41 protein-coding genes (1 of these 41 running past the window's edge) are annotated in these 57,671 nt (G+C 30.4%); 29 read left to right on the forward strand and 12 right to left on the reverse strand.

Going from position 1 to position 57,671, the window contains the following annotated elements:
- Window positions 1-98: 98 nt before the first annotated feature.
- Window positions 99-2,132 (reverse strand): cell wall-binding repeat-containing protein, encoded by a 2,034-nt coding sequence (locus tag HGI79_RS07605; RefSeq protein WP_185650070.1) that lies wholly within the window; start codon window positions 2,130-2,132, stop codon window positions 99-101.
- Between the two features lie 655 nt (window positions 2,133-2,787).
- Window positions 2,788-4,905 (reverse strand): cell wall-binding repeat-containing protein, encoded by a 2,118-nt coding sequence (locus HGI79_RS07610; protein WP_185650071.1) that lies wholly within the window; start codon window positions 4,903-4,905, stop codon window positions 2,788-2,790.
- Between the two features lie 471 nt (window positions 4,906-5,376).
- Here HGI79_RS07610 and HGI79_RS07615 point away from each other — a divergent pair, with 471 nt between their 5' ends.
- The 3 genes from HGI79_RS07615 to HGI79_RS07625 all read left to right on the forward strand — a co-directional run bounded on the left by HGI79_RS07615 (window position 5,377) and on the right by HGI79_RS07625 (window position 8,413).
- Entirely contained in the window at window positions 5,377-6,018 is a 642-nt protein-coding gene (locus tag HGI79_RS07615) for a hypothetical protein (RefSeq protein WP_185650072.1), read from the forward strand.
- 576 nt (window positions 6,019-6,594) lie between these two features.
- The gene (locus HGI79_RS07620) at window positions 6,595-7,749 is read left to right on the forward strand and encodes an ABC transporter permease (RefSeq protein ID WP_185650073.1); all 1,155 of its coding nucleotides are present in this window, start codon (window positions 6,595-6,597) and stop codon (window positions 7,747-7,749) included.
- Window positions 7,742-8,413 (forward strand): ABC transporter ATP-binding protein, encoded by a 672-nt coding sequence (locus tag HGI79_RS07625; protein WP_185650074.1) that lies wholly within the window; start codon window positions 7,742-7,744, stop codon window positions 8,411-8,413. Before HGI79_RS07620 ends, HGI79_RS07625 begins: the two co-directional genes overlap by 8 nt.
- A gap of 151 nt (window positions 8,414-8,564) precedes the next feature.
- Here the strand turns inward: HGI79_RS07625 and HGI79_RS23205 are convergent, their stop codons facing one another.
- Window positions 8,565-8,687 carry a hypothetical protein gene (locus HGI79_RS23205; RefSeq protein ID WP_278046693.1) on the reverse strand — a complete coding sequence of 41 codons (123 nt, stop codon included), beginning with the start codon at window positions 8,685-8,687 and terminating at the stop codon, window positions 8,565-8,567.
- A gap of 513 nt (window positions 8,688-9,200) precedes the next feature.
- Between HGI79_RS23205 and HGI79_RS07630 the strand changes: the two genes are divergently transcribed.
- The 10 genes from HGI79_RS07630 to HGI79_RS07675 all read left to right on the forward strand — a co-directional run bounded on the left by HGI79_RS07630 (window position 9,201) and on the right by HGI79_RS07675 (window position 23,319).
- Complete coding sequence (locus tag HGI79_RS07630) at window positions 9,201-9,680, forward strand: VanZ family protein (protein WP_185650075.1); 480 nt, start codon at window positions 9,201-9,203, stop codon at window positions 9,678-9,680.
- Window positions 9,681-9,766: 86 nt separating this feature from the next.
- Window positions 9,767-10,162 (forward strand): hypothetical protein, encoded by a 396-nt coding sequence (locus HGI79_RS07635; protein ID WP_185650076.1) that lies wholly within the window; start codon window positions 9,767-9,769, stop codon window positions 10,160-10,162.
- A 279-nt stretch (window positions 10,163-10,441) separates the two neighbouring features.
- Entirely contained in the window at window positions 10,442-13,408 is a 2,967-nt protein-coding gene (locus tag HGI79_RS07640; protein WP_185650077.1) for a YhgE/Pip domain-containing protein, read from the forward strand.
- 74 nt (window positions 13,409-13,482) lie between these two features.
- Complete coding sequence (locus HGI79_RS07645) at window positions 13,483-15,555, forward strand: leucine-rich repeat domain-containing protein (protein ID WP_185650078.1); 2,073 nt, start codon at window positions 13,483-13,485, stop codon at window positions 15,553-15,555.
- A 359-nt stretch (window positions 15,556-15,914) separates the two neighbouring features.
- The gene (locus tag HGI79_RS07650; protein WP_185650079.1) at window positions 15,915-17,996 is read left to right on the forward strand and encodes a leucine-rich repeat domain-containing protein; all 2,082 of its coding nucleotides are present in this window, start codon (window positions 15,915-15,917) and stop codon (window positions 17,994-17,996) included.
- A 303-nt stretch (window positions 17,997-18,299) separates the two neighbouring features.
- The gene (locus tag HGI79_RS07655; RefSeq protein WP_185650080.1) at window positions 18,300-19,181 is read left to right on the forward strand and encodes an SLAP domain-containing protein; all 882 of its coding nucleotides are present in this window, start codon (window positions 18,300-18,302) and stop codon (window positions 19,179-19,181) included.
- A 139-nt stretch (window positions 19,182-19,320) separates the two neighbouring features.
- Entirely contained in the window at window positions 19,321-20,925 is a 1,605-nt protein-coding gene (locus HGI79_RS07660; RefSeq protein WP_185650081.1) for a S41 family peptidase, read from the forward strand.
- Between the two features lie 8 nt (window positions 20,926-20,933).
- Window positions 20,934-21,644, forward strand: coding sequence for a M48 family metallopeptidase (locus HGI79_RS07665; protein WP_185650082.1), 711 nt, complete (start codon window positions 20,934-20,936; stop codon window positions 21,642-21,644).
- Between the two features lie 646 nt (window positions 21,645-22,290).
- Entirely contained in the window at window positions 22,291-22,842 is a 552-nt protein-coding gene (locus tag HGI79_RS07670) for a manganese efflux pump MntP family protein (protein WP_185650083.1), read from the forward strand.
- Window positions 22,843-22,863: 21 nt separating this feature from the next.
- The gene (locus HGI79_RS07675) at window positions 22,864-23,319 is read left to right on the forward strand and encodes a Fur family transcriptional regulator (RefSeq protein ID WP_185650084.1); all 456 of its coding nucleotides are present in this window, start codon (window positions 22,864-22,866) and stop codon (window positions 23,317-23,319) included.
- Between the two features lie 21 nt (window positions 23,320-23,340).
- Here the strand turns inward: HGI79_RS07675 and HGI79_RS07680 are convergent, their stop codons facing one another.
- The gene (locus tag HGI79_RS07680) at window positions 23,341-23,676 is read right to left on the reverse strand and encodes a hypothetical protein (RefSeq protein WP_185650085.1); all 336 of its coding nucleotides are present in this window, start codon (window positions 23,674-23,676) and stop codon (window positions 23,341-23,343) included.
- A 90-nt stretch (window positions 23,677-23,766) separates the two neighbouring features.
- Between HGI79_RS07680 and HGI79_RS07685 the strand changes: the two genes are divergently transcribed.
- From HGI79_RS07685 to HGI79_RS07695, 3 genes are all read left to right on the forward strand, one after another.
- Window positions 23,767-24,165: a DUF6762 family protein gene (locus tag HGI79_RS07685; RefSeq protein ID WP_185650086.1), complete on the forward strand. Its 399-nt coding sequence runs from the start codon at window positions 23,767-23,769 to the stop codon at window positions 24,163-24,165.
- 167 nt (window positions 24,166-24,332) lie between these two features.
- Complete coding sequence (locus HGI79_RS07690; RefSeq protein ID WP_185650087.1) at window positions 24,333-25,391, forward strand: HD-GYP domain-containing protein; 1,059 nt, start codon at window positions 24,333-24,335, stop codon at window positions 25,389-25,391.
- A gap of 706 nt (window positions 25,392-26,097) precedes the next feature.
- Window positions 26,098-27,111 carry a rhomboid family intramembrane serine protease gene (locus HGI79_RS07695; protein WP_185650088.1) on the forward strand — a complete coding sequence of 338 codons (1,014 nt, stop codon included), beginning with the start codon at window positions 26,098-26,100 and terminating at the stop codon, window positions 27,109-27,111.
- Window positions 27,112-27,449: 338 nt separating this feature from the next.
- Here HGI79_RS07695 and HGI79_RS07700 read toward each other — a convergent pair whose 3' ends face one another.
- The 4 genes from HGI79_RS07700 to HGI79_RS07715 form a co-directional block, all read right to left on the reverse strand.
- Window positions 27,450-28,568, reverse strand: a complete 1,119-nt coding sequence (locus HGI79_RS07700) for a GerAB/ArcD/ProY family transporter (RefSeq protein WP_185650089.1) — start codon at window positions 28,566-28,568, stop codon at window positions 27,450-27,452.
- A gap of 30 nt (window positions 28,569-28,598) precedes the next feature.
- A complete protein-coding gene (locus HGI79_RS07705) occupies window positions 28,599-29,774 on the reverse strand; it encodes a Ger(x)C family spore germination protein (RefSeq protein WP_185650090.1) in 1,176 nt (391 codons plus the stop codon).
- 3 nt (window positions 29,775-29,777) lie between these two features.
- Window positions 29,778-31,394 carry a spore germination protein gene (locus tag HGI79_RS07710; RefSeq protein ID WP_185650091.1) on the reverse strand — a complete coding sequence of 539 codons (1,617 nt, stop codon included), beginning with the start codon at window positions 31,392-31,394 and terminating at the stop codon, window positions 29,778-29,780.
- 339 nt (window positions 31,395-31,733) lie between these two features.
- A complete protein-coding gene (locus HGI79_RS07715) occupies window positions 31,734-33,467 on the reverse strand; it encodes an ATP-dependent metallopeptidase FtsH/Yme1/Tma family protein (RefSeq protein ID WP_185650092.1) in 1,734 nt (577 codons plus the stop codon).
- 459 nt (window positions 33,468-33,926) lie between these two features.
- Here HGI79_RS07715 and HGI79_RS07720 point away from each other — a divergent pair, with 459 nt between their 5' ends.
- The 5 genes from HGI79_RS07720 (at window position 33,927) to HGI79_RS07740 (ending at window position 38,623) form a co-directional block, all read left to right on the forward strand.
- Window positions 33,927-34,925 (forward strand): YkvA family protein, encoded by a 999-nt coding sequence (locus HGI79_RS07720; protein WP_185650093.1) that lies wholly within the window; start codon window positions 33,927-33,929, stop codon window positions 34,923-34,925.
- 461 nt (window positions 34,926-35,386) lie between these two features.
- On the forward strand, window positions 35,387-36,304 hold the full coding sequence (locus tag HGI79_RS07725) for a viroplasmin family protein (RefSeq protein WP_185650094.1): 918 nt from the start codon (window positions 35,387-35,389) through the stop codon (window positions 36,302-36,304).
- Window positions 36,305-36,464: 160 nt separating this feature from the next.
- Window positions 36,465-36,959, forward strand: a complete 495-nt coding sequence (locus HGI79_RS07730; RefSeq protein WP_185650095.1) for a DUF2975 domain-containing protein — start codon at window positions 36,465-36,467, stop codon at window positions 36,957-36,959.
- A 16-nt stretch (window positions 36,960-36,975) separates the two neighbouring features.
- Window positions 36,976-37,182 carry a helix-turn-helix transcriptional regulator gene (locus HGI79_RS07735; protein ID WP_185650096.1) on the forward strand — a complete coding sequence of 69 codons (207 nt, stop codon included), beginning with the start codon at window positions 36,976-36,978 and terminating at the stop codon, window positions 37,180-37,182.
- A gap of 10 nt (window positions 37,183-37,192) precedes the next feature.
- The gene (locus HGI79_RS07740; RefSeq protein ID WP_185650097.1) at window positions 37,193-38,623 is read left to right on the forward strand and encodes a DUF4153 domain-containing protein; all 1,431 of its coding nucleotides are present in this window, start codon (window positions 37,193-37,195) and stop codon (window positions 38,621-38,623) included.
- A gap of 59 nt (window positions 38,624-38,682) precedes the next feature.
- Here HGI79_RS07740 and HGI79_RS07745 read toward each other — a convergent pair whose 3' ends face one another.
- From HGI79_RS07745 to HGI79_RS07755, 3 genes are all read right to left on the reverse strand, one after another.
- Complete coding sequence (locus tag HGI79_RS07745; protein ID WP_185650098.1) at window positions 38,683-40,155, reverse strand: glycoside hydrolase family 32 protein; 1,473 nt, start codon at window positions 40,153-40,155, stop codon at window positions 38,683-38,685.
- Window positions 40,155-41,408 carry an MFS transporter gene (locus HGI79_RS07750; protein ID WP_185650099.1) on the reverse strand — a complete coding sequence of 418 codons (1,254 nt, stop codon included), beginning with the start codon at window positions 41,406-41,408 and terminating at the stop codon, window positions 40,155-40,157. Before HGI79_RS07750 ends, HGI79_RS07745 begins: the two co-directional genes overlap by 1 nt.
- 121 nt (window positions 41,409-41,529) lie before the next feature.
- The gene (locus tag HGI79_RS07755) at window positions 41,530-42,513 is read right to left on the reverse strand and encodes a LacI family DNA-binding transcriptional regulator (RefSeq protein WP_185650100.1); all 984 of its coding nucleotides are present in this window, start codon (window positions 42,511-42,513) and stop codon (window positions 41,530-41,532) included.
- A 455-nt stretch (window positions 42,514-42,968) separates the two neighbouring features.
- Here HGI79_RS07755 and HGI79_RS07760 point away from each other — a divergent pair, with 455 nt between their 5' ends.
- The 4 genes from HGI79_RS07760 (at window position 42,969) to clpB (ending at window position 49,017) form a co-directional block, all read left to right on the forward strand.
- Window positions 42,969-43,130, forward strand: a complete 162-nt coding sequence (locus tag HGI79_RS07760) for a YtxH domain-containing protein (protein WP_185650101.1) — start codon at window positions 42,969-42,971, stop codon at window positions 43,128-43,130.
- A 283-nt stretch (window positions 43,131-43,413) separates the two neighbouring features.
- The gene (locus tag HGI79_RS07765) at window positions 43,414-44,718 is read left to right on the forward strand and encodes a helix-turn-helix domain-containing protein (RefSeq protein WP_185650102.1); all 1,305 of its coding nucleotides are present in this window, start codon (window positions 43,414-43,416) and stop codon (window positions 44,716-44,718) included.
- 18 nt (window positions 44,719-44,736) lie between these two features.
- Window positions 44,737-45,993, forward strand: a complete 1,257-nt coding sequence (locus tag HGI79_RS07770) for a helix-turn-helix domain-containing protein (protein WP_185650103.1) — start codon at window positions 44,737-44,739, stop codon at window positions 45,991-45,993.
- Window positions 45,994-46,428: 435 nt separating this feature from the next.
- Window positions 46,429-49,017: an ATP-dependent chaperone ClpB gene (clpB, locus tag HGI79_RS07775; RefSeq protein WP_185650104.1), complete on the forward strand. Its 2,589-nt coding sequence runs from the start codon at window positions 46,429-46,431 to the stop codon at window positions 49,015-49,017.
- A 591-nt stretch (window positions 49,018-49,608) separates the two neighbouring features.
- On the opposite strand, the gene HGI79_RS07780 is transcribed toward clpB, so the two are convergent.
- Entirely contained in the window at window positions 49,609-50,256 is a 648-nt protein-coding gene (locus HGI79_RS07780; protein WP_313885189.1) for a TetR/AcrR family transcriptional regulator, read from the reverse strand.
- 262 nt (window positions 50,257-50,518) lie between these two features.
- On the opposite strand from HGI79_RS07780, the gene HGI79_RS07785 reads away from it, so the two are divergent.
- From HGI79_RS07785 to HGI79_RS07800, 4 genes are all read left to right on the forward strand, one after another.
- Window positions 50,519-51,733: an efflux RND transporter periplasmic adaptor subunit gene (locus tag HGI79_RS07785; protein WP_185650106.1), complete on the forward strand. Its 1,215-nt coding sequence runs from the start codon at window positions 50,519-50,521 to the stop codon at window positions 51,731-51,733.
- 13 nt (window positions 51,734-51,746) lie between these two features.
- A complete protein-coding gene (locus HGI79_RS07790; RefSeq protein WP_185650107.1) occupies window positions 51,747-54,791 on the forward strand; it encodes an efflux RND transporter permease subunit in 3,045 nt (1,014 codons plus the stop codon).
- Window positions 54,792-54,924: 133 nt separating this feature from the next.
- Window positions 54,925-55,743 carry a polysaccharide deacetylase family protein gene (locus HGI79_RS07795; RefSeq protein ID WP_185650108.1) on the forward strand — a complete coding sequence of 273 codons (819 nt, stop codon included), beginning with the start codon at window positions 54,925-54,927 and terminating at the stop codon, window positions 55,741-55,743.
- 692 nt (window positions 55,744-56,435) lie between these two features.
- Window positions 56,436-57,671, forward strand: partial view of an efflux RND transporter periplasmic adaptor subunit gene (locus tag HGI79_RS07800; protein WP_185650109.1) — the 5' portion only. The gene runs 87 nt beyond the window's last position; 1,236 of the gene's 1,323 nt are visible here — the first part of the coding sequence; its start codon is at window positions 56,436-56,438; its stop codon lies beyond the right edge, outside the window.

Consider the following 57,671-nt stretch of genomic DNA (forward strand, 5'->3'; position numbering starts at 1 on the left):
TTAGACTAATTAAAAATATTTAACGTGACGAAACATGGTAATATATCCTGGAGTATAAGTTAAATTTCGGGCGTGGTCATCTATATATTGATCAGGTATTATTGCTGAAGTTTCATAGATGCGTTATTTATTTTAGAAATAAGGTTGTTAGTTACTACTTTATCTCCGCCAAATACTTGAACTGTAACTTGTTTATTTCCTGTAAGCTTATTTATTGCTCTTGCTCCATTAACATATGAGTTATCTGATACAAGCACTAAAGGTGCTCCATTATTAAAGGCAGCGGCAGCACTTCCACTTAATGAATCAGGAAAATTTTCGCCGTTTGCTACATATACATTTCTGAAGTTACTTCCATAAAAATAACTATTTATATTTTCAGAAGTTTCATATCGATTTTGTCCACCTAATCTTATAATGTTACTGCTATTCAATGCTGTAATATTTGCAATTTCATTTTTTACACTATCTGAAACTACGCCAGTTCCTCCTACAATATATACTTTAGAAGGATTAATATTTTTAATGTAGTCTGCTACTTCTTGATTTAATTCATCTTTAGAAGTTAACAATATAGGCATTTGACTAGAACCAGCTTTAGATGAAATACTTAAAGCATCTGCAAAGGAAGAGTCATTTGCTATTACAACAGGAGTACCTTTTGGCATGTTTAACTCCTTTGCAATGTTTACACTGGTTTCGTTTCTATTTAATCCACCAACTCTAACTATGTTATCTTGTGAATATCCATTTTGTTTTAGATAATCTATATATGAGTTGCTAACAGCACCTTCTCCACCTAAAATATATATTTTGCCATGTTTTTTAATATTGTTAAGGATATATTGTAATGTAATCTGACTTCCTGCATCTTCAGGATTTTTATCTACAAGAAGTAAAGGTGCATTAAGTCTTCTGGCTAAAGTAACTCCAGATAAACCATCTGGAAAGTTGTTACCACTAGCAATAACTACGTTCTTTAAATCAAAATTTACGAAGTTATTTTCAGCTATTATTTTTGAAGTTTCATACCTAGTAGCTCCACCATACCTTACAACGTCTTTTATTTTAGAGGAAGCATTATTTATATTACTTGTAAATTTAAATGGAGTTACTACAGGGTTACTCCAGTATCCTTCGCTGTTTTTAGTTTCTAAGACAAAATAATAGTTTCCTTCAGCCATATCTTTAAAGTATATACTTGTTTCAGTAGCTGATGAGTTTTCAGAAACTTGCTTAACTAATACACCTGATGAAGCTGAACTGTCATTTATATCTCCGCTGTAAATTCTAATTCTATAAGCAGTTTCATATCCAGAGCTGTTAGTATGGTTGAAACCCCATTTAAAGTGTATTACTCCATTATTTTTATCAATAGCTTGTCTATATAAAGGGTTTTCTACAATAGGTTGTACGGAATTATTCTCTATATAGTCATTGTTTATAGAATTATATCTATATGGTTTATAATTATTCATTATATAATCCTTAGATCTGTAATATTCCTTTACCTTTTGTCCTGCACCATCATTATTGTCAATAGTAGCTTCTAAAGTATTAGCTCCAATTATATTGCCAAAATCATCGTAAACCCAACTTTGGAAAAAGGCTACATACTTCCCTTTTGATAAAAGCACGTCCATATTAGCTAAATCACTAAAAGATATAGGAGTTAAATATTGTCCTAAAGTATTTGTAGTCAGCTTTTTACCTGGAATCTTTAAAGTACTTTGTATAAAGCTTGCATTATCTATACCAGCAGTTTCTCCTTTATACCCATTTTCGTCAAACAGTACGTTACCAGCGGTAGCCCCTTTATTTATAGCATCAAAAAAGTTACTCCACAGTCTATTAGAGCTTGTATCAATTCCATCGGAGCCTCCATAGGTATATGGAATTCCTATTTCCTCAGAAGCAGTTACATTATTTAAGTAATCAGGCAATTGAATATAGCTTGTAGTATTTCCGTTGAAGCTTTTTTCATAGTGCCAGGAGGTATACGCCATTTCGTAAGCTCTATTTTGTGCTTCTTGTCTAGATATAGAGGAGGCAGCTTTAGTATTGTAAACTGAAGATCCTGCAACTATAGCAAGTGTTAACAAGAACATGATAAACTTATTTCTTTTATTCATCTAAAAAACCTCCTGATTATATTTAGATTATCCTTTTTTATCTTTTGTCTTAAATTCCTCACTCATTCTTATAGTAGCTTTACTATCATGTACCAATTTAGGTAATCTTTCTTTTTTAATCTTTTTAGTTTCTTTGCTATTAGACATATATAACTCATGAATACTTATGTGGTTTATCCATTGGAATAGCATACTTAAGAAATGATGTCAAAAGTTGCAATTAAGTTTATTTTATCTGACATAAGAGATTATATTTTAAGAACGTGCATAGTTCAATGCAGAAATAATGGAAGTAGAGGGCAAGTATAACTTGAATTTCGGGCATGCTCAGTTATAGATATCCAACTTCTAAAATTTACTTATGCTGAGGGGTATATTACCAGTTCTGACGGCACATTTAAATACTTTTTTAATGAGTCTTAGCGCGGGATTTTGGAAAAGTCTTAGAACTTTAGATTTGTTTGAGTGAAACGAGTTTATCAAAGTTCTTAGACTTTTCCAAAATCCAAGCTTTAGACTCATAAAAAAGTATTTATGGTGCCTAAGAATTGGTAATATACCCCGGTGGGTAAGTCAAGTTTTGAGGTTGGATATCTATATATACGTAAGAAAAGGCTGCAGCTTCTGAAACAAATGAAGCTGCAGCCTTATTGTATTAATTTATTGTTAAATTAGAAACCATTTGATTACTTGAACCATCAAGCTTTACTTTGTAAGTTTTATAATCAATATTATTTGAGGATGAAGAATAGTAAATCCAATCACCTAATACATATATATGTTTAATCCCAGTGCCTTGTACAAAAGTACTTCCATCTGATCCATCAATTTTTACCTTATTAATACTTTGTGCATCTGAGCCTACATAGTAAATATAGTCCTTTGCTGTGTTGAAGCACCTAACTCCAGTGCTTGTTAGTGTAGTATCGTTGGTTCCGTCAGTTTGTATCTTGTGAAGCTTATAATTATCACTTGAGCTTATATAGTAAACGTAGTTATCTATAACTATAATTTGAGACACACTATCAGTTGTTAAGCTTGTTCTATTGGATCCATCAGTTTTTATCTTGTACAGCTTAGCGTTATCCGAATCATTTTTGTAATAGATATATCCACCAGATATATCAAAGAAACTTACAGTATCCTTGTTTAAGCTAGTTTTGTTTGATCCATCAGTTTTTATTTTATATAAGTTACCATTGTCAGATAAGTTAATATAGTAAATCCAGTCTTCCACTACTGTAGGATATAAAGCTACGTCATCGCACAGTTTTGTGTCATTAGTACCATCAGTTTTTATCTTATATATTTTTCCGTGCATTGTTCTAATTCCGCTGCCGATATTACTTGGGTAAACTCCAGGATCATTAGAATTTTGATAATAAATCCAATCTCCAGCTACATTTATAGATTCAACACTGCCAGAAGTTCTTATTAAGGAACTAGTAGTTTTTGTGGTATTTATTTTTTTTATACCATTTCCACTAATAGTGTAAACAAAGTCTCCTTTTTGAGCTGCAGATTGTCCATTAAATATATTTCCAGATAAATTTCCTTTTTCTAAAGTATTTGTATCAACTACATTTAAGTTTAAAGTTACATCCTTGTTATAGTCTTTTACAGTACCATTAAATTTATAAGTTCCAATCTTACTTGTATCAATAGCGCTCTCATCCCAAGTTATTGCTGCGTCTGTGGTTGTACCATTAAGTAAAACTGCTTTTACCGATGCCGGTAGTTCGTAATTACTATTTAATTCTGTATCCACGCTCACATCATCTATGGAAGCAATATCAGTATCTTTCAGGGTACCATTTATATAAGCTTCAAAATCCTTACTTATAGAAGCTGGACCACCAAATAAATAAGTAGCATCAGTTCCTTTATAAACCCAGTTTCTTGCTGTTTGTCCATCAGTTAATACTATAGGAGAATTTAATTTTGCTGCAAAAGCACTGCCTGCTAAGCCATCTGGGAAGTTTTCCCCACTTGCTATACAGCTATTTTTAGTGCTAAGGTCTTGTCCTAATTGTTGTATAATAGAAGTATTACCTAAGTATCTATTTTCTTGTGAGGTAGATAACCTTTTGGAGTTAGGAAAAATCTTAGCAACATGTTCACTTATAGAATTTTCATCACCTATAACATAAGTTTTTGTTATAGAGTTTTGTTTTATGTAACTTGATAGTTCATTAGTTAATGAATCTTTAGGTACTAGTACAATTGGCATTCCATTTACAGCAGCTATGGATGATATAGATAAGGCATCAGGAAAGTCATTACCATTAACTATACATATACCATTACTATTGATACCTATTTCACCAGCCACTTTAAGTGCAGTTTCATACCTATCCTTTCCTGCAAATCGTACAGTCTTTATTTTCATAGAATTAAGAGCCTTTTCAACCTGTGCCGAAACAGAACCTGTACCCCCAGTAATAAATACTTGCTTTACTTTCAGTCTTATTAGTTCATTTTTAGTATTAGTATTTAATTCGTTTTTAGAAGTTAAGAGAATAGGAGCATTATATTTCTTAGCCAGTGGAGCTGCACATAAAGCATCGGGAAAGTTTTCACCGCTGGATAGTACAGCGTAGTCTGATTGACTCCAGCCCTTCTTACAAATTTCAGCTGCAGTTTCATATCTATCTTGTCCAGCAAGTCTAACTACTGTATCTGCCGCAAAAGCATTGGTTGTATATATACAAGAAACTAAGACTGCTGAGCTTACATAACTAATTAATCTTAAAGACTTTAAATTTTTCTTCATATAGCATCCCCCTTATTTTTCCTAATAATGAAATTTTAACATTACAAATTATAACAGTCAAATGGATTAAAGAGTTTAAGAAATATAAGGATTAGTATTGTAAAAATATTGAAAACAAAGTATATAGGTGATGAAGTCTGTGGAAAAGTTGTTTAGGTAACAAAAGCACTAGTTGTTGTAGATACCCATGTCCGAAATTTAACTTATACGACCGTATATATTACCATGTTTCGTCACGTTAAATATTTTTAATTAGTCTAAAGCTCAAATTTGAGAAAATCCTAAGAACTTTGATAAACTCGTACCTCAAACATATCTAAAGTTCTAAGGCTTTTCTCAAATTTGAGCTAAGACTAATAAAAAAATATTTAAATGTGACTTCAACATTGGTAATATATACTTACGTATAAGTTAAATTTAAGCTATGGGTATCTATATATAGTTTTAAGATTGGAAAAGTGTGAGGATAATATGAAAAAATTTTTAAAGTGGTTTTTATGTTTAATAATATTTATCGTTCCATGTGTTTATGTAGTATTATATAATTGGAGTTCTAGTGAATCTAGTAAAAATTTTTCCACAGTTAAGCCTGAGGAGCATATATCAAAATTTTTTATCTCCATTAGGTCTGGAGATTTTAATACTGCAGCTTTGTATTTAGATAAAAGTAAAGAAGTCTACAATAATGATTTAAAATTTAGCAGTGAAACTGAAGAAAAGTTACTTAGAGAGGTATTTGCTAGAACTGACTATAAAATACTATCCTGTTCTTATAGAAATAATAAAGGTGAAGCTTTTATAGAAGTTAACTCACCTGATTTATTTGCTATATATGGTGAAATGACATCAACGTTTTTGCAGCCACTTATAGATAAATATATTAATGGAAATGACAAAGAGAAGGTAGAGGCTAAGAATAAGGCAAAAGAATTAGGTATGAAGTATGTTATGGATAGATTTAACAGCAATAATTGCCCTAGAACTACTAATAAAGTTAAGATAAAGCTTTTACAGCAAAACGGCAACTGGACTATAAGTATGAATCGGGAACTAATATACGCACTAACAGGAAGGATGCCTCAGCTTTTAGAAAAAACCAATAGTAAATCATAAGGTTCCTGACTCAGAACTCAACGTATATTGGGAATATAATTTGAATTTAGAGCTAGAAACCCTATATAGGGTTTCTAGCTCTAAACTTAACTTATACGCAGGAATATGTTGACAAAACTGAAGCACATTTAAAAACTTTTTTATCAGTCTTAGTGAAGTGTTTTTAGAAAATCTTAGGAGCTTTGATATGGTTGAAAGCCTGAATGGCTTTCAACGAGCGACTTATCAATGGTAATTGATGAGTTGGTCCGGACTGAGGTACGAGTTTATCAAAGTTTCTTAGATTTTCAAAAACACGAACTTTAGACTGATTAAAAGTTTTTAACGTGCTGAAGTTTGGCAACATATTCCGGAGTATAAGTTAAGTTTCTACTTTGGAACCCTATATTGGATTTCTATATTGCGAACTTATATATATATTGAATTATCATAATGTCAATTTGCTACCTTTGTATCTAAAGTATATCTAGAATATTAATATTTAACGTAACGAAGCATGGTAGTATATACGGTGGTATAAGTTAAATTTCTACTGTAGAACACTATACAATAATTTATAGAATTTGGAGGAAGAAAATGTTAACAGCTCTTAGAATTGCGTGGAAATTTTTAATAAAAAGCAAGTTTCAGACTTTAGTGATAGTTTTGGGTATTGCCATAGGAGTGTCTGTTCAGATATTTATTGGACTTTTAAGCAAGGGCCTTGAGGGAAGCTTACTTAATAAGGTAGTTGGGAGTTTCGTTCATATTACTGTACAGGCTAATAAAGGCAATATAGAAGATTGGCAGCATAAGAGGGATAAAATTAAAAGCTTAAATCCAGAAGTAAATACAGTGGCGCCGGTAGTTGATTATCATGGGATTATAAAGCTTAATGATATAAAAGAAAATATTCAAGTTAGGGGTTTTATTACTGAGGATGTTAACTCTTTATATGGAATGCAGAGGAAGATATATGAAGGAAATATGATTACCAATAGTGGACAAGCGCTTGTGGGTAAGAATTTGAAAGATAAATTAGGAATAAACATAGGTGATGAAATCACTATTACAACCTTTGATAGAAAAATCACAGAACTTACAGTGGTAGGTTTTTATGACTTGGGTGCAATTAAGTTAAATAGTGTTTGGATTATAACAGATTTGCAAACAGCACAAGCTGGAGCAGCAATTGGTGATAAAGTTACTTCTATGGAAATTTCTGTTAAGGATGCTTATAATGCGGACGTATTAGGAGAGAAAATACAAAAAAGTTTAGATAGTAAGAATTTTAAAGTAGAAAATTGGAAAGATCAAAATGAACTTTTAGCCAGTGGTATAATTGGACAAAGGATATGCTCTGTTGTAATACAGTTTTTTGTACTTCTAGCAGCAGTGTTAAGTATAATAAGTATACTTGGTATAAGCGTAGTACAGAAATATAAGCAAATAGGTATTTTAAAGGCCATGGGTATGGGGGGGATTTCTTCTTCTTTTATATTTTTGCTGCAGGCTTTTATTTTAGGAGTATTAGGTACTGCTTTAGGTATATTTTTAACAATAGTTTATATCAAGGGTTTTAACAGGTATATTGTGTCTTCAGATGGCAGTCCTATAGTTAATATAATTATAAATAACAGCTTTATAGTAAAATCAGTGTTGATTAGTATAGTAGCTTCAACTACAGGGGCACTTTTCCCAGCTTTAAAATCCTTTAGATTAAATCCAGTGGAGGTTATAAAAAATGGATAACATCATAGAATTAAAAAATGTTAATAAGATATATGGAAGAAGAGTCAGAAGTCAGGTGTTGTATGATGTGAATTTATCCATTGAAAAAGGTTCTTTTAATTCTATTATAGGAGCTTCAGGCAGTGGAAAGACTACATTATTAAATATAATAGGAACCCTTGATACTCCTACGAATGGACAAGTTTACATACATAGTAATAGAACAGATAAGATGAGCAGACGAGGGTTAGCTTCTTTAAGAAACAAAAAGATAGGTTTTATATTTCAGTTTCACTATCTTTTACCAGAATTTAATGCCTTAGACAACGTAATAATGCCTCATGCTATAAAAAGTTTTTTCTATGGAAGAAAAACTCGTAAAAGGGCTGAGGAACTTCTTGAATTAGTAGGGCTGTCAGGAATAAAAAAACATAAGATATATGATTTATCAGGAGGACAGCAACAGAGAGTTGCTATTGCTAGGGCACTTATGAATAACCCTGAAATTATATTGGCAGATGAGCCTACAGGAAATTTAGATTCAGCTTCATCTGAAAGTGTTTATAATATATTTAGACATATAAATAAGAATTTTGGAACTACTTTTTTAATAATAACCCATGATGAAAGAATAGCTAAGAAAACTGATAGAATAATAGAAATCAAAGATGGGCGTGTAGTATAGATAATCACGCCCGAAATTTAACTTATACTCCGAGATATAGTAAAAACACTATCAAATTTACTGAAATTCAATAGTGTTTATCTTTATTTATGAAAGATTATTAGTAAATCCTTCAATAAAAGTATATTCTGAGACAGCCCCTTTGCCTCATTTATGAAGACGATATAGCAAAAATAACTACAGAAACCAGTACCATAACTAATACTGAAAAAGTCCATATAGTAATTTTTATGTTTTTTTTGCGTGCTTCAATGGGAGAAAGTTGGTTTTTCATGATAGTAACTCCTTTTGTTATGTATTTACCTTTTATTATGTATTTAATTGTAATTTTATAGGTATTAATGTGAAATTTTAAATGTAATTATATATCGTATTATAGTTGATATTGTATATTATATATTATAATGGAAATTGTTTCAATGGATAAATCCATAAAAAGTAAGTATTTACATAACATGATTTTATGTAGATATAAATAACTTGTTAACAATTACATGGATTGTTATAATATTGTTTACAAATTTTATTATATAATTTGTATAAAATAAAGTATTTAAATTATATAATTTAAAAAAAGTATTTATAGAGATTTCAGAAGGTAATAAGAAGTAAGTATTTACATAACATAATTTATTTTGTAACTATATGTAGATATTAATGATCTGTTAACAATCTTGTGGATTATTATAATATTATTTACAAATTTTATAGTATAATTCAAACAAAATAAAGTGGTTAAGTGATATAATTTAAAGAACTATTTATAAAAGTTCCAGAGGGTGATGAAATGAAAAAGTTATTTTTAACTATGTTATGTATAATGTGGATGGTATTAATATTTTATAATTCTTCCAACAATGGAAAAACATCAAATGAAAGAAGCTATCATTTCTTAAATGATATACGAAGTGAATATAAAAACGAACCTAAGCTTCTAAATTCTAAACTTCCAAGTAATAATAGAGAAGAGAGATTAAACTTGGTTATTAGAAAGAACGCACATGCTTTTGAATATTTAGTTCTTGCATTGTTAGTAAGTTCTGCATTTTTTTCTTTTAGCTTTAAAGGTAGGGGAGCAGTAATATACATAATGTTTATATGTCTCTTCTATGCTGTTACAGATGAATTTCATCAAATGTTTGTTCCTGGCAGAACTTCATTAGTAAGTGATGTTCTTATAGATTTTACTGGGAGTTTAATAGGTATTTTTATTTTTTATTTTCTATATTATAAAGTTATTAGGGGAAAACATTATAGTAAAGTATAAAATGCTATGGAAACATTTGGTTTTTGACCTATAAAATATGGTATGTTAAAATAATCTAGAGCAAGGGTAAAAGGAGTGATTTACATATGAATAAATATATTAAGAAATTGTCTATATTTTTTGTAGCTTTAACTATAGTGACATCTCTATCGGCTTGCTCCATGTTTAGTAAGTCTGGTAAAAATGATAATAATACTACAAAGGTTTCAGAAAATAAAAAACAAGATGGCCCTAAGATAGCTCAGGACACTAAGAAAACAGAGGAATTGAAAAAAGAAAAAGAAATATACAATGGACAAGTTTATGTTCAAAATAATGTGGCTATTGCCACTATGCTAATAAAAGATGGTGTAAGTGAACAGGAGGCTAAAGCTTTAGCAGAAAAGTATGCAAAACAGTTAAAAGTACAGTATAATAATATGAAAGTAAATGTACAGGCAGTTCAAAACGGAAAGAACATAGCAAATATAACTATAGAGTAATAACTAGCAACAAAAATAAGGTATGGGATACGTTAATCCCATACCTTATTTTTGTTGTCTAGGACTTAACCTTGAAAAATTATAATTACGCTTTATAGTAACAATACAATCTAGGTATTTAGCTGTAAATTAGCCAATAGACTATTAATACTTGTTGACATATATACGAAAAAGTTGTTTAATATAACTGACTGGTCAGTTCAAAAGTATATTTCATGTAATGTAGTTCATATAATGTATTTAACATAGTATATAAGCGTTTAAAGGAAGTGAGATAGTATGAATTTTTTTAAGGTGTTATTCAGTGATATTCGCAGCATATATAGTAAAAAATTTACAACAGTTTCTGTTATAGCAATTATTATGGTTCCACTTATATATGGAGGACTTTATCTCGCGGCGTTTTGGGATCCCTATGGTAAAACTGAAAATATACCAGTTGCAGTTGTAAACCTGGACAAGGGAGGAACTACAGATAATGCAATAGTTAACTATGGTAATGATATGGTAGACAAATTAAAAAATAATAAGGATTTAGCTTGGAAGTTTGTAAAGACTCGTAAGGAAGCTGAAGCTGGCTTGGCTGGAGATAAGTACTACGCAATGATAATAATCCCGGATAACTTTTCACAGAATCTATTGGATGCTGACAAAGGGAAATTGCAAAAACCTAAGCTTATATATGTATCCAATAAGAAAAAAAATTATGTGGTTGGTTTGGTAACGGATAAAGCAGCTAAAGCGGTAAAAGAGAGTGTAGACCAGGGAATAATGGATAACTTTACAAATAAGGTCTTTGATAACTTATATGAAGTAAGAGACGGCATGGAATCAGCTGCTGACGGAACCTCTCAAATTAAAGATGGAGTTACTGAGCTTAAGGACAAAATACCAACTATGGAAGATGGTATAAACAATTTATACGACGGATCTTCTACTATAAACGATAAACTGCATGACGCCTATGATGGAAGTAATAAGCTACATGATGGATTAAACAAGCTTAATAATAATATGCCAGATTTGTTAGATGGAGTTAACAAACTTTACAAAGGCTCATCTTCTTTAAATAAGAAAATAAATGATGCCTATGATGGCAGCACACAGCTGAGGGATGGAGTTACATCATTAAATGATAAGATGCCAGATTTAAGTAATGGTGTTAACCAAATCTATGATGGATCTTCTAGCGTTAAGGAAAGCTTAGGAACAATTAATGACAGTATGCCTAAACTTATAGATGGAGTAGATAAACTAAGAGATGGATCTAATGAGCTTAAAAATGGACTTAATACTGCAGCTAGTAGTGCACAGGCTTTATATGCTAAGGATGACCAAGGTAATGTAAAACAAGATGTAGGGCTTCCTGCTCTTAAAAATGGTGCAGATAAGATGCAGTCAAAAATCCCTGAAAGTATTATGGCAAAGCTTCTCACTCCAGATTACAGTGGAGTAAAGCCGCCTATTGACAACATATGTGATGGGCTAGACCTAATATACGAGGGAATGCAAAAATTAGATCCAGCAATAAAGTCAGGTACGGTACCTATATCTCAGACATCTATAAATAATTGGAAGAATGATTTTAATATTGTAGGTAATTTAGATAGTTACTTTAATGAAATAAAAAATAGTAATGATGCTGCAACTAGAAATAGCGATTTGTTAAAAATTGCGGATATATTGAATGGGTCTAGTATAGATGCTCCAAGTTCAAAATTAGCACAGACTGCAGTTGATTTAAATGTAATGGCAAATGAAATAGAAAAGTCAGATTATTATAAGCAGGCAATGAGTTTAATACAGTCAACTGGAAATGCAAATACTCTGCCAGATCAATTAAAGCAATTAATTTTGGTACATAATACATTAAAACAATTGTCAGCAGGTGCAAGCAATATTGATAATTCTTTAGGTGAGTTAAAACAAACATTAGCTCTATATCAGGGAGCTACATCTATAGCCTCAGGGCTTGGAGATGCTTCAAATGGAGTAGGAAACCTAGTTGGGGGATTACAGCAGCTAGCTGAGGGTTCTACTAACTTATACAATGGATTAGACAAACTTCATGATAGTGTGAAAGTTTTACAGAATGGTACGGAACTTTTGTATGATAACTCACAAAATCTTAGAGATGGAGTAAATAAGTTTAAAGGTACAGTGCCGGATTTAACTAGTGGAATAAGTACACTATCAGATGGAACTAGAGATTTATCAGATGGATTATTTAAAATTAATGAAGGTTCAAAAACAATTACAGATAAATTAGGTGAACTAAATCAAAAAGTACCTGATATACAGAATGGAGTCCAACAGCTTAATGATGGTTCAACGGATTTATCAGATGGTCTATTTAAACTTTTAGATGGTTCATCAAAGTTAAAAGACGGTATAAAAACCTTAAAGGATAAAATGCCTGACTTAAAGGATGGTGTAGGTGAATTATATGAAGGCATAGCTGAATTAAATGACAAGATGAAGGAGGGGGCTGAAAAGCTATCTGATAAGCTGGTAGTTAGTAGTAAGAATATGGGTAAGTATATATCAGATCCTGTTAACTTTCAGGATAAACCTCTATATAATGTAAAAACTTATGGAGAAGGTATGGCCCCATACTTTGTTTCACTCTCCTTATGGGTAGGAGCCCTTATGATGTTCTTTGTAATTACAGAAAAAGTAGATTACAATTTAAAAGCCAAAGTTAGTCCAGCTTCAATAGTTTTAGGAAAATACCTAACCTACTCAGTAATTGGAATCTTTCAGGCTATATTAATAAGTATTATAGTACTAAAAATAGGCTTAAAGCCTAGTAACATACATGCATATTTTGCCTTTAACATTTTTTTATCTCTTGTATTTGTAGCTATACTTCAAAATTTTGTGTTTTTATTCGGAGATGCTGGAAGGCTTTTAGCGGTAATAGTGTTACTACTGCAACTCACATCATCAAATGGTACTTTTCCAGGAGAGCTGCTGCCGAAGTTCTTTAGAACTATAGGACCATATTTACCATTTACCTACTCAATATCTGCTATGAGAGAAATTAATTCAGGTATAGATGCTCGTGTTTTAACAAAGGACATAGATATACTTATTGTAGTAATGATTGCATTTCTAATTCTTTCTATGGTGTCAAAGAGACATATAGATAATATAAAGACAAAGTTTAAAAATAAAAATTTGAAAATAAAAGCAAAAGGAATAGAGGAAAAAGAGCAAAATAATCATGAACATAGCATTAGTTAAGATGTTGGAACCTATTTATAAGGTGAGATTTGTAAAGAGAGGTGAAGATACTGGGGTTACAGCCAGTAGATAATATGATCAATAAGAAACTTTTATTTGTTTTAACCACAATTTTCATATGTGTTTCTAATGTAAATAGCTCTAAGGAGCCAGTATGGGCTAAGGATACAGCTATAGCTTCTAGCAATGTATCCCTAGCTGAGATTAACAATAATGAAATAATCTTTACTGATAAGAACTTGGAAAGTGCTATAAGAGAAAAAATAAACAAACCTAGTGCCCCAATAAGCAAGGAAGATGTTGAGAGTATAACAGAACTTAATATTAGAAATAGAAGCATAACAAGCCTTAAAGGATTAAATTACTTTAAAGCTTTAGAAACACTAGATGCTAGCTATAATAAGATAGAAGATTTAACTCCCTTAGAATACTGTACTAGCTTAAGAAAAGTTAATTTATATGAGAATAAGATATCAGATATATCTCCACTTAAATATTTAACAATATTAGAAAAGGTGTACCTAGGACATAATGACATAACAGATATATCACCTTTGTCAGGTTTAAAAAATATAACCAATCTTGACTTAACAAAAAATCATGTTACTAATCTTAAGCCTATTGGAGATCTTAGAAATTTAAAAATTTTAATCCTATCAGAAAATGGCATAGAGGATATTCATGAATTGGCACGGGTTGAAAGTATACAAAATTTATACCTAAGTAAAAACAACATATCTGATATAGGTTGGCTGCCATTTATAAAGAATTTAAGTGTGGCTTATTTAGATGATAACAAGATTACAGATGTGAGATCTCTTAAGAATATGACACAATTGGAGCGTTTAAATTTAGATAAAAATAAAATTAAGAATATAAAAGAATTAGATAACATGCATTATTTAAAATGGTTAAAGTATAGAGGAATTGAAATAACTGATTTAGGGAAACTTGACTATATTGTGGAACAGGCTAATATACCTATACAGTTTAAAGATAAAAATTTAGAAAAAGAAATAAGAAAAAATATAGATAAGCCAAGTGGTGATTTAACCACAGCTGATGTGGAGTTTATTGAAGATTTAAATTTAGCCAACAAAAATATTGTGGATCTTTCAGGGATAGAACATTTAAGTGGATTAAAGTCTTTAAATTTATTTGGAGATAGGATAACAGATTTAAGTCCAATAAAGGATTTAACTAATGTTGAGAGCTTGTATCTATCTAAAGCTAATTTAACTACCATTGATGATTTATCAGATTTAACTAACCTTAAGAGTCTTCAAATATCTAGTTCTAAAATATCAGATATATCAGCACTAAAGGCTTTGACAAATCTAGAGAATTTAACTTTAAATGATAATAATATTATAGATGTAGATGACTTAACTGATTTAATTAATTTAGAAACCTTAGATATAAGTAAGAATCATATAAAGAATATAGATGGGTTAAAGGGCTTAACTAGGTTAAAGAGTTTAAACATTAATAACAATAATATTTCAGACATAGGTGTGGTTACTAATATGACTGAGCTTGAAAGACTTTCTATAAATAAGAACAATATAACCACATTGAAGCCTTTAAATGAAAACAAACAGCTTACATGGCTTACAGCTAATGAAAATAATCTAATCAATTTAAATGGAATTGGCAGTTTAGTTAAGCTCAAGGAAATACATGCAGATAAAAATAAAATAGAGGATATATCTGAGCTTAAAGCATTAGAAGCTGTAGAGACTCTTAGTCTTATGAAAAATAATATAAATAATATTTCTCCAATAGCTAATTTAACTTCATTAAAAAACTTATATTTATATGAAAATAAAATAAAGGATGTTTCATCATTAAAGGATATTAGTGGACTAACTAGATTGTATTTAGATAAGAACAGTATAGAAGACATAAGTGTTGTGTCAAATATGACAGATCTTCGCAGCTTATCCTTTAGCAACAATAATATAAAGGATATATCTATTATTAAAGATTTAGTAAATCTTGATACTTTAGATATTGGAGATAACCCTGTTTCAAATATAGATGTGGTCAAGGGGCTTCCAGGGCTAAAGAATCTAGTTTTAACTAATACAGATGTACCTAAGTATGTGATTAATGCATTGCCTAAGGAAATTGACGTGACGGAGTAGAGAGTTCGTAGGCGGAAACTTAACTTATACTCCGGGGCATATTCCCATGTTTCGCCACGTTAAATATTTTTAATTAGTCTAAAGCTTAAATTTGATAAAAATCTAAGAACTTTGATAAACTCGTTTCACTCAAACATATCTAAAGTTCTAAGATTTTTTCTCAAATTTGAGCTAAGACTAATAAAAAAATATTTAAATGTGACTTCAACATTGGTAATATGCCCCTACGTATAAGTTAAGTTTCAAGTCTAGAACTCCATATAAAGTATAGTGGGAAGGTTGGTTTATATTAGGGGATTTTTTATGTTTACATAGTATATAAAAAGGGGGGAGAGTGCTGGCTTAGGCTGGTGTGGAGTATGAGCAGGAGTAAAGTAAAGGTTTCGTTATTTTTAGCAGGAACAATGATTTTTATATGTGCTACTTCAGTAATGGCAGATCCTATAAGGTTAGATAGTAAAAATACAATTTTGAATAAAATGTTTGTATCTAATATAGTTGATACAAGTACTGTTAAGTTCAAGGATAAGAATCTTGAGAAGGCTGTGAGGGAGGCTATAAATAAGGCAAGTGGTGATGTGACGAAGTTTGATTTGTATCCAGTGACTAAGTTAACTTTAAGAAGCAAGAATATAACTGATATTACGGGTATAGAAGGTGCTGTAAATTTACAAAGTTTAGATTTAAGTGGTAATAATATAAGTGATTTGACACCACTTAAGAATTTGACTAATTTAACAAAGCTAGATTTGCATAAGAATAATATAGCTGACGTGACTTCACTACAACAATTGAGCGAGCTTCAAAAGCTTAATTTAAAGGATAATAAAGTGAAAAACATAGATGCTTTAGGGAAGTTAACGTCTCTTCAGGAGTTAGATTTAACTAGGAATGAGGTTAGTGATCCAAGAGCGCTTAAAGATACAAAAAAGTTAAAGACATTGATTCTAGAGGACAACAACATAGATAATGCGGATAATGTTAAAGATATAACTAGTTTGGAGACGTTAATATTAAGTAAAAATGAATTAGATAGTGTAGAGGGAATAGGTAATTTAAAGAATTTAACTAAATTATATATAGATGAAAATTCAATAGCTGAAATAAGCAGTTTAAAGACCTTGGGCAATTTAAAGAGACTAAATTTGGATAAAGATAAAATTAGTGATTTAGGAGAGCTAAAAAAGTTTCCTAAATTACAATGGGTAAGGTATAGGAACAAGGAGATATATGATATAGCCCAGCTTAATAATTTAATAGAAGATCCTAATGTTATAATGACCTTTAAAGATAAAAATTTAGAAAAGGAAATAAGAGATAAAATAGAGAAGCCTACTGGAGATATAAGAAAAGCTGAGGTTGAAAATGTAACACAATTAAATCTATGGAATAAGAATATTACTGATTTATCTGGAATTGAAAATCTAACTGATTTGAAAGTTTTAAATTTAGGGAAAAACAGTATATCTGATTTGACTCCATTAAAGGATTTAATTAGCCTAGAAAATCTATATATAGAAAATACAAATATAGATAATATAGATACTCTGAAAAACTTGATAAATTTAAAAACCTTAGTTGCCAATAATACTAATATATCAGATCTTTCTCAGCTTAAAAATTTAGTTAACTTAGAGAACCTAACCTTATCAGAAGATAACATTTCATCTTTAAATGGTATAGAGGACTTAGCTAACTTAAAATCACTAGATGTAAGTAAAAATCATATTACCAGCATAGAGCTTATTAGTAGGTTAACTGATCTTACAGATTTAAATATAAATGAAAATAGTGTAGGGGATATAAGTCCAGTAGCTAATTTTATAAAGCTTGAAAGATTATCTGTAAATAAAAATGGTATAAGCAGCTTAAAAGCTGTGCATGGCTTAACTGAATTAAAATGGATTACAGCTTGTGATAATGTATTAACTGACGTTAGTGGTGTGGATGCTTTGAGTAAGCTTAAAGAATTAAGGCTGGATAACAATCATATAAGCGATATAAGTTCTTTATCAAATGTGAAAAACTTAGAAACCTTAACTCTTAAAACAAATAACATTAGTGATATAAGCTCTCTGAGTGGTTTATCTTATATGAAGAATTTATATTTGAATGAAAATAATATAGGTAGTATAAATGCTCTTAAAGATATGAAAGATCTAGTTAGACTATATATAGACAAAAATAATATAAGTGATATAAGTGCAGTGAGTAATATGAGTAATTTACAAGTTTTATCCTTTGGAAAGAATTCTGTTTCAGCTTTATCCCCCGTTAGTGTCTTAAGTAAATTAGAAACTTTAGATGCTAGTGATAACAATGTATCAGATATAAGCTTTGCAGTAGGTTTGCCAAGGCTAAAGGATTTAATTATTACAAATGACAAGGTTTCACAAGGACAAATAAATTCAGTACCTGCTTCTGTTGCTTTAACAAAGTAACACCAATAGGTGGGAAACTTTCATGTAATTAGATTTGATTTTGCAAAACCATTATGATATATTAAATTAGGAAAATAAAAAATAGAAATACTCATGGTGGATATAAGTTATTGCAGTGATTTTTATTAAACAAGATTTTAGTATTTTTAGTATAGAATAAGCTTTAGAACTTAGGTATCCAATTTGATAGTTTTATAGTTAGTATTGATAATTTAGATGCAAATTAGATATTACAATGGAAAATTCATATGGTTAATAAATTAAACTTTAGAAGAGTTAACACGAAAAACTTGGAGGTATAAAATGTCAAAAAAATTTCAAATTAAGCAATCTAATAAGGTTAAGAAGGAAAATGATAATAACTTATACGTGCCTACAGTTCTTTCACTTTTAGAACATGATGAAACAATAATGTCAGATGTGCAAAAAGCAATTTTAATAGAAGAAATAGAAGAACTTCCACAAATACAAGAAGGACAAATTAATCTTGCTGGCATTTATGCTTACGATTTAGGAGATAAGTTAGAAGTTAAAGCTTATATAAGAAACGGTCTTTCAACAGGGGTCAAGCTTGAAACTATTCCTTTTGTTATACAGAATTCTAAGGAAGAAATACTTGCTTATCAGATATTTAGTTTAGAAGATTTAGGAGAAATACCAGCGCATTCAGCTAGACCTATAAAAGTATATTTTGACAAGAAAAACTTACGTGTAGATAGTATTCCTGCGGATGATTGGAAAATAGCTTTTGATGCGAGAGTTAAGGCTAAAAGAACAATTAATACACAGTATGAGAATTTGCCAGAAGGAATAGAGATAGATGATAAGCTTGTTTTTGATAAATTTTTAAATGAACTACCAGAACTAAAAGAAGGAGAGTTTACTATATCTACCTTCAGTGTAGGAATTCAAAAGGGTGGTAATATACTAGTAACACTAGTTATGAGAAACGGAACAGAAAAGCCTATTACTATAGAAAAAATGCCTGTAACACTAAAAGATGCTAATGGAACAGTAGTAAAAGCAGAGCTGTTCGATTTAGGTAAATTTAGCATAAGTCCATTTATGGCAAAGGTATGTAATCTAGCTTTTCCTACAGGTGTAAATGTTGAACAGGATACTCGGCTAGAAGGATGGACAGTATCTTTTCAATTAGAACCAGTAGGAAATGATGCAAATAAATAATGTTAACTTATTTATACTAAAAAATCACTTTAAGAAAATATATTTTCTTAAAGTGATTTTTATATATTGTTTCAATATTACATAAAATAATGTATAATTTTTATTATATAGAAATAAATGTTAGGAGGACAGATATAATATGAAACATAGGTTAACAAAGTCTAATAAAGTAAATTATAGATTATATAATTTTATTTCTATTTTAGCTTTACTAATATTCTTTATAAGTAGCTTTTCTTATAAGGTACAAGCTTCTAGTTCTGTTATAGATCAGGCTAGACAGATAATACGAGATAATTATGTATCTCAAGTACCAGATAGTGTTTTAAATCAACCTACTATAGAAGATATTATAAAAGGCCTTAACGACCCTTATTCAGCATATTTTTCTAAGAGTGATGAGCAAGATTTTTTAAATGCAATTGATAACAAAACTTATGGGATAGGTATATATGTTGAAATTGTTGCCGAGGGGGTTAAGGTTAGAGATGTTATAAAAAATTCTCCAGCAGAAGAAGTCAGCATAAAAGCTGGAGATATAGTAATTTCAGCAAATGGACAATCACTAGTTGGGTTAACAGCGGATAAAGCAACTTCCTATATTAAAGGTGAAGCAGGAACAAAGGTTGACTTAAGGATAAAAAGAGATGACTCGTTTATTGATATGAGTGTTGAAAGAAGAGAAATAACACTACCTACTGTTGATGGTGAAATGATAAATGACCATACTGCATACATATATATAGTTTCTTTTGGTGAGGATACAGCAGAGTTATTTTCACAAAAACTTCGAGAGCTTAGAATGAAGAATCCAGATAACTATATAATTGATTTAAGGTACAATGGCGGAGGATATATGTCTACTGCTCTTGATATAGCCGGAAACTTTATTGGAGAAAATCCTGCTATAACTATAGAAGATAGAGAGGGTAATAAGGCAAGGTATTGGGCAGAAAATACGGGAAGTGTTATAGATGAACCTATAATCTTCTTAGTAAACCAATATACTGCTAGTGCTTCAGAAATATTGTCAGCAGCGGTTAAGGATTATAAGAAGGCATATTTTATCGGTACTACTACATATGGAAAGGGAGTAGCTCAAAGAATGTTTGATTTAGATGACGGCAGTTCTTTAAAGCTTACTACTGAAAAATTCTACTCACCTATAGGGAATACTATTCAAAAGGTTGGAGTATCACCGGATTTCCAAGTTCCAGATGATGTAGATTCTTTGGCGGTTGCTGATTTATTTACCGGGAAATGCAGAGATGACGTAGATAAAAGCGGATATATAAAAGTTAACCAAGGTGGAAAAGAGTTTGAAATAGATTTAAATTTAGCAAAAGATGATAACCACTGGGCAGCATTTAAATATATATTAAACAAAACTTCTAAGGATAATGTATACTTAGGTACTAATAGTGGATGGGTTAAAGCACCACAGGATTATTTTGATAATATTTATAAGTTTTTGTATGGAAACTATAAAGCTATGAAAACACTAAAAGATGTGTCTGAAGATAAGACCTTTAGTATTACATTTAATAGAAAAGTAAATATAAATACAATTAAGGATAACGCTGGTATTGAGCTTATAAATTCACAAACAGGAGAGCGAGCAGCCTTTGATATACAAAGTGTTGATGATAAAAAAATAAGTATAATACCTCAAGAAAAGTTGAAAAGTGGAGAAACCTATTATTTGAAAATAAAAGATGTAATCAATCCTATTACTGTAAAGTGAGATAAATTATGACGATAGATAACAATGTAATTAACTTTAAGTATAAGATAGTCAGAGAAAAAAGAAAAACTATATCTATCAGAATAACGGATAAGGGAGAGGTTTTAATCACCTCCCCTTTTAACGTTAGTGAGGAAACTATAAAAACTATATTAAAAAAGAAAGAAAAGTGGATAATAAGTAAAGTTCAGTTATTTACAAATAGACTATCTAATTATAAAGAAAAAGAATTTGTAAACGGGGAAAAGTTCTTATACTTAGGAAAAGAGTTACAGCTAGAATTTTGTATTAGACATAGCAAAAAAGTATATACTGATATCCAAGAGGGGAAACTAAAGGTTTATGTAAATAACTATGAAAAAAATCATCAGGAAATAAGGAATAGTATAATTGATTTTTATAGAAAGAAAGCAATGGATATATTGAGTGAGAGAACAAAGATCTATAGCGAACTAATAGAGGTTAGACCTAAAAAAATAATTATTAAGGATCAAAAAACTATCTGGGGGAGCTGTTCTTCTAAAGGTAATTTAAATTATAATTACAGAATTATAATGGCACCTATGGAAATAATAGATTATATAGTTGTACATGAATTATGTCATTTAGTACATATGAATCATTCAAAGGAATATTGGAATACAGTTAAACTTGTGCTGCTGGATTATGAACGTAGAAGACAGTGGCTGAAAGACAATGGATATTTGCTGAAACTATAGGTGAGTAGCAGAAAACTTAAATTATACTCCAGGATATGTTGCCAAACTTCAGCACGTTAAAAACTTTTAATCAGTCTAAAGTTTGTATTTTTGAAAATCTAAGAACCTTATATAAACTCGCTATGCTCAAACATATATAAGGCTCTAAGATTTTCTAAAAACACTTCACTAAGACTGATAAAAAAAGTTTTTAAATGTGCTTTCAGTTTTGGCAACATATCCTTACGTATAATTTAAGTTTTCAACACCGAACAAATATAATAAATACCCATAACTTAAATTTAACTTATACGTAGGGGTATATTACCAATGCTGAAGTCACATTTAAATATTTTTTTATTAGTCTTAGCGAAAATTTGATAAAAAATCTTAGGACTTTAGATATGTTTGAGCATAGCGAGTTTATCAAAGTTCTTAGATTTTTGTCAAATTTGAGCCTTAGACTAATTAAAAATATTTAACGTGACAAAGCATGGTAATATACCCCGGAGTATAAGTTAAATTTCGGGCATGGTTATCTATATAGTTCTAGGAATATTTTCCAAGGAATAAAATGTTATTATGAATTTTGTTAATATAGACAATATGATACATATAAAGTAAAATAATATTGTCACAAGAATAAACTTGAAACAAGGAGAAGAGTATGGATTTTTATTCAATATTATTGATTGCAGTGGCTTTATCGTTAGATGCGTTTGGAGTGGCTTTGTGTATAGGATTAAACAGTGGTATAAGAATTAATACTAAGCTTTTATTTGCAACATCTTTTGGATTTTTTCAATTTTTGTTTTCCATAGTTGGAGCATATGCAGGTTTTTTATTTAATACATATATAGCATCAGTTCCTAAGGTTATTGGCGGTGTGCTTATTGCTATTGTAGGAGTAATGATGCTGAAAGAAGGCTTTGAGAATAAAGGGGAATGTCCACTAATAAAACCTGGGATGGTTATAGTATTAGGCGTCTCTGTAAGTATAGATGCCATGGTTATAGGTTTTACAGCACTAAATAATATTACTAGTAATATGGCTATTATTAGAAGTACACTGTTTATAGGAGTAGTAACCTTTATTTTATCAAGTTTTGCTTTTTTTATAGCAAGATATTTAAAGAAGATAACTATAGTAGGTAAATATGCTGATTATATAGGTGGAGTTATACTTATTATATTTGGATTAAAAATGATGTTTTTCTAAAGAAATCTTGGGGTGAAGTAAGTGGAAATTGAACAATATTTAAAGAAAAAACGCATAAAGGTTACAAAAGGTAGAGTAAATATATTAGATATATTATGCAAAGCAGATGATGCAATAAATGTAGAGTATATTTTTAATGAATGTAAGAAGAGAAATATAAATATAGATTTATCTACAGTATATAGATCCTTGGAATTATTTCAAGATAAGGATATTATAAGAAAATTTGATTTAGGTCAAGGTAAATTCAGTTATACTATTAAAAAAGAGGATCATAAGCATGTACTGCAATGCAAACTTTGTCATAGAGAAGTGGAAATAGACTGCCCTATGCAGGAAATCAGGGAGATAATAAAAAATAAAACAGGATTTATATATTTAGAAGATGAATTAGATCTAAAACTAGAAGGAATATGTAACCAATGCAGCAAAGGTGATGATATAGAGCGTGGTGAAACAGAAAAAAATAAAGAATAGAGGTACAACTATTCTTTAAAATTAAAAGTTATCATTATTTAAAGTAACCTGAGCAGGGTATATTTTTCTTACTTTCCATACACCATTATTACTTTTTTCTAAAAATACACTATATGCTACTCTTTTGTGTGGAGTTTTTCTTGTCATTCCGTCTACCTTCACTACAGCCATGATTCCATTAGAGAAAGATAAATTCATGGTACCTATGTTATCCAGTCTGTAGTTATTAAAAAATCCTGTTGTAAAATACCTTTCAACAGCATAATCAATATTTCTACATCTGTTAGTTGTATAACTATATTTTATAACTCCACCTACTAAAAATACAGATAACACAATGATTAATATTTTTTTCATAGTTACCTCCTGTAAAAAATACCCAATTATATAATAACTAAATTTTGTGAAAAAGTAAATACTAAATAAGGAAAAAGGATGGTGTTAAATATGGATTTTTCGTCTTTAGTGCTAATGGAAAGAGATAAGGAGACTAAGCTTATTGTAAGAGAGCTTGGAAGTTATCAAGTTGGAGATGGAGCTAAATACATAACAAAAATGTTTTATGATGGTGATAAGGTAAATATATATTTTGATACTAATAAGGATGTAGAGGAATGGGAATATTCAGCTATATTTGACTTATTTGATTTGGAACAATTCGAAGCTAAGGGATATAAAGTAGAGGACGTTGACGATGAGTATAATCCAACTTGGATAGTTAAGTTTGATTATGACGAAGAATATGAAATCATGAGTAATAAGATAAATGATCTATGTTCATTGATTGATGACACTATGAATAAAGTTTTTGAAGATATTAAAGATAAAGAGGAACAATACAAATAACCTTATAATTATACAAAAATATCTATATAGCTTTTTATAAAAAGCTATATAGATATTTTATTTTTATGCATAATATGGTATGATTTGAAAATAGAAATACATTTAGATTATTGTTGGCAGAGTTTAAAATGTAGGCTTTAAAGATTGAATTTTACTGAGGTGAAAGAATGAAGCTAGAGTTAATAAATAGGGTTAAAGAAGATGATATTCTGGGTAAAAGTATACTGACTGATGAAGGACAGGTTCTATTAAGAGCTGGTGTAAAATTAAATAGTACTTATATAAACAAGCTTAAAGAACTAGGAGTTTTTTATGTATATCTTGAAGATGATAGGTTAGATGATGTAGCTGTTGAGGATGAAAAACTCACTGAACTTAAGCAAGTCACCATGAAAAGCATGTCTAGTATTATTAAAAATGTACATGATTGTAACGGAAAGAAGCTTAAAGAATCCTTAAGTAATGTAGAAGAAATGATAAATTATATAATAACTATTGGGGATGTTAACAAAAGCTTAAATGATATACAAACCTATGACAATTATACTTATGTACATGCACTAGATACTTGTATTATGGCTTCTTTTCTGGGATTGACATTGAAATTAAAGCAGTGGGATTTAAAAGATCTAGGAATTGGGGCGATTTTACACGATATAGGAAAAACCTCTCTTCCTATAGAAATATTAAATAAAGAAGGTCGTTTGACAGATGAAGAATTTGGCGAAATAAAAAGACATACTTTGTATGGTGGGGATATATTAAGAAAAAATATTACAATGCCCGATTCTATAATTAAAGTAGTAGAGCAGCATCATGAAAGAGTTGATGGTAGAGGTTACCCTCACGGTTTGAGTGGAAAACAGATTAATAGGTTTGCTAAAATTGTATGTATATGTGATGTTTATGATGCAGTAAGTAATGATAGATGCTACAGGAAAAAGTTTAGTCCTAATGACGCATATGAGCTTATCCTTGCTGGCAGTGGCAGTAGTTTTGATGAAGGGATAGTTAATGCTTTTAAAAACACCTTTGCTATATATCCACTAGGATGCTGTGTTAAACTTTCAAATGGAGAAGAAGGATATATTATAAGCCAGAATAAAGGCTTTCCAGATAGACCTATAATAAGAGTACTTTATGATAAAATAACAAAAGAACCTATACCTTTTTATGAGATAGATTTATTAAAAAATCCTAGTGTTGTAATAGAAAGTATTGTGTAAAGTTTATAGTGCGGATAGAAATGCGTGCACAGCATACAATATGGTTAAAGCTATTGTATGCTGTGCATTTTTAACGTTGCAGAGTATGGGATAACCATGCCCCAAATTTAACTTATACCACCGGATATATTACCATATTTCGTCACGTTAAATATTTTTAATTAGTCTAAAGCTCTAAGATTTTTTCTCAAATTTTCGCTAAGACTAATAAAAAAATATTTAAATGTGACTTCAATATTGGTAATATATCCCTAAGTATAAGTTGAATTTCAGTCGTATTTATCTATAGGGTTCCAAAGTAGAAACTTAACTTATACGACCGAATATGTTGCCAAACTTCAGCATGTTAAAAACTTTTAATCAGTCTACAGTTCGTGTTTTTGAAAATCTAAGAAACTTTGATAAACTCGTACCTCAAACATATCAAAGCTCCTAAGATTTTCTAAAAACACTTCACTAAGACTGATAAAAAAGTTTTTAAATGTGCTTCAGTTTTGTCAACATATTCCTACGTATAAGTTAAGTTTAGAGCTAGAAACCCTATATAGATAGTTAATTGTAAAACTAAACTTATCTAATTTGTCAGCTTAACGATAAATATTAATATTCTAAATGCATGTTGAATAAAGAAGTGGCAAATTAACATTATAATAAGTTAATTTATAGAGTTAACTATCTATATAATATAAGTTAAAGGAGAATATTTATGGAGAATTATATTAGAAAGCTCATAGAGAAGCTTTGTGAATTATATGGATATAGTGTTGTGGAGTTTGATGATCTGGAGGGGCTTCTAAGTACTTGGGGAGTAGTTAAGAATGTAGAAAATACAATGGAAGTAATATTTTTTTCTGATTTGCAGAACTACAATAAAGTGAATAAGGGTAAATTAGTAGATGCATTAGCTAAGGCTTTTCAATGTGATGATGTGAGACTTGTTCACATTGTAATTGATAGCGAATTAAAGGTTAAAAATACTGAACAGGGAGAATTGTGCTTAAATTACGAAATTAATCCACAGTGTGAATTAATTTTAATCAACAATGTGGATAACAAAATACTTTATTATAGTTCTGGTTTGCAAAATAAGGCACATGAATTAGCAAACTGTATGAATTACATAAAATCAAAAAAAGGCAGTAACAAAAAGTCACAGATGCCAATTATAACATATGGATTAATAGCTGTAAATGTACTAATATATATTTTAACAGCTTATTTATCTGGCAATATTTCTAATAGTGATATAAGAGTACTTGTATTTTTAGGAGCCAAGGTTAACCAGCTTATAGCACAGGGTCAGTATTATAGACTGTTAACTTGCATGTTCCTCCATGGAGGTATAGTGCATATTGCATTAAATATGTATTCCCTATATTCCATAGGGCCCTTAGTTGAAAGTGTTTATGGTAAGTTTAAATACATAATAATATATCTTCTATCTGGAATAGTAGGCTCTTACTTTAGCTATATGTTTTCTAAGAGCATATCCGTAGGAGCATCAGGAGCCATATTTGGATTGCTGGGAGCAACCTTGATATTTGGTTTTAAGATGAAGAATAGAATTGGCAGAGATTTTATAACAAATATATTATCTGTAATAGGAGTTAACTTAATAATAGGATTTTCTATAGCTAATGTGGATAACTTTGGACATTTAGGTGGGCTCTTGGGAGGAATAATTAGCTCTTATTTAATCTTTACATTTTTAAAGTCTTAGACTTGATATAATAATAACTATGCCCGAAATTTAACTTATACGACCAGATATATTACCATGTTTCGTCACGTTAAATATTTTTAATTAGTCTAAAACTCCAATTTGAGAAAAACCTAAGAACTTTGATAAACTCGTACCTCAGTTCGGACCAACTTATCAATTACCATTGATAAGTCGCTCGTTAAAAGCCATTTAGGCTTTTAACCATATCAAAAGTTCTAAGGTTTTCCTCAAATTTTCGCTAAGACTAATAAAAAAATTATTTATGGTATCGAGGAATTGTCATTATATTCTCGGGTATATGTCAAGTTTTAGATTTAGAGCATTATAACACATCACTAGTTTTGTTGCTCAGAAGTTGGGCTATTTTTTTTGCCCAAATTCCTTATATGGTATACTAACAATGCAATTATTGGAATAATGATTGCTACTGGTAAGTGAATATATTTTAGCGTAAATACCTGCCCTATGTATATGTGTTGAGGAAAGTTTTTTGCTATTAGTTGAGAAGTAATTAGTAATATAATACTAAAAGGTATTGCTAAATATTTGGTGTCTTTTAATTTTATAAGCTGAGCAGTACCAAGCATTGCTCCATATAGAAAAAAACTTGCTTTAACAAAACCTACTAGTACTATAATAAATATTACAAATACATCTACTCTGTCAAAAGCTTCCCCTATTCTCATTATACGTAAAGTTTGAAGAAGGGGAAAGAGAGAGGTAGATGCATATTCTACTCCTAGTGTTGCAATAAATATTACAGTGTTTAATGATATGAATATTCCTTCGGCTATAATAGCCAACACTGATGCTTTTCTTACCTTTGATACTTCAACAGTATAGGGGAAAAACATGGTGAATAGTATAGTCTCACCATAGGGAAAAGTGATAATTTTCCAGCTTTTTTTTATAACAAAAACTATTCCATTCTCAAGAACAGGTTTTAAGTTATGAATTTGTAAAGCATCTGGTGTGATAAAAAGAATTAACCATTCCATGATAAAGTAAAAAATCCATAGATATAGTAAAATATGTGCCGCCCTACACATGTTTTCCAAACCAAGATACACACCATAGCCAATTACTGAAGTAATCATTATTGAAATTATAATAGGAGGCATTTTGGGCATTATAGCAACTAACATAAGTTCTTGGAAATCTCTTAATATCCTTGCGGATATGTAGGCAAAATAAATAATATATATTACACTGAGTATGTTTCCTATAAATTTCCCAAAAATCTTAGGCATATATGTAACAATGCTATCCTGTGGGTACTTATTCCATAGACTTGTATATATAACTTGTAATATAATTGCTGGAAATATATAAATAAGCACTGCAAGCCATACATCCTGCTTTGCCTCAGGAGCAAGGAAGAAAAGTAAGGCACTACCTAAAGGCACTAGTATAATAGAAGAAAACAGTTGATGAGCAGATATTTTTATTTTCATAATAATCATTCCTTCGGAATTTACATATTTTTACTGTGGTTTCATTGGTTTTGAAATAATTCCTGGTCTTTTAACAGTAGAGTCTACTTTTATTTCAACGTTAATATGAGGGAAAAGGTAGTTCCAATCTTTTTTTATCTTCTTCCAAAAAATTGGATACTCTCTATGAATTACACCTCCAAAATCAAACATGTCTATATTAAGCTTCTTTTGTGCTGCATATAAAGCCAACTTAACTTCCTTTTCTATGGCCTGGTCCTGAAGCTTACTTAACTCATCCATTATTTTTGGATTTTTCATAGGATCTAATGTATCTGACATCTCAAGGATATTACTTTGAGATTTTATGTTTATCTGTATTGTCACAGTATCACCTGTTACTATTGGCTTTACTTCACTTTTTAATTTTAATATATCGAAGGTAATTACCTTATTATCCTGTAAATATGCTGTTATAGTACCACCTTTAACCTTACCTTTTATCCACTGCATACCTCGTGTTTCATACATATTTAAGAAGCCTATGAGTTTATCTTTTTTAAATACAGCAGTACCTGCCATTTTAAATGTGGCATCTAGAGTGTGATTTTTTGCTAGTTCAATAACTCCTATTATAGGCGTTCCAGTATCACTTACTAAAGCATTAGCAAAATTGATTCTTGACACTATAGGTGTAAAACCTCTGGTTGACTGCAGCCTTACCAAGTTTTCAATTGTATTGGTAGGATTTTTCTCATCAGTATTTACAGCTGTTATTATATCTGAAGCTTTACCTTTTGTTACGAAGATTGGATGATCTGGTCTTGTTTCATAGTTTCTTAATGAAGCATCAATGTACAGTGATAAGCCAGATTCAGCTAGTTCTTTACCTACAACTACGTATTTGGTATGACCAAAAAACAAACTTCTACCCTGCTCTATAGACATATGATCCACAGCATTCTGGGGAGTATCACCTGTAGCACTAAATACTACTACTTCTGAGGAACCTTGCTGTCCTTGTGTCTTTTTAGTCCTACCTCCGCCAGAAGATTCCTTTTGTGGATTTAATATCTGAGCTGTGAAAACGTATTTCCCTTCTGGTGTTAAATCAAATCCTATGGCTAATACTACAGCTAATATATTAAGTTCACGTTTTTCTTCTCTACAGCTTGTAATAGAAATAGCAACAATAATTGTCATGAAAATTGAAATAAATTTTTTCATAAGCTACTCCTTATTTTTCTTTTGTCCTATAGCTTTTTTATCCCCTTCTTTTATTGATTTAATATGAGAACTTTCTTTTCTTCGTATAGATTCTTTTCCGGTAATAAACCAAGACCTTCGAAGTTTAGTCCAAAGGGGACGTCTAATAACTATATTTGGTAATTCATTTGGAACAATTGGTGCTAATGGCTCCATATATGGAATACCAAAAGAACGTATAGATATAAGTTTCATACACAGAATTACTATACCGCAGAGTAAGCCTAATAGACCTGTAAATCCTCCAAGGAATAAGAATATAAATCTAGGAAATATAATTGCTGTAGACATATCAGTAGATGGTACAGCAAAGGAGGATATGCCTGTAGTAGCTACTACAATTACCATGGGTGTACTAACAAGACCAGCCTGCACTGCTGACTCGCCTAATACCAATGCTCCAACTACACTTATTGCCTGACCTACAGCTCTTGGCATTCTAACACCAGCTTCTCTCAATATTTCATATACCGTTAACATTAAAAAACATTCAACAAAAGCTGGATAGGGTACATCAGCACGAGCTTTCATAAAACTAACTAATAAAGGCGTCGGAATGACTTCTTGATGAAAGGTTGTTATTGCTAAAAAAAACCCTGGTAGCGTAAGAGATAAAACGAAAGATAAATATCTAATAATACGATTTATACTACCTGCAATGAATTTTAAATAAGAATCTTCAGTAGTTTCCATAAATTCTGCAAAAATAGCAGGAACAGTTATGACTACAGGAGTTCCGTTTGTTATAATTGCAATACGACCTTCTAATAGCTTAGTGGCTACCACATCTGGTCTTTCTGTTGAGTATATAGTAGGGAAATTAGATATAGGTTCATCTTCTATGTATTCTTTTATATAATTAGCTTCTAATACTCCGTCTATATCGATTTTATTTAATCTTTCCTTTAATTTATTTATTATTTTTTCATTAGCTATATTGGAAAGATACGCAATGTTAACATCTGTTTTTGTTTCTCTTCCCATTATAAATAATTCAAATTTTAAATTAGGGCTTTTAATTATCTTTCTTATAAGTACTCTATTAGTAGATATAGACTCTGTAAAGCCTTCTCTAGGTCCACGAACAACACTTTCAACCACGGGCTCCTCAACACTTCTACCGGGAGGATTAGTAATATTAATTACCATTGCTTCATTTATTCCATCTATAAATAAAATAAGTTTTCCACTTAATATTGAATCTACAACTTTAATTATATCCATATATATATCTGCATCTCTTATTCCAAGCAGGTACTTACAATATTCCTTGCTGCCTGGGCTATAACTAGGATACTCACTCTTACTAGTTAGTTTTTTAATAACAGCTTCTTCAATAGTTGCTGTTTCACACATATTATTAATATATGCAACCATAGCAGTATATTGAGGATTATTTGTAATTTTAACTTCTCTAATGATAAAATCTGAACAGTTCACAAAAATTTTTTCTATATTTTGTTTATTATCCTCTAATACAGGTGAAACTTTAATATTTTCATATTCAGGTGTTTTAATATTCTCTTGTATATTCTTGTTTTTACTATTTTCATCACTTAACGAAAAGATATTTTTAAACATTTAATTCACCTACTCTGAATAATAGTATTTTATAAAATAAACTATTTATTCATGATATAGGATTCTACGGTGGAAATTTAACTTATACTCCAGGATATGTTGCCAAACTTCAGCACGTTAAAAGCTTTCAATTAGTCTAAAGTTCGTGTTGTAGAAAACCTAAGAACCTTTGATAAACTCGCTTTGCTCAAGCAATCTAAGGTTCTAAGGTTTTCTACAACACTTCACTAAGGCTGATAAAAAAGCTTTTAAATGTGCTTCAGTTTTAGCAATATATCCTTACGTATAAGTTAAATTTCACACCAAGTCTTAGATAAAAACAAAGAAGAAGATCTAGTTTTAAACTAGATCTTCTTCATGTAAAGTTTCCTTTTCGATAAGGAGTTTTGTTATGTTTTCTAAGTTATGATTTTCTTTTATAAGCAGTTGTTTAACCTCTTCGTATATGGAGTCAATTAGGTCTTTACATTCTTTAATGACTTCATCTTGATTTAAGTTTAAATCTAGTAACTCCTGCATATTTAATAAGCCTAAGGTGTTACCCATACCATATTGAGTTATCATATTGAATGCAATTTGTGTACTTCGTTGTAAATCGTTATGAGCTCCTGTGGTGATATAATCAGCTCCAAATATAATTTCTTCTGCAGCTCTTCCCCCTAGCAGTACCATTATTCTTTTTCTTAAGTAGTCTTTGTTTTGGAACATTCTGTCCTCAGGTATACTTAGGGTATACCCACCGGCACCCTTTGTGCTAGGTATAATAGTTACCTTTGATACTTTTTCTTCTGGAAGAACCTTTAAAGATACAAGAGCATGTCCTACTTCATGGTAAGCAGTAATTTTCTTGTCTATATCTTTTATATGATCTCTATTTTTCTTTTCATGACCTGCTAAAACTATAGAGAAAGCAGTGTCTAGATGACTATTTTCTATATTAGGGCTATTTTCTTTACATGCAAGTATAGCTGCTTCATTTACCAAACTTTCAAGTTTAGCTCCTGAAAAATAAGAAGTTTTCTGAGCCCATTCTTTTATGCTTATATTTCCCATAGGTTTATTTTTAAAATGTAAATTGATAATTTTCTCTCTTGCAGATATATCAGGTAAATTTACTTCTATATGTCTGTCAAATCTACCAGGTCTTAAAAGTGCAGGATCTAGCATGTCTAATCTGTTAGTAGCAGCCATAACTACAATACCTTCCTTTTCATTAAAGCCTGACATTTCTGTAAGAAGTGCATTTAAAGTTTGATCTCTTTCGTCTGAACCACCAGTACCTCTGCCGCCATCTCTTTTCTTACCTATAGCGTCTATTTCATCAATAAATATAACAGCTTTACCAGTAGAATTATTTCTAGCTTTTTTAAATAACTGTCTTATACGGCTAGCTCCAACCCCTACATATACTTGTATAAAGTCAGAACCAGATACAGCATAGAAAGGAACCCCAGCTTCACCGGCAACTGCTTTAGCTAAAAGAGTTTTACCAGTTCCAGGTTCGCCATAAAATATGACTCCTTTAGGCATTCTTGCACCATAGGATGCATATTTTTCTGGGTTTTTAAGAAAGTCAACAATATCTTGTACACTTTCTTTTGCTTCCTCATTTCCAGCCACATTATCAAAGCCAAGACCTAAGTCTGCAACAGCAGCAGCATCTAGGGCATCAACAGAGCGAATACGTTTAGATGCTATATTAGAAAATTTTACTGACATAACTACAATAGCAATTAGTGACATAAATAAAGTTACCATAGGATATATTTGCTTAGTATCAGAAGGTAGTTGTTCAGATACGGAAACGCCGTCCTTTAACATTATTTCTTTAAAATTATTTGTTCTTGGATTATCTGTTTCGTATTTTTTTCCATCATTTAATTTAACTACTATCTTAGGCGCACTAGTAATATATACTGTAGAAACCTTCTTGTTTGAAACATCTTTTAGGAAAAGTACATATGACTTATGAGTTTTTGGAGTTTCAACAAAGTTAAGAAACAATAAAGCAGCAAGAGATAATACTGCAGTAATAACAGGTATCAATATATACTTCTTTTTCATTTTGTTCATTCAATCCCTTACCTTTCTAATTAATCTATCTATTCGTTACCAGTGGTAAGACTCAATTTTACTGAGGTTTTACTTTGTGTGACACAATTGCTATATTTCAATATATTGTAAATAAATATAGACTGTTTATCTGTAATTTAAACTCTATGTTAATGATATTATAATATTTTTACTTTTAAGTCTAATGAAAATCATAAAAATTACTAAAGTAATTTATGGAACAGTTGGAGTAAAGTATACAAGCTTAGCCGTTAATATAGAGCAGGTGGATAGGATATCAGCAATTCGTGCTGTTAAATTTGAAACCTATAAATGGTTGTTGCACAAATTTTAATTTACTGTATACTTTACTTATGATACAGAAGTTAGAAATTTCTAAAAATGACCTATGTATGGATTTAAGTTTCAAACTAGGAACTATATAATTAGATGAGATAATTCAGAGGGGAGAAGGATTTTATGAAGGTTTCGGCTGTTAAGGTGCTTTTAAATGATGAAGATATTTTAAGTATAATAAGTGATTATATAGACATTGAAGGACTTCAAATTGATAACATAGAAATTAATGAGCTTATAACTATTAAAGGCAGTTATAAAAGAAAGATATCAATTCCATTTACAGTTAAGATAGGCCTAGGAAGTATATTAGGTAATGTTATAAATATTAAGATATTTAATATACATGTTTCTAAGATTGGTATATTAAATAGTATTAAGAATTTAGCATTAAAGAAGCTGCTTAAAGATTTCGTAGATTATGGAATAAAAGTTGACAAGGATATTGTTACTGCTAACTTAGATGTTATATCTAAATTTGTACCATATTTTTATTTTAAACTAAAAAGTATAAATGTAATTAGTGGAGCTATAGAAGTTGAAGCAGAGAATCTTATTTATGCGGAGAATAAACTAATGCCTACTAGAAATAAAGAAACAAAGAAGATTGAACCCACTAAACCTAAGGATGAATACACAAAGTTTAGAAAACAAATAGTGGATAAGGTTCCAAATAAATATGATAAATTTATTAAATATGCTATGATTATACCTGACATCACAGCTCTTTTATGGAGGTTGTTTAGAGATAAAAGAGTTAAGGTAAAAGTAAAAATTATGGTAGCAGGGGTAGTAGCATACCTAGCTAGTCCAATTGATGTTCTTCCAGATTTTATACCCTTAGTAGGAAAGATAGATGATTTAGCTATAGCCTTTTTTGCTCTTAATGCTATTATAAATGAAGTGCCAGAGGAAATTATTCTTGAAAATTGGCAGGGAGATGAAAATATTATTCTAATAACGAAAGAAGCGGTTGGTTATATCTCTCAAGTAGTTGGAGCTCAAAATGTTAACAAGTTGATTAAGGTTACTAAAAATATTTTTAAAAAAGGTGAGAAAGATGTTAACAAACACAAGGTAAGTGAAGAAGTAGCTGCCTCAATAGATAAAACTCAGGTATAGTATTCATGCCCGAAATTTAACTTATACTTCAGAATATGCTGCCAAACTTCAGCACGTTAAAAATTTTTTATCAGTCTAAAGCTCGTGTTTTAAGCAGAGAGCCAAAATCTGTGATTTTGTGCGAATCGCTTACTCATCTGACGTAAGGAAGATGAGTTTCATATAAATCTAAGAATCTTTGATAAACTCGTACCTCAAACATATCAAAGCTTCTAAGATTTTCAAAAACACTTCACTAAGACTGATAAAAAAATTTTTAAATGTGTCTTCAGTTTTGGCAACATATTCCTACGTATAAGTTAAATTTAAGTTGCAAGTATCCATAGAATATTTCTTCCTTTAATTTTTTAAGTTTTAGCTTGTTTTCTGATTTACAAATTATAGTATTTTTATTATTATGATATATGAATAAAAAAAGCTTTAAAACATTATGTAGGTTTAGAATAAGGAGATACAAGTAAATGGGAAAGAAAGTTTATGCTATAAAAGAAGGTTTTGATTCTGAAAATAATTGTAAGATAGAAAATAAGATAGTTAACACTTGGGCAGAGTGCTTAAAATATGTGAAGGGTGTTAAGGGTGCAAAATACAAAAGCTTTGAAGATATTCGTAGTGCCAACCAATATTTAAGTGAAGGCAGTAAGCTATTGAAAAAGGGAGAAGATAGCTACCCGGAGGATTGTTTACATATTTACGTTGATGGAAGTTATAATATTAACACTGAAAAGTATTCTTATGGGGTAGTGGCTGTTAGAAATAATGTAGTTGAATATATTGATGCATCTTCAGCAAAGGATAATTCTCAAAAAAATATAAGGCAGATAGCAGGTGAGTTAGAGGGAGCTGTAAAAGCAGTACAATATGCTTTAAGTAAAGAGGATAAAAAAGTAGTTATATTTCATGACTATGAAGGCATTTGTCATCATGCTACAGGATTCTGGGAACGAAGAGAAGAATCTTCTGCAGAGTATTATAAGAAAATGAATGAGTTAATGAGTTCTGGTATTGAAGTTATTTTTGTGAAGGTAGACAGCCACACAGGTGACTTCTTTAATGAGCTTGTCGATGAAAAATGTAAAGAGAATTTATCGGTACAATCAGATAAGGTTGTAGAGAAATGGTTGCTTACTAATACTTTAAATGTAGCTAATGAGGATGTAAAGCAAGAAATTGTAAAAATAGCTCCTAAAGGAGAGAAAAACATAATTGTTATTAACTCTAATAATGAAGAAAATAAGGAAAAAATTAAAACATATGGGTTTAAAGAGGTTATCAATGAATATAGAAAAAATCCAGAAGCAGCTAAAAGCTTAATAGGTAATTTAAGTGATGAAGGAAAAACAGATTTTATTATTTATCTATTAGACTATGTTAGATAAATACAAGAAAGAGTATCTATATAGATACTCTTTGTTATTTTTTTTGAGAGTGATACATTATAAAACAATAATAGTTTATTGTTTTTCAATAAAAATATATTGAAAAGTAAAAAAACATATGATATCATTAAAGTGCCAATAAAATATAAGGAGTGATTCTATGAAATATTATGGAAAAGGATCTATGGCAGCATTAGTAGAGATAATTTTAAATTGTACACTGGTTATAGGAGTAGCTGCTACTGGTTTAATTTTTTATAATACTCTTTTTAATATGAAGCAAAATATCGCAATGGGAAAGAAAACTTTAGTAATTTTATTGCTAGCAGTAGGTATAATTTGTGTATTTCTAATAGTTTTAGAATTAAGAAAGGTTATGAATACATTGGTTAACGCTAATCCTTTTGTAACGGCTAATATAAAGTCTTTAAAGAGAATTTCTGTGGAGTGCTTTATCATTGCTGGGTGTTATTTGATAAATTTTCTATTTGGTTCTAATTTTAAAGAATTTCAATTTATTTATGTTGATTCACGGGGAATTCATACGGATATGGAGTTTATAATATTTATTTTTGCAGGATGCTTTATAGCCATACTTTCAAAGGTGTTTCAACAGGCTGTGCAGTACAAAGAAGAAAGTGATTTTACTATATAGGGAAAGGGAGAAACTAATGGCTATAATTGTTAATTTAGATGTAATGATGGCTAAACGAAAAATATCTCTTCAGGAGCTGGCTGAGAAGGTTGGTATTACTAATGCAAATCTTTCAATATTAAAAAATAATAAAGCTAAAGCCATAAGGTTTTCAACTCTTGAGGCTATTTGTAAGGAGCTTGATTGTCAACCAGGAGATATTTTGGAGTATTCAGAGGGATAGGAGAAGAGTTATGGAGAAAAGAGAAAGTATAGTTGAAAACAAAATAATGATACTTGGATTTATATTATTTTCAATAATGGCAGGAATATTATTTTCATTATTCTTTTTTGATTATGTGGGTATATCCCATTCAATATTTGTAGTTTATCTTATTGCAGGCTACTTTTTGTTTTATGGACGTAAAAATAAAAGTTTCATGGGATACTTTTTGTTAACTATTAGCTTAGCTTTGTCTATTAGCTATTCAATATTCACTAATCCTATATTTAGAATATTAAATATTATAGTAGTTCCAATAAGTTTATTTTCCGGTTTTTTATTACTTACTTATTCAAATATTACACTGGAATTAATAAAGTTTACTAGTTTTTTTTCTAATAGAGTTATCATAAATTCCTTTATCACATCTTTAAAATTACCTAGATTTGTAATAGATTTGGTGAAATATGGTAAAAAGCAAGAAGACTCTTCTGCTTATAAGTCCATAGCACTTGGATTAGGTATATCTGTACCGGTAGTTATTTTCTTATGCATTTTTTTAGCGGAAGCAGACGGAATGTTTAGTTACTACTTATCTAACTTAACTGATTGTTTAAGATTTGTAAATATTAATATTGCAATGTATAAGCTGGTGTGGACTATTCTTATTACCTTTTTTATTTTCGGTGTTTATTGGGGCCTTTCTTATGAGTCTAATAATGATGATGGTAGGATTCATTCAAAGAGAACTTTTGAGCCAATAACAGTTACCACTGTACTTATAATTGTTAGTGTTCTTTATATGGTATTTACAAAGATTCAGCTTTCTTACCTTTATGGTAATAAGGAATTGCCTTTGGGATTTACTCACGCAGAATATGCTAGAAGTGGATTTTTTCAGTTAGTGTTTTTGATAGTTTTAAATTTAATGATGATTACTATTCTTAAGTTAAAGACTAAAACTACAGGAAAAAAACAGAACTTAACTCTGCATATTTTATATACTGTTATAACAGTACTTACTTTCAATATGGCATTCTCAGCACTATATAAGATGAATTTATATATAGCTGCCTTTGGTTATACAAGATTAAGACTTTTGGTTCAAATATTTACATTGTTTTTATTTTTAGTATTGTTTCTTCTTATTCTTTTTATATGGAAAGAAATTAATTTATTTAAACCTATAACCTTTGCTGCAGTACTAATTTATGTAGCATTAAATTTCTTTAATATTGATAACTACATTGTGCAACGAAATATAGATATGTATCCAACAATAAGTAGGTTTGACGAGGCTTATTTAAGTATGTTATCTCTTGATGCTAATTCAGCCATGAAAAGAGCAATAGCAGAGCATAAGATATCTACAGATGTATATAGCAATTGGTTAAATAACAATAAGAATAAGCAGGAACATTGGTATGAGTATAATTATTATTCTTCTAGTGTTAATAAGTAAATAGATATTAAATGACTATCATAAATTTATGATAGTCATTTAATAAGGATTATAATAGTTTATTTCCAAATATCTTTTAGAGTCCAATAAGTAAATTCTTCTATTTGTACATCTCCATTTTTAGTAAACAGTTCAATACCTAGCCTATGTTCTTTAGGATAAATACGACTTGTCATGGTTGCTTCACCGTCATTTGCAAATACTTCAATAGAGGATCTATCCAAAAATACATGTAATGAAAGCTGTCCATGTTCCTCAAGTATTGTATTTCTAATTCCGTCTTTATCCTTACCACATTTGGAGCAATCAAGTGTTAGCTTTTGATTATTTAAGTGGTAAGTTAACATGGTCTCTTCTTGGTTAGCACCACGAACCTTTAATCCTATAGATTGAGCATTACAATGATTAAGACTGAATACAACTTTCATTTCTACTAGATCATCTGTCAACTCTACTATATAGCTTTCAGATATAGATTTATTTACACACTCCTTGTGCTCTGATTGACGCAACAAGGTTAATTCATCAACAGGATTCATTAAAATTTTGTTATTAGTTCCTAGTGTTATTACACGTGGTAGGGTTAACGCTCCACACCATCCATCTTCTTTTGTTGGCATGTCTGATTCCCACATATCCATCCAGCCAATACCGATACGACGGCCTTTATCATCTAAAAATGTTTGTACGGCATAAAAATCATGTCCATTATCCAATTCAGTAAAGGAACCATGTATAAATTGGTTTGTTTCGTAATCATACTCACCAACTAAATAACCAGTTTGGAATAGGTTAGGATATAGGTCATCCTTTTTCTCTATACCTTGAGGTGAGAACATCAACACATATTTCCCATCTAATTCAAAGAAGTCTGGGCATTCCCACATATATCCTAGGGTGCCGTCGCTTTGTGCCAAAACTCCAACATATTCCCATTTACGCAAATCTGCAGAAGTGTATAAAATTACTCTTCCAACATTTTCTTTTGAGGAATTCCCTAAAATCATATACCACTTATCTTCATGCTTCCATACCTTTGGATCACGAAAATGGTGAACACTATCAGCTGGCGGTTCAGCAATAACAGGGTTTTCTCCTACCTTTTCAAAAGTTATGCCATCCTTGCTGATAGCAATATTTTGATTTTCATAAAAAAGATTATTTTCTTTGTCTGTATAATGATGTCCTGTATAAATTAAAGTTAGTTCACCATTGTTATCAACAGCACTTCCTGAAAAACATCCATCTTTATCACAGGGATCTCCTGGAGCTAAAGCAATTGGACAGTGCTGCCAATGAATAAGATCCTTACTTTTAACATGTCCCCAATGCATGGGTCCCCAATTCTCATCATATGGATGATGTTGATAAAACACATGATATTCCCCTTTATATTGGATTAATCCATTAGGATCATTTATCCAGTTAGCTGGTGCCATAATGTGGTAGCCTAATCGATAACGATTATTCATCTTTTTACTTGCTTTTACTAATGCCTCTTCAGCTTGTTTAAGTTTATTTGATGTTAACATTATTTTCCCTCCAATACAATTTTTCTTTGTGTTTCTACATTGTTAGAAACATCTTCTTTTTTGTGTGAATTTAATAAGGTGAAAATTGAAACTATTGTAAAAAATAAAACTATGATTCCCATTATAATATAGGTATGACGAAAACCTATATTATCATACAATCTGCCTGCAATGGGTGAAAGAATAGATGCACCAATTTGAGAGGCAAATTGAAATCCAACTAGATATAACACAGAAGACAGACGTGTATCGAAATTTGCTGCTAAATATTTAAAAATAGCAATTAGCATAATGGGTAATTCTAGTGCATGGATTAATTTCATGCATGAAATTCCAATTGGTCCAACAACGAGACCTGAACCAACAATTCGGAAAGCCATTAAAACTCCTGCTAAAATCAATCCTTTTTTCGAACCAATCTTATTTACAACAAACGGTGCAAGAAACATCATTCCAGCCTCCAGAAATACCTGGAAGGAGTTAAGATATCCAAATACTTGATTTCCTAAAGCTTTTGTTGGGAATAAAGAAGAATAATAAAGTGGGAATTGCTGATCATAAACACTATAGAAACATGTCACCCCGATGACATATAGCATAAAAAACCAGAACTCCTTCAAAAGAAAAAGTTTCCCTACGTCTTTTAATTTAACAGACTCTGCTCTCTCCATCTCTTGGTCTGTCATTTCAACTGATACAGAAATGATAATTGCAACTAATAGGATTGCTGAAACAGATGCGATCCAAAAGTTAATATTAGGGTTGATATTAAATAGTTGTCCTGCGAAAAATGTAGCAGCTGCCCAGCCTAAAGAGCCCCACATTCTTGATTTTCCATATTCAAAATTATATCTACGGCTGATCTTTTCAATATAGGATTCGATGGCCCCTACACCAGCCAAAAAGGCTGTTCCTAAATAGATTCCCCCAACTACTGTACCTAAAAGCACATTATATTTTAACAATGGTCCATATATATAGATAAAGAATGGTCCTACAAATAAAAGTAACAAACTGATGAACAATAATATATTTTTCTTTAAACCAATTTTGTCAGAAATGTACCCATATAATGGTTGCATACACAAAGCAAAGATAGCGTTTACAGAAAAGATAACACCTGTAGCTGCTCCGCTTAAGTTAATCTCTTGTCCTAACCAAATAGAAAATAAAGAATAACTAGATGACCAAGTGAAAAAGAAAAAGAAAAAATATGCACTTAATTTCCAATATATGCCTTTTGAGTTTAACATCTTAATTTCCCCCTATTAATTCAATTTACCTGAAAAGCTTTTCAAGTAAATTATATATCAACCGTTTTCATATGTCAACCCGTTTCATAAAAAATAAAAAACGCTGCATAAAGGCAGTGTTTTACGTGGTTTTTCCTTCTAAAAGTTTCACAGGAAGGCAGGTTTTAAGTGATAAGTCATTAAACTCTCCGTCTATTTCTTTTAATAGAATGTCAATGGCTGTTTTAGCAATTAAATCAATTGGCTGCTGGATAGTGGTCAATTCCGGCAGTAATATTTGACATGTTTCGGTTCCGTCGTAACCGATAACCTTTATGTCTCCAGGTATACTTTTTCCACGCTTTTTTGCTTCAGCTATGAAGGAAGCCGCAAATAAATCATTACTGGCAAATACACCATCTACCTCCGGGCACTCATCTAAAATTCTATTTGCTACTTCCTGCTGATTTTGACGATCAAATACATTATGAATTTCATATGTAATTGGAAGTCTGTTCTGATTCCCCATCACATCCTCATAGGCTTTTCTTCTTAATTTCGCCGGGGTTTCTAGTTCAATGGATCCATTTATATGAATAATGTTTTTACATCCTTTCGACAGTAACAGTTCTGTGGCTATTTTGCCTCCAGCATAATTATCAGAACTTACTACAGGAATGCTTTCTGACAGATTACGATCAATAGCTACAACAGCTAGATTTTGCTTATGATAGTCCAGGATACCTTGGTTATGGGTACCAACAATAATTCCATCTACTTGATTACGCATAAGCATTTCTAAATATTTTTCTTCCTTATCAATACGATTTAAGCTGTTGCAAAGTAGTATTTTATAACCTAAGGAATTGCAGATTGTCTCTAGATGAAAGGTAAGCTCACCGAAAAAGGGATTACTTGTTGTAGGTAAGATTACACCTATTAAATTAGTTCGTTTATTGAATAAGGAGCGAGCCACATCGTTTGGAAAATAATTAAGATCTCTCATGGCTTTTTGAACATTTTCTCTTGTTTCTTTGCTTATATAACCACGATTATTTAATACCCGAGAAACCGTTGTTGGTGATACTCCTGCTAGTTTTGCTACATCTTGAATTTTCGGCTTCATTTCATTCTTCTATCCCTTCTCTGTTAAAAAATTAATTTTCCATCTCAAAACGGCTTTTTCCATTTTCAAGTTCTTCTCTCTCGATTAACCGTTCCAATTCTATTTTGTGAGTATTTTGGAGCTATGTCAATATCTTAGACACAAAAAGTCTAACTATTTATGCAATTTTTCTAGCTATATATTCCTTAAAAGCAGAGCTTTTGTACTGGTAGTCTAAATCACTATGAAGTATTAAGGGTTTAGTTGGTTTCTTAATCTGTATAGTGTTTTTAACAGTCTGTAGTACTACTGATAAAAAAGTTTCTAAATGTGAAATCAGTTTTGGCAGTATGTTCCTACGTATAAGTTAAATTTAAGCTGTAGTTATCTATAAACTTCTATAAATTTCTTTGTTTAATAATTACAAAACTACATACTCTATATTCGAATAGAATAGTAAAAGGAGAGGATAGAATATGCCTAGGAGGTTTATAACAGGAGCGTTAATAGGAGCAGCAGTAAGTATGCTGTTTGCACCAGAATTAGATAGAAGTACTAGGAGAAGAATAAAAAAAACTACAAGACGTGTAAGAGGTGCAGCAGAAGAGATCTACGATAATGTTAAAAAAGGTTGGTAATATAGAAACTTTGTTAGCTATAGAATTAAATTGCGTACTCTAAATTAAAGTTTTAATTTAAAGTACGCAATTTTTATGTATAAATAAGGTAATACGCAAATATACTTTATATTAAGGTGAATTTATTGAATAAATTTGTAAAAAAATTGTGTAGTAGCACTATTTTGTTAAAAGTTTTTATGGTATCATTAAAAAATATGTTATAATGGTATAGATATATTAAAATTTCTAGTATATTTTAATTTTACACATTAATATATGGATAGTAAAGGAAGAGTGAGTTATGGAAATACTATCTTTAGGGGAAAAGATCAAAAGAAGAAGAAAAGAACTTAACATGACTTTAAAAGATTTAGCAGGGGATAGGATTACACCAGGACAGATAAGCCTTGTTGAGTCAGGAAAGTCTAATCCAAGTATGGATTTGCTGGAGTATTTGGCAAATGCCTTAAGTACTTCTATAGAGTATTTGATGGAATCTGAAGAAACACAAGCAGAAAAAATTTGTACATACTTTGAAAACATAGCTGAATCCTATATAATTAACGAAGATTTAAGTCAAGGTGAACAATATATTGAAAAGTCTTTATATTATGCTGAGAAGTATAACTTAGACTATAGAAAAGCTAAGATTTTATACCTTAGGGGTACTATTTATGTTTCTAAAGGAGAATGTGCTCTTGCACAGCAGTTTTTTCTTTCATCTAATGTAATATTTATAAAGAATAATAATTATGAAGAGACTATAAATACATTTGTGAATTTAGGTAAAATTGCTATGAAGTTGAAGGCATATCATTCTGCTTGCAGCTATTTTCAACAGGCAGAAAATGTTTATAGTGATAATAATATAGGTAATGACTTTTTACTTGGCGAAATATATTACCATATAGCTTGTATATATTTTAAATTAGAGAATACTGAAAAAGCCATAAATTATTCATTTCTTGCAAAGGAAAAATTCAGACAAATGGATAATAAAAAGGAGTATGCAAAAATACTACTGCTTTTATCTGAAGAATTTAATAAGAATGGTGATGTAGATAATGCAATAAAATATTCTAAGAAAACTTTAGCTGTTTATAAAGAAATAAATGATATAACTAATATTGCAAGAATTGAAAGCAGCTTAGGAAAGTTATTTAATGAATTTGATAATTTAGAAGAATCTTTTATGCATTTGAATAAAGCAAAGGAACTAAAGATTAGAATTAAGGATTCAACTTTAGTAGAAACTTTAGTAGATATTTGCGAAAACTATATCAAGCTAAAGGATGTTGAAAATTCTAGAAAAGTTTTAAGTGAAGTCATGGATAACATCAGTGATGGAAGTCATAAGGGATTAATACAATATTATTTGCTTAAATATAGAGTGGACATGCTGGAAGCAAAATTTAAAGAGGCTGAAAATACACTAATAATGGCCTTGAATTTTGTGAAGAATATGGATTATAACAAAGAAGTTGCAGAAATATCTATTATGCTTGGTAAGTTCTATATAGATATAAATAGAGAAAAGGAAGCAGCAAAATATTTGAATGATGGTGTGGAAATATTTAAGAAGATTGGGGTTTTGAAAGAGTCTTAGTATGGATAGGTGATAATTATGGAGATACTTTCTACGGGCGAAAAAATTAAAAGAGCTAGAATATATAAGGGGTATACTTTAAAAGACTTATGTGAAGATAAGATATCTGTTTCAAAAATGAGTTGTATTGAGAATGGAAAGATAAAAGCTGAGGATTCTGTGCTAGACTTTGTAGCAGACAAGCTTCAGCTTGATGCTGAATATTTAAAGCAAGATGTAAAAGCTCAGATACTGGCTAATATTCAAAATATAGAGAATCAAAGATATTTTGCGACATATGAAAAGGAATTAGAGTATAATCTGAAGTTTGCTGAAGAAAACTCATACTATGATGCAGCCTTTAAAATTGTTCATTTATTATTTAATTTTTATTCAGATGAAAATAAACTTGAAAAGATACAGCTTATGCTTTCTAAATACTATGATTACTGGCAAAAATGTTTTTCAGAAGAAAGAGGAGCTATATACTATATGGATATAGCTAAGTTTTTCTATAGTACTAAGGAATTTATACAAGCAGCTAATTACTATAATAATGTGATAGATCTTGCTACAGAAATCAATAATCTTCAATATGTTGCAAGAGCTACTTATAATCAAGCTGCTTGTTATATGATGCTGCAGGATTATGAAAAAGCGTATAATATAGCTCTTAAGTTTATAGAATTAATAGAATATATAGAGGATGATATAAAAAGGGCAGAAGCTTACCATATGTTGGCTATGCTTTCTCTTAGAAAAGATATAAGAAAAGATTTTGAAGATTATGAGAAGAAATCCTATGAATTGTATAAGGATGATTTAGCTCACAAATCTCAAGCTATGTATAATTATGCTGTGGTTATGTTTAGCATAAATCTTAAAGATAAAGCTATAGACTATATAAACAAAGCTTTAGATTGTTATCCTCAGGATGATATAAAAAAATTTGTTAACTTTATGCTTATGAATACTAGTAAGCTTATAGAAAATGATATTCTAAATAAAGCAAGAAATATATGTGATACAGCATTAAACCATGCTATAAATATTGATAATATAGTATTTATTGAAAGAGCTTACTATTACAAGTCTCTTATCTTAGAAAAGGAAGGAAACCTTACCTCCGCGGAAATGTATATGAATTTATCACTAGATGCACTGTTGAAGTTTGCAACAAATAATAAAATACATGCAAGGTATATGGAGATTGGAGCTATGTATCATAGAATGGGAAATGTAGCTGAATCTATAAAGTATTTTAATTTTGCAATACAGTTGCAAAAGAAAATATAAATAACCATGCCCGAAATTTAATTTATACTCCGTGATACATTACCATGTTTCGTCACGTTAAATATTTTTAATTAGTCTAAAGCTCAAATTTGAGAAAAATCTAAGAACTTTGATAAACTCGTACCTCAAACATATCTAAAGTTCTAAGATTTTTTATCAAATTTTCACTAAGACTAATAAAAAAATATTTAAATGTGACTTCAACATTAGTAATGTATCCCTACCTATAAATTAAATTTAAGTTATGGGTATATACATTAAAAAAACAGAACTAATTAAGTTTAGTCTCTGTTTTTTTGTTTATAATTTTTTGCCAAAAAAATATATAAATTATACTTATTTTTGTATATAATAAAATTCAAAGAAATCTAAATATCTTTGTACTATATTCAATAAATTTGCTGTCAAATTTTTATACACATTGGAGGGATTATAATGAATGTTGAAAAGTTAACCATTAAGGTTCAACAGGCTTTAAATGAAGCACAGGCTGTTGCCGTTAGAAACAATCACCAACAGGTAGATACTATTCATTTATTTTCAGCTTTAATGAGTCAAGAGGATGGGCTTATTCCTAATATATTTGGGAAAATGGGAGTGAATATAAAAAGTCTTAATAGTGAAATAGATAAAGTCTTAAGTAGAATGCCAAAGGTTCTAGGGACTGGTGCACAGGCTGCATCAGTTTATGCTACAAGAAGGCTAGAGGATGTGTTTGTAAAGGCTGAAAATACAGCTAATAAGTTTAAGGATTCTTATATTAGTGTGGAACATGTGATGCTTGGTATTATGGATGTAAACGATACTGAGGTATCCAGTATATTAAAGAAATTTGATATTACAAAGAATACATTCTTAAATGTGTTATCTGACATAAGAGGGAATCAAAGGGTTGATACTCAAGACCCAGAGGGTACTTATGAGGCACTAGTTAAGTATGGCAGAAACCTTGTAGAAGATGCAAAAAAACATAAGCTAGATCCTGTTATAGGTAGAGATGAGGAGATTAGAAGGGTTATAAGAATATTGTCAAGAAAAACTAAAAATAACCCTGTACTTATAGGAGAACCGGGAGTTGGAAAAACTGCTATTGTTGAAGGCATGGCAGAGAGAATTGTTAGAGGTGACGTACCAGAAGGCTTAAAAAATAAGATAATATTTTCTTTGGATATGGGAGCTTTAATTGCCGGAGCAAAGTTTAGGGGAGAATTTGAAGAAAGGCTTAAAGCGGTTTTAAAAGAAGTTGAGAGAAGTGAAGGAAGAATTATTTTATTTATAGATGAAATCCACACTATAGTAGGTGCAGGAAAAACAGAAGGCTCTATGGATGCAGGAAATCTTATAAAGCCTATGTTGGCTAGAGGAGAACTGCATTGCATCGGAGCTACAACCTTCGATGAGTATAGAAAATATATAGAAAAGGATAAAGCCTTAGAGAGAAGATTCCAACCAGTAACAGTTGAGGAACCTACTGTAGAGGATTCCATATCTATTTTAAGAGGGTTAAAGGAAAGATTTGAAATATTTCATGGTATAAGAATTCATGATTCAGCTATAGTTGCTGCAGCTAAGCTGTCTGATAGATATATAACTGAAAGATATCTTCCAGATAAGGCTATAGACTTAATAGATGAAGCATGTGCATTAATAAGATCAGAAATAGACAGTATGCCTACAGAAATGGATACTATAAAGAGAAAAATATTTCAGCTGGAAATTGAAAAGGAAGCTCTATCAAAAGAGACAGATACTGCATCTCAAGAAAGATTTAAATTTATTGAGAGAGAGCTTAGTAACTTAAAGGATAAAGACAACGAGTTAACAGCTAAGTACGAAAAAGAAAAAGCTCAAATAACTGAGGTTAGAAATTTAAAAGAAAAGTTAGATGAAGCCCGTGGAAGCCTAGAAAAAGCTGAAAGAGAATATGATTTAAATAAGGTGGCAGAGCTTAGATATGGAGTTATTCCAAAGCTTCAACAACAAATTAATGAAAAAGAAGCTGTATTTAAAGAAAATAATGAAAATGCTATGCTGAAAGAAGAAGTAACAGAAAATGAAATATCTCAAATAGTAGCAAAGTGGACTGGTGTTCCAGTATCAAGACTAATAGAAAGTGAAAAGCAAAAGCTCCTAAGGCTTGAAGATGAATTAGAAAAAAGAGTAATAGGACAAAAAGAAGCTGTTACTGCGGTGTCAAATGCAGTTATTAGAGCTAGAGCGGGAATGAAAGATCCTAGAAGACCTATTGGTTCTTTTATATTCTTAGGTCCAACAGGAGTAGGTAAAACAGAACTTGCTAAGACTTTAGCTAGAAATTTATTTGATAGTGAAGAAAATATAGTAAGAATAGACATGTCCGAGTATATGGAGAAGTATTCTGTATCAAGACTTATAGGAGCTCCTCCAGGATATGTGGGATACGAAGAAGGAGGACAGCTAACTGAAGCTGTAAGAAGAAAACCTTATAGTGTAATACTGTTTGATGAAATAGAAAAAGCCCATGAAGATGTATTTAACATATTTCTTCAAATATTAGATGATGGAAGACTTACAGATAACCAAGGAAAAACTGTAGATTTTAAAAATTGTATTATAATCATGACTTCAAATATAGGAAGCAGCTATCTTTTGGAGAATACAGATAGTAAAGAAATTGAGCATAATATACGTGACAAAGTAATGAGTGAAATGAAGCGTAGATTTAAACCTGAATTTTTAAACAGACTGGATGATATTATATTATTTAAGCCTTTAGCTACAGAGGAAATAAAGTATATAATTGACATATTCCTTGAAGATATAAGAAAAAGACTTAAAGATAGAAACATATCCTTAAATGTTACAGATAAAGCTAAGGAACTTATGGCACGGGAAGGATATGATCCTGTATACGGAGCAAGACCACTTAAACGATATATAGAAAACTCACTGGAAACGTCTATAGCTAAGAAGATTATAAAAGGAGACATATACGAAGGTTGTACCGTGACAGTAGACTCCAATGGCGAGGAAATTGTGATATAGGTTCCAGACTTGAAACTTAACTTATACTCCAGAATATGTTGCCAAACTTCAGCACGTTAAAAACTTTTAATCAGTCTAAAGTTCGTGTTTTAAGCAGAGAGCCAAAATCTGTGATTTTGTGCGAATCGCTTACTCATCTGACGTTAGGAAGATGAGTTTCCTAATAAAATAAGAACCTTCGATAAACTCGATCCGCTCAAACAATCTAAGGTTCTAAGATTTTCTAAAACACTTCACTAAGACTGATAAAAAAGTTTTTAAATGTGCTTCAGTTTTGTCAACATATTCCTACGTATAAGTTAAGTTTAGAGCTAGAAACCCTATAATAGATGTGGAACTTTTATATTTAATTTATGTAGCATAGGATATTACTAGATTCTGCCACCTTTAAATAGTTTATTAGAAAGTCTTAGTCTTAAATTAGTAGAAAAGCTTAGCACTTTGATACTGTTTGAGCCTAAGCGAGTTTATCAAAGTTCTTAGCTTTTCTGCTAATTTGAGGCTTAGACTTTCTTAAACTATTTATCAGTGGCTTAATCTAGTAATATCCTATGTGGAATAAATTAAATTTAAAAGTTCCGTACCTATAAATTATTTTGCTTTTAATCCATTTGCTAACAAATCACAGTACTGATCAATAATCTCCTTTATAGGCTTTTCATATTTTTTATAAGTAATTGCTCCTTGTTGTAATTCTTCAAGGGGTATATTTAATTTCTTAATAATAAAATTTCTTAAAAGTATCAAATTCCTAAACAACCTAAACTCTATAAGATCAATATTGATGTCATTTCTAATTATTCCTTTTTTTTGAAGATCACTAACAATATCCAGCGCAGGTTTTCTGTTTATAAATTCACATTCATCAAGATTTTTGTTGTTTATAGAAGAAAGAATAAAATTACTATAATTAAAATATATAAAATCGAATTCTACTAAACGATATACGATTTTTTTAGGAATATCAATATCCCAAGAATTACTTTGGTATTCATAAAAATCTTTTATATAGTTTAGTTTTTTTTCTAATACGTAATCAATAAGAAATTCATATAGATCGGTTTTATTACTAAAATATCTATAAAAGCTTCCTTTGGCAATTCCTAGTTTTTCAATAATCCTATTTAAAGAAGCCGAATTATAATCGTTGGTAGAGAACTCTTCAACGCATATTTCTATAATTTCTTCTTGTCTTTCCTTTGGCAAATTAAAGAAAGTTTTATTGGGCAAAAGTAACACCTCCATTTAGTGATGTTTTACACAAGAATTATAACTACAAATGTAAGAATTAATCAAGTGCTAAATTAAGTTTAATGGATAAACTAAGAGGGGAACATTAGAAATCTTCCTTAATATAGGCTAAGTTTCACGAGTTAAGCTCTATATTTTAGGAAAATTATATATTGACAGTAACTTATGAAAATGATACTGTAATTAAAAGAGACTAAGTGGTCGCAACTATGTAGTCGCGGATATTAATTTATAAATTGGGAGGATTAATATGAGAAATAAAATGTTGCTTATTTGTTCATTATTTTTAAGTGTTGCTATGTTAAGTGGATGTAGTGGAAGAGATGATGCCAATAAGTCTAATACTAAAACTTATCCAGTAAAAACTTTAGAAGTTAAAAATGAAAGCTACCCTATTTCTTTGGAATATCAGGGAATAACAGGAGGCAGTGAAGTAAGAAAGCTTTCTTTTAAAAGTTCTGCAAAAATTTCAAAAATATATGTTTCTAAAGGTCAGCATGTAAAAAAAGGAGATAACCTAGTGGAGCTTGATAAAAGTGATTTAAACTTTGCAATGCAGGCTGCTAAGTCTCAAATGGATGCAGCCTCTGCACAATATAATAAAGCAGTAAATGGTGCCCAGGCTGAAGATATAAATAAAGCTGAGATAGCAGTGAAAAATGCACAAAATAACTATAATTACTATAAAGATTTATATGATAAAAATGTTAAATTATATGAAACAGGAGCAGTTGCAAAACAACAGGTTGATAGTGCTAAACTTCAAGTAGATAGTAGTGAGAGTGCTTTAAACAGTGCAAAGCAGAGTCTACAACAGCTTCAAAATGGATCTAGAGAAGAAGATAAACAAGCTCTTCTAGCTCAATTAAATACAGCAAAAGCTGACTATGATTCAAAAGTTAACTTAGTTCAAGATGCTTCGTTGATTGCAGATACTGATGGTTATGTGGTAGACGTACTTTGTAAAGAAGGTGAAATACAGGCTGCTGGCAATCCTGTTATTTTACTAAGAAGTGAAAATCAAGTTATTACTGTAGGATTGTCAGATGATGATGTGAAAAAAGTACAGGTGGGAACAAAGGCAACAGTTAAAGTTGATGATACTGCAGCTGATGGAGAAATTATAAACATAATTCAAATGGCAGATAAGCAATCAGGAACCTACAGTGCGGAAATTAAGCTTTTAACTCCAATAGATAACAGCAAATTTTACATAGGAGAAATTGTAAAAGTTTATATTAATGTAGGAGAAAAAAGTTCTATATGGATTCCTATCAGCAGTATTTTAAATGATGGAGAAGATTATGTTTATGTAGTAGAAAGTGGACATGCTGTTAGAAAAAATATAACTTTAGGAGATTCTCATGAAGATAAGGTTTCGGTAGAAGGTTTAAAAGCTGAAGATAAGCTTGTTATTGAAGGTATGAAGAATATAAAAGCTGGCTACCAAGTTGTTGTAAAGTAAAGGAGAATTTATTATGGGATTAATTAAAGCTGCTATAAAAAATAAAAAAATAGTACTATTTTTAGTAGTAATAGCCATTATAAGTGGTTTCTATTGTTACTATATTATTCCTAAACAAGAAAGTCCAGATGTTTCATCTCCTGCAGCTATGATTACTACGATTTATCCTGGGGCTTCTTCAAGTGATATAGAAAAGCTGATTACAAAAAAAATTGAAGAAAAGGTTGAAGAAATAGACGGTTATGACTATGTAGAATCATACTCAAAAAATAGTGCTTCTATAGTTATTGTTTATTTAAACAATGATGCAGATAAAGATAAAGCTTGGAGGGACTTAAGAGATAAAATAAGGGATTTAAAATCGGATCTTCCAGAGGGTTGTGAAGATAGTGAAATAAATACCAATCTTACAGAAACAGCTGGTATGCTTATAAGTATATCAGGTAAAAATTATTCTTATGAACAACTGGGAACCTATGCAGATGATATAAAGAAAGAGTTAAGTAATGTTAGTGGTATTTCCAGATTTGATATAAAAGGAAAACAGGATAAACAAGTAAAAGTAGAAGTTCAGTGGGATAAAATAAATAAATACAGTATTTCTATAGCAGATGTATGTAGTGTACTTAAGGCTCAAAATATAGATATTCCTTCAGGGTCTTTAAATTTAAGTACTGGGAAAATTAAAGTAAAAACACCAGGTACTTTTACGTCACTACAAGATATACAAAATACTATTGTAGGAGTTTCCACTAGTACTGGAGAAACAGTAAAAATCAAAGATATAGCAAAAGTATATATGGATTATGATGATGATGCCAATTACAAGTTTAGTGATAATGGAACTAATGCAGTTTTAATAGCAGGTTACTTTCAAGATAACAAAAATATAGTTTTAATAGGTAATGATGTAAAAGAAAAACTAGATACTATAAAAAAACAGCTGCCAAAGGATTTAACAATAGATGAAGTTACCTTCCAGCCTAAAGATGTAAGTCAATCGGTTTCATTCTTTATGAAGAATCTTAGAGAAGGTGTAATTCTTGTAGTTATAACTGTTCTTTTGGGCATGGGCTTTAGAAATGCCATGGTAGTATCTGCAGTTATTCCTATATCCATAGCAATGTCTTTTCTTGTGATGTATGTGCTTGGAATTAAAGTAGAACAGATGTCTACTACAGCACTTATTATAGCTCTTGGAATACTAGTAGATGATGCTATTGTAATAGGAGATGTTATACAGGTAGGAATTGATGAGGGGATGAGCGGAGATGATGCCGCCTTTAATGGAATAAAGAAGTTATTTGTACCAGTTTTTACTTCTACCTTAATTATTGTAGGTGCTTTTTCTCCACTTTTAACAATACCTGGAGCTGTTGGAGAATTTTTAAAAACCTTGCCTCAAGTAGTAATGATATGCGTGACATGCTCTTATCTGTCAGCATTAATTGTGACTCCAGCAATGTCTTCCTTAGCTTTTAGAAAGAGTAAGAGTACTAGTAAAGAAAGTAAAATTCGCAAAATGTTTCACAAACTTTTGGATTACGGACTTAAACATAAAAAAACTGTTGTTATGGCAGCTGTAGGCGTTTTTGTAGTATCCATGGTTATGATGAAAAGTCTAGGAATGCAATTTTTCCCTCATGCAGATAAAAATATAATTTATATTGATATTTCTAATGAAAAAGTTGAAGATATAGATAGTACCGCTAAATTGGTAGAGAAGGTAGAAGAAGTATTAAAAGGACAAAAAGAAGTCATTGGTTACACATCAGCCATAGGGAGTGGTATGCCTAAATTTTATATTACTTTACCTCCAGTGGCTGCTTCAAAAGACACCGCTCAAGTTATGGTAAAAGTAGATATAGATAAAACTAAAAAATTTAAAACTAGAGAACAATTAGGTGAGTATCTACAAAGTTTATTAGATAGTAAAATTTCTGGAGGCACAGCTACAGTAAAACTTTTAGAACAAGCGCAACCATTAGGAGCACCTATACGTTTAAGACTTACTGGTGATGATTTAGATAAAATTTATGCTGCTTCAGAAAAAATACAGCAGCAGTTAAAAAACATACCGGGTACCTTAAATGTAAGAGATGATGCTGAAAAAAAGACTTATGAATATGAGGTAAACATAGATGATACAAAAGCATCACAACTTGGATTATTGAAATCTGATGTACTAAAACAGATAAATATTGCATTAAAGGGTTATACTAGCTCTGTATATAGAAAAAATGGTAGTGAATATGATATTGTAGTTAAAACTAATATTTCCTCGGTAAAGGATTTGCAAAATTTACAAATCAAATCAAGTGTTACTAATAACAAGGTGATTTTATCCCAAATAGCATCTGTTAATCTTAATTCAGAATTAGATCAAATAAAACATTATAAAAAAGATAAAACAATAACTGTATTTAGCGACATAAAAACAGGATATAATTCAGTAGATATTGAAAATGCATTAAGTGAAAAAATAAATAAAATGGATTTAAATGGTGTTAATGTCCTTTATGATGGAGAAAAGTACCAAATACAAAAAAACTTTACCAGCCTTGCAGTAGCTGGAGCACTTACCATAATAATAATTTATGTACTTTTATTTATTCAATTTAAATCCTTTGTACAGCCACTTATAATAATGTGCTCACTACCATTATCATTAATGGGAGTGGTAATTGGACTTCTTATATTTAGAATGCCTTTATCATTAACTGCTGTAATGGGAATAATAAGTTTGATTGGAGTGGTCATAAGAAATGCAATCTTGCTTATAGAATATATAATTGATGCTAGAAAAGAAGGACTTTCTATTGATGAGGCTTGCTTATATGCTGTAAGCCAAAGATTTAGACCAATAATATTAAGTTCAACAGCAACTATTACAGGACTTATACCTCTTGCCTTTTCTAAAAGTGCATTATTTGGTCCAATGTCTGTAACCATAATGTTTGGACTTTTAACAGCAACTTTCCTTACATTTATAGTTGTTCCAGTAATATATTCTTTAGTTAATACTAAGTTAGAACAAAGGTTAAAAGTAGAGTTATAAATTATAATTAGATATATATACCTACATTAGATTGTATTTACTATAATTATTTACAGAATAAAGGTTACCATATATGTTAGATGAGTGGTTCATGAGGATATATGAATCTAACATAACAAAAGAAGGTGTTTATATGAAGAAATTTTCATCTGCTTTATGTGTAGCTTTTGTTTCTGTATTATTTTTTTTGTTTCAATTTTTTAGTTATATATATTACCAACAGGATGTTTCCTGCTTTAGTACAACAAGTATTACTAAAGAATCTACGAAGTGTGATTTAAAGTATGAACAGTTACATAGTAAAGAAGTATTTTTAACCTTCGATGATGGACCCTGCGTGAATAACACAAATAAAATATTGAAAATATTAAATGAAAACAATGTAAAGGCAACTTTTTTTGTGGTAGGAATGAAGGGGGAAGAAAATCCTGAAATATTAAAAAACTTAAGTGATTCTGGCATGAGTATAGGAATACATACTTATTGTCATGATTATAAAAAAATGTATAAAAACTTAGATGAGTATCTTAAAGACCTTCAGGACTGTAGTAATGTAATAAAAAAAATTACTAAAATAACGCCTATCCCATATATTAGACTACCAGGAGGATCTACTAATCTAGTAGCTAGTCAATCTAATCTAAATAGTATAAAGGTAACACTAGCTCAAAGCGGAATGAAATATGTAGATTGGAATGTGGATTCGGGAGATGGAAATAGCCATAAAATAACTGCGGAAAAGATAAAGGAAAATATAGCAGAACAATGTAGTAATAAGAAATATGCAGTCATTTTAATGCATGATACATATTACAATAACTGTACCGTAGAGGCACTACCATCAGTTATAAAATATCTAAAGGATGAAGGTTTTGTGTTTAGAACCTTTGATGATTTGACTCTTGAGGAAGAAAAGGAAATGATAAGACAGGGGATATTAAATAGAAGTTAGTATAGATAACCATGCCCGAAATTTAACTTACACTACGGTATATATTACCATGTTTTGTCACGTTAAATATTTTTAATTAGTCTAAAGCTCAAATTTAAGCAGAGAGCCAAAATCTATGATTTTATGCGAATCGCTTACTCCTCTGACGAAAGGAAGAGGAGTTTCATAATAATACAAAAGAACATTGATAAACTCGCTGCGCTCAAACATATCTAAAGTTCTAAGGTTTTTCTCAAATTTTCGCTAAGACTAATAAAAAATATTTAAATGTGACTTCAACATTGGTGATATATACCTACGTATAAGTTAAATTTAAGTTATAGGTATTTATAATTTTTTATAAAGTTCAATTAAACATCATAGGGATTAAAACCTCATAGAATGTTTAGTTGAGCTTTGTTCGTTTACAAATAAGGCAGATGTTGTTAAAAGTCATATTTAATGTTAAAATTATGTGGTATTACAAATTAATACATAAGGATATGCTAAATTACAATGAGCCTAATGGTAAATAGTTTTAAAATTATGTTTTAAAATTTTTATTTTTGGGGGTGGTGCATAGAAAAGTAATACTGCAATATCTTAACGAAATTACAATTATAGGGATCTGCAGTGGAAACTTAACTTATACTTCGGAATATATTAAGTTTCAAGTCTAGAACCCTATATTAAAAGGAGAGTAAGAATTTTATATGAAGTTTAATAAGTCAGTTTTTAAGATTAATAAAAGAGTTATAATTATAGCTGTAGTTATAATTGTTGTTATTGGCATGGTGGTATCTTCTTATACAAAAGCAAAAAATAATAAAGCTAAGTTAGTGACAACATCTAAAGTTTCTACAAAGAAAGTAGTACAAACTGTTTCTGTTACTGGAAACATAGAAGCTAAGTATAGAAACACTATAGCATTGAATCCTTCTCAGAAAGTAGTAAAGGTCTTGGTTAACGAAGGGCAGCAGGTAAAAAAAGGAGATATATTAGTTCAACTGGATATATCTGATTATGAAAGTCAATTAGGGAAGGCAAAAATAACTTTAGATGGTGCTCAGTCTACCTTAAAGCAGTTAATGAGTACAGGAGCTGTTGCTGATAAAAGCAATGCTGAGAATTCAGTGGCTCAGGCACAAGCACTTTTAGAAAACTCACAGAGAAATTATGATGATGCTAATAAGAAATTTCAACAAAGTCAAAGTTTAATGAATGCAGGAGCTATATCACAAAACGATTATGATGCTGCAAAGAAAACTCTAGAAGATGTTGCAAGTACATTAAAGTCATCACAGGCGGCTTTAACTAACTCTAAAAATATATTAAATAATATAAACACATCCAGTGCAGATAAAATAACTAATCAAAGAAACCAAGTATCACTAGTTCAAGCGGACATAGATAATTTAAATAAAAAAATAGAAGATAGTAATATAAGAGCTAACACAGATGGAATTGTTGTAAAAATGGATGCTAAAGAAAATCAAACTCCAGGCACTGGTGATATGATTATAATTGATGATACGTCCTTGTTCAAGATTTCTGCAGATATAAGCCAATATGATGCAGTTAAAATTAGTAAAGGACAAAAAGCTAGCATTAAATTAAAGGGATCAGACAAAAAATATACGGGAACTGTTACTGATATAGGACAACTGGCACAAGTTAAGAGTAATGGTACAGATCAGGAGTATAAGGTTAACATTAAAATAACTATGGACAACTCTGATGAGAGCTTAAAGGCGGGATATGAAGCAGATGCAGATATTACATTAAGTGAAAAAGATAAGGTTCTTGCCATAGGTTTTGACAGTATAAAAGAAGAAAAGGCTAATGCAAAAAAGTACGTTTATACTGTAAGTAAAGATAACAAAGTCTCTAAAAAATATATACAAACAGGGCTTGAAACGGATTATGATGTAGAGGTAACATCTGGGTTA

This window comes from Clostridium sp. DJ247, from assembly GCF_014231265.1.

Coding starts and splice junctions, on each gene's coding strand:
- HGI79_RS07620 (WP_185650073.1), top strand. CDS start 6,595: ATGTTAACAGCTCTTAGAATTGCGTGGAAATTTTTAATAAAAAGCAAG.
- HGI79_RS07795 (WP_185650108.1), top strand. CDS start 54,925: ATGAAGAAATTTTCATCTGCTTTATGTGTAGCTTTTGTTTCTGTATTA.
- HGI79_RS07750 (WP_185650099.1), bottom strand. CDS start 41,408: ATGTTAAACTCAAAAGGCATATATTGGAAATTAAGTGCATATTTTTTC.
- HGI79_RS07695 (WP_185650088.1), top strand. CDS start 26,098: ATGGAGAATTATATTAGAAAGCTCATAGAGAAGCTTTGTGAATTATAT.
- HGI79_RS07740 (WP_185650097.1), top strand. CDS start 37,193: ATGGAGAAAAGAGAAAGTATAGTTGAAAACAAAATAATGATACTTGGA.
- HGI79_RS07735 (WP_185650096.1), top strand. CDS start 36,976: ATGGCTATAATTGTTAATTTAGATGTAATGATGGCTAAACGAAAAATA.
- HGI79_RS07790 (WP_185650107.1), top strand. CDS start 51,747: ATGGGATTAATTAAAGCTGCTATAAAAAATAAAAAAATAGTACTATTT.
- HGI79_RS07625 (WP_185650074.1), top strand. CDS start 7,742: ATGGATAACATCATAGAATTAAAAAATGTTAATAAGATATATGGAAGA.
- HGI79_RS07670 (WP_185650083.1), top strand. CDS start 22,291: ATGGATTTTTATTCAATATTATTGATTGCAGTGGCTTTATCGTTAGAT.
- HGI79_RS07645 (WP_185650078.1), top strand. CDS start 13,483: ATGATCAATAAGAAACTTTTATTTGTTTTAACCACAATTTTCATATGT.
- HGI79_RS23205 (WP_278046693.1), bottom strand. CDS start 8,687: ATGAAAAACCAACTTTCTCCCATTGAAGCACGCAAAAAAAACATAAAA.
- HGI79_RS07630 (WP_185650075.1), top strand. CDS start 9,201: ATGAAAAAGTTATTTTTAACTATGTTATGTATAATGTGGATGGTATTA.
- HGI79_RS07610 (WP_185650071.1), bottom strand. CDS start 4,905: ATGAAGAAAAATTTAAAGTCTTTAAGATTAATTAGTTATGTAAGCTCA.
- HGI79_RS07755 (WP_185650100.1), bottom strand. CDS start 42,513: ATGAAGCCGAAAATTCAAGATGTAGCAAAACTAGCAGGAGTATCACCA.
- HGI79_RS07690 (WP_185650087.1), top strand. CDS start 24,333: ATGAAGCTAGAGTTAATAAATAGGGTTAAAGAAGATGATATTCTGGGT.
- HGI79_RS07640 (WP_185650077.1), top strand. CDS start 10,442: ATGAATTTTTTTAAGGTGTTATTCAGTGATATTCGCAGCATATATAGT.
- HGI79_RS07710 (WP_185650091.1), bottom strand. CDS start 31,394: ATGTTTAAAAATATCTTTTCGTTAAGTGATGAAAATAGTAAAAACAAG.
- HGI79_RS07635 (WP_185650076.1), top strand. CDS start 9,767: ATGAATAAATATATTAAGAAATTGTCTATATTTTTTGTAGCTTTAACT.
- HGI79_RS07745 (WP_185650098.1), bottom strand. CDS start 40,155: ATGTTAACATCAAATAAACTTAAACAAGCTGAAGAGGCATTAGTAAAA.
- HGI79_RS07765 (WP_185650102.1), top strand. CDS start 43,414: ATGGAAATACTATCTTTAGGGGAAAAGATCAAAAGAAGAAGAAAAGAA.
- HGI79_RS07725 (WP_185650094.1), top strand. CDS start 35,387: ATGGGAAAGAAAGTTTATGCTATAAAAGAAGGTTTTGATTCTGAAAAT.
- HGI79_RS07785 (WP_185650106.1), top strand. CDS start 50,519: ATGAGAAATAAAATGTTGCTTATTTGTTCATTATTTTTAAGTGTTGCT.
- HGI79_RS07705 (WP_185650090.1), bottom strand. CDS start 29,774: ATGAAAAAATTTATTTCAATTTTCATGACAATTATTGTTGCTATTTCT.
- HGI79_RS07685 (WP_185650086.1), top strand. CDS start 23,767: ATGGATTTTTCGTCTTTAGTGCTAATGGAAAGAGATAAGGAGACTAAG.
- HGI79_RS07660 (WP_185650081.1), top strand. CDS start 19,321: ATGAAACATAGGTTAACAAAGTCTAATAAAGTAAATTATAGATTATAT.
- HGI79_RS07665 (WP_185650082.1), top strand. CDS start 20,934: ATGACGATAGATAACAATGTAATTAACTTTAAGTATAAGATAGTCAGA.
- HGI79_RS07720 (WP_185650093.1), top strand. CDS start 33,927: ATGAAGGTTTCGGCTGTTAAGGTGCTTTTAAATGATGAAGATATTTTA.
- HGI79_RS07700 (WP_185650089.1), bottom strand. CDS start 28,568: ATGAAAATAAAAATATCTGCTCATCAACTGTTTTCTTCTATTATACTA.
- HGI79_RS07605 (WP_185650070.1), bottom strand. CDS start 2,132: ATGAATAAAAGAAATAAGTTTATCATGTTCTTGTTAACACTTGCTATA.
- HGI79_RS07730 (WP_185650095.1), top strand. CDS start 36,465: ATGAAATATTATGGAAAAGGATCTATGGCAGCATTAGTAGAGATAATT.
- HGI79_RS07680 (WP_185650085.1), bottom strand. CDS start 23,676: ATGAAAAAAATATTAATCATTGTGTTATCTGTATTTTTAGTAGGTGGA.
- HGI79_RS07715 (WP_185650092.1), bottom strand. CDS start 33,467: ATGAACAAAATGAAAAAGAAGTATATATTGATACCTGTTATTACTGCA.
- HGI79_RS07650 (WP_185650079.1), top strand. CDS start 15,915: ATGAGCAGGAGTAAAGTAAAGGTTTCGTTATTTTTAGCAGGAACAATG.
- HGI79_RS07770 (WP_185650103.1), top strand. CDS start 44,737: ATGGAGATACTTTCTACGGGCGAAAAAATTAAAAGAGCTAGAATATAT.
- HGI79_RS07655 (WP_185650080.1), top strand. CDS start 18,300: ATGTCAAAAAAATTTCAAATTAAGCAATCTAATAAGGTTAAGAAGGAA.
- clpB (WP_185650104.1), top strand. CDS start 46,429: ATGAATGTTGAAAAGTTAACCATTAAGGTTCAACAGGCTTTAAATGAA.
- HGI79_RS07615 (WP_185650072.1), top strand. CDS start 5,377: ATGAAAAAATTTTTAAAGTGGTTTTTATGTTTAATAATATTTATCGTT.
- HGI79_RS07760 (WP_185650101.1), top strand. CDS start 42,969: ATGCCTAGGAGGTTTATAACAGGAGCGTTAATAGGAGCAGCAGTAAGT.